Origin of the sequence: Limnochorda sp. (assembly GCF_047459355.1) — a bacterium.
Lineage (GTDB): Bacteria > Bacillota > Limnochordia > Limnochordales > Limnochordaceae > Limnochorda.
The window spans coordinates 1-56,457 of record NZ_VSCV01000012.1; the positions used below are offsets into that span (position 1 = coordinate 1).

Genomic DNA, 56,457 nt, shown 5'->3' on the forward strand with positions numbered 1-56,457 from the left:
GACCAGCATGGATGTGACCCACAGCTTCCAGCTGCTCGACTTCGGCATCGACACCGGCCCCATCTTCCCGGGGACGACGGTGGAAGTTGAACTGCACGCGACCCGCCCGGGGACCTACCCCTACCAGTGCAACGTCCGCTGCAGCCCCCATCACCGGAACATGGTGGGGCAGCTGGTGGTGCGGCCGTGACCGTGGGTGGAGCCCGAGGCGGGTGGGGCGCCGGGCTTGGGCTGGCGTGAGGACGCATCATGACGCGAACGGAGGGGAGAGGCGTGAAGCAGCGCGGTTGGATTGTAGGGCTGATCGCAGCGGGTGCCCTCGTCGTCGTCGGGATTCTGGTGGGCACGGGTCTGCTCGGCGGTTCCGGCGGCGCGCCCGCGGCCAACGGCGTGGCCAAGGCTATGGTCCCGCCCGGCGAGCTGGATGAGTACTACCTCTTCGCGTCGGGCGGCCACTCGGGCCAGGTCTTTGTCTACGGCGTGCCCTCCATGCGCCGGATCCGGACCATCCCCGTCTTCACCCCTGATCCGGCGTTGGGGTATGGGTACGACGAGAAGACCAAAGAGATGCTGGGCGGGCTGACCTGGGGCGACGTCCACCACCCGGCCCTCTCCGAGACCAACGGCGAGTACGACGGGCGGTGGCTCTTTGTCAACGACAACGCCAACAACCGGGTGGCCCGCATCAACCTGAAGACCTTCTTCACCGAGCAGATCCTGGGGCCGGTGCCCAACATCATGGGCCCCCACTCGGCCTGCTTCGTGACGCCCAACACCGAGTACCTCTTCATGGGCTCCCGGTTCGCCACCCCCATCCCCCACGGCACCTACGCGCCCCTGGAGGAGTTCAGTGAGAAGTACAAGGGTGTCCTGGCCGCCATCAAGATCGACCCTGAGACGGGCCACATGTCCCTGGCCTGGCAGCTTCTCTTGCCCCCCTGGTCCTTCGACCTGGGCGATGCGGGCAAGAAGGTGAGCGATGGCTGGCACTTCCTGACCACCTACAACACCGAAGAGGCGTACGAGACCCTTGAGGTGGGCGCCTCCGCCCGGGACCGGGACTACATCGTGATGTTCAACTGGCGGGAGGCGGAGAAGGCGGCCGAAGAGGGCAAGTATACCCTGATCGACGGGGTGAAGGTGATCGACCCCGTCGAGGTGCCGGGGATTGTCTACCTGATGCCCGTCGCCAAGAGCCCCCACGGGGTGGACGTCTCGCCTGACGGCCGTTACATCGTGGCCAGCGGCAAACTCCAGCCCACCGTCACCGTCTACGATTTCGAGAAGATCCAGGAGGCCATCCGCAACGGACGCATCGCCGGCCACGAGCGGGGGCTGCCCATTCTGGACTACCCCGAGGTCCGGGTGGCCGAGGTGGAGGTGGGGCTGGGGCCGCTCCACACCCAGTTCGACGACAAGGGTTACGCCTACACCAGCCTCTTCATCGACAGCGCCGTGGTCAAGTGGAAGCTGGGCGAGTGGACGGTGGTGGACAAGATCGACGTCCACTACAACCCGGGCCACCTCTGCGCGGCAGAAGGCGACACGGTCTCGCCCGATGGGAAGTGGCTGGTCTCCCTCAACAAGATGGCCAAGGACCGCTACCTCTCGGTGGGGCCGAGCCACCCGGAGAGCCTGCAGCTAATCGACATTTCCGGCGACAAGATGCAGCTAGTCTACGAGGCGCCCGTCGATCCGGAGCCCCACTACGCGCAGATGGTGAAAGCGGACAAGATCCGGCCTGAAGTGATGTTCATGAAGGATCCCAACCGGCCGTACTCGGTCTGGGATGTGGCCGACGCCCGCATCGAGCGGAACGGCGATGAAGTCCATGTCTACATGGTGGCCGTCCGGAGCCGCTTCGTTCCCGACCGGATCGAGGTGAACCAGGGCGACACCGTCTACTTCCACATCACCAACACCGACATGGACCAGGACATCAGCCACGGCTTCGGCATTCCGCTCTACGACATGGACGTGCAGGTGGAGCCTGGGGAGACCAAGACGGTCAAGATCGTGGCGGACAAGCCTGGGGTCTTCCCCTTCTACTGCACCAACTTCTGCTCCGCACTCCACCAGGAGATGCAGGGCTGGCTGCTGGTGAAGCCCGCCCAGTAACCTGGCGGAGGCCGATGGGAGACCGAGGAGAGAAGCCCGATGGCGACCAGAGGAGGGCGGCGCCCTTCTCTGGTCGCGCTCCCGCGTCGGGAGCGAACGGCACGAAGGGGGAATGGTGGATGGGTTGCTTCTTCTTCCAGGGAAGGTTCGGTCAAAGGGAGCGGGTCCTGCTCCTTCTGGCCGCGCTCGTGATGGCCCTCAGCTTCGCCGGGCCGCTCTGGTCCTTGCAGCTAAAGGCGCCCCAGTATCCCGAGGGCCTGGCGATGCACGTCTACGCCTGGAAGCTGGACGGGAAGATCGACATCATCAACTCGCTCAACCACTACATCGGCATGAAGGCGGTCAAGGAGGACGACTTCATGGAGTTCCGGATTCTGCCCTGGATCTTCGGCGGGGCGGCCGGAGCCTTCCTGATCGCGGCCATCACCCGTCGGCGCTGGGTGGTCGGCCTCACCCTCCTGCTCCTCGCGCCCATCTTCGTCTTCCTCTTGTATGATCTCTACCACTGGCTCTGGGTCTACGGGAACGACTTGGATCCTCGGGCGCCCATCACCTTGAAGCCCTTCACCCCGCCCATGATCGGGAGCCACCAGGTGGCCAACTTCCGCACCTTCAGCTACTTCAGCTGGGGCACCTTGCTCCTGGCGGGGGCCTTGGTCCTGGCCGCCCTAGCCCTGTGGCGCTCCCGCCCCGACGCGCCCCGGGAGGGATGACCGTGGTTGCACCCCCCATGGGACGCGGGCAGCAACGGACTCCGAGGCTCGGTGGCCGACAAGTAGGCCTCGTCGTGGCCGTCCTGGGCTGGGCCCTGGTTGCCGGGCCGGCGGCCGCGGCCACCCTCACCGTGGGCCCCCACCAGGCCTACACCTCCATCACCGAGGCCGTCCAGGCGGCCGCCCCGGGGGACACGATCCGGATTGAGCCGGGCCGCTACCGGGAGCACCTGGTCATCGACCGGCCCTTGACGCTGGTGGGGGAGCCGGGGGCCGTCATCGACGGCGGCGGGGACGGGGACGTGGTCACCCTGGCGGCCGACGGGATCACCCTCCAAGGCCTCACCGTCCGCGGCAGCGGCCAGCACCTCTGGCGGGATCATGCGGCCATCAAAGTCTTCTCCAGCGACAACCGCATCGAAGGGAACCGGATTGAGGAGAGCCTGTTCGGTATCCTGGTCATCCGGGGCGACCGGAACCGGATCCGGGAAAACACCATCGTCGGGCTGGCCGAGAAGATCGAGCACGACCGGGGCGACGGGATCCGCCTCTACGATTCCGATGAGAACCTGATCGAAGGGAATGTCATCCTCCAGGCTCGGGACGGGATCTACGTCGAGTACTCTTCCCGCAACCGAATCGCCCGCAACCGGGTGGAGGGGACCCGCATCGGGTTGCACTACATGTTCGCCAACGACAACCTCTTCGAGGAGAACCTCTTTGTCCGCAACGGCGTGGCGGCCGCCATCATGTACTCCAAGAGGCTCCAGGTGCGGCGGAACGTCTTCTCGGAGAGCCGGGGCTACGGGGCCTATGGGCTCTTTCTCAAGGACGCGGAGGCCGCGGAGGTGGAGGGGAACCTGATCCTGGCCAACGAGACGGGGATCTCCCTGGACTTCGCGGTCCGGTCCCACTTCCAGGGCAACTACGTGGCGGCCAACGAGGTGGCGGTCCGAGTCCTGGCCAGCTCGGGAGAGAACACCTTCGTGGGCAACGCCTTCGTCTACAACGGTGACGGCGTCTACCTGAGCCCCGGTCGCCACCAGCAGTACTGGGACGACGGGGTCCAGGGGAACTACTGGAGCAGTTACCGGGGTTACGACCTGGACGGCGACGGCATCGGCGACGTCCCCTACGATGCCAGCGACGTCTTCGGCCACCTCACCGAGCGTTTTCCCGAATTGAAGCTCTTCTTCCAAAGCCCGGCGGTCCAGGCCATCGCTTTCTGCGAGGAGGCCTTTCCCGTCTTCCAGCGCCAGAAGGCGGTGGACCGCTATCCCCTCATGCAGGCCATGCCGCCTCCCGAGGACCTGCTGCGTCAGGCGCTGGCGGGAAGCCCCCAGGCGTTCACCGGTCGGGGCGCGGCGGTCCTCCTCTCGGCGGCGATGGGCGGGCTCGCGGTTGTGGGGCTCCACTGGGGGCGGCGGAACGGCCCCCACGGGCGATAGGAGGGTGCGTATGGAGCTTCTCTTGGATGTGCGCGGCGTTGTGAAGGAGTATGAGAGTGTCCAAGCCTTGAAGGGCGTGGACCTCCAGGTGCACACGGGCGAAGTGGTCGCCTTGCTGGGACCCAACGGGTCGGGCAAGAGCACCCTGCTGAAGGTGGCGGCGGGGCTGGTCCACCCCACCGAGGGGGAGGTGCGGGTGGCCGGGGCGCCCGCGGGGAGTGTGGCGGCCAAAAGGGCCATCGGCTACCTGCCCCAACGGGTCGCCTTCTTCGAGGGAATGCGGGTGGCCGAAGCGTTGGAGCTCTTCTGCCGCCTGCGCCAGATCCCTGCGGAAAGGGCGGCGGAGGCCTTGGAGTCCGTTGGCATGCTCCATGCGGCCCACCGGCCCATCCACGAGCTCTCCGGCGGCATGGTGCAGCGGGTGGGGCTGGCGGCAGCCATCCTGGGGGAGCCGGCCCTGCTCCTCCTGGACGAGCCGGGGCTCAACCTGGATCGGGAGGGCCTGCAGCGGCTGGCAGGGTTCGTGGAGCGGTGGCAGGCGGCCGGCCGGGGCGTGCTCTTCTCCTCCCACCAGGTCCAGGAACTGGCCGGGCTGGCCCACCGGATCGTGGAGTTGCGGGAAGGGCGGATCGTGGGCGAGTGGAGGGTCCAAGGACCGGCTGACGGCCCCAGTTCCGTCCTGCCAGCCCCCGCCGGCCCCCGGGAGGGGCCGGCCCCCGAGACGCGGGTGCCTGAGCGGGTCTGCTGTGGGGGTGGGGGCCGGTGAGGCGGCGGTCACGACGGAAGGGTCTGCTGGTGGTGGGTCTGCTGGTGATCGCGGGTGTGGCTGCCGTCCTCCTCAGCCGCCCCACGTCCCAGGGAAAGCCAGAGCCGTTCCAAGTCCTCTACGGGGTGGAGACGTGCGCTGAGTGCGGCATGCTGGTCACCTCCCGGGCGTCCGGCGCCCAGATGACCACCGTCCGAGAGAAGGCTGTCTTCTGTGATGTGGGCTGCCTCCTCCTCTACCTCCAACGGGCCTACCCCGGGGTGGAGCGGGATGGGGTGCGGGCCATGTACGTGCCCGACTGGGAGAGCCTCGAGTGGGTGGAGGCCGAGAGGGCGTGGTGGGTGACGACCAACCTCTCCACCCCCATGGGGTGGGGGGTGGTCACCACCCGCGACCGGAGCCTGGCCGAACGGCTGGCCCGCGAGCACGGCGGCCGGGTGATGACCTTTGAGGAGGCGCAGGGACTCGATCTCTTTTGGGAGGGGATGCACCGTTGAGAGCCCGTGTGATCCGCCATCTGGCCGCGGCTGAGTTTCGGGCGGTGGTCCGGGCCCGGTGGTCCGGTGGCTTCGCCGCGGCTTTCGGCATGCTCACCTTGCTGCTCTCCTACTTTGGCATGGTCCACGCCGGCTTTAGCGGCTTCGTCGGCTTCGCCCGCACCTCCATGAGCCTCCTCAGCCTGGTCACCCTGCTGGTGCCGCTGGTGGCGTTGGCACTGGGGGCCGTTCGCTTCTCCGGCGAGCGGGAGAGCCTGCAGCTCCTGGTGGCGCAGCCCGTGAGCCGGGCGGAGGTTCTGGTCGGCCGCTACCTGGGCATGCTGGGCGCCTTGGAGCTGGCCGTTCTGGTCGGTTTCGGGGCGGCCGGTCTGGTCATCGGGGGCCGGGCGGGCTTGGACGGCTGGCTGCGCTACTTAGTCATGGTGGCCCTTTCCATGGCTTTGATGGCCATCTGCTTGGCCCTCGGCGCTTGGGTGGGCGTGGTGGCCCAGGAGCGGAGCCGGGCCTTGGGCGGCGCCATCGTCCTCTGGGGCGCCCTGGTGGTGGTCTACGACCTTCTGGTGATGGGCATCACCGCGTTCCTCAGCGGGGGGGTGGTCCGTCCCCTGCTCCTCTCCATGGTCTTGGCCAACCCGGTGGATCTGGTCCGGGTCTTGGGGTTGCTAGCGGTGGGGGCCCGGGCCAGCCTGGGGGCTCCGGGGGCCGTCTTGGCCATGACCCTCGCCCAGCTGGGCGGGAGGATTCTGTTGCCCTTGGCTTTTCTGATGTGGCTTGGTCTGCCCCTCTTTGGAGCCTATCAGTCCTTCCGGGAGACCGACCTCTAGGCCGGCTCCCGCTGGCTTTGGAAGAACGATCCAACCCAAGAAAGGAGCGAGCGGACCGGTGAGCGTGTTGATGACGAGCGGCCCGACGACGACCCAATCCACGAGACCGTCGCCGCCCAGGAGCGCCCTTTTGGGGTTGGTGGTCCTCGTCGCGACGGCGGGACTTCTGCTGGGGCAGGGGACCGTCGCCCAGAGCGACGGCGGAGCTCCCGCCATCGCCTACGGTGAGGCCCGCTGCGCCAACTGTCAGATGTTCGTGCGGGAGCCGGACCATGCCGCCGCGTGGGTGACGGACCAGGGGCTGGGTGCCTTCTGTGACATCGGCTGCCTCTTGATCGCGGTCCACAGGGACCACCCGGACGGGGTGGGGGTGCAGGCGACCTTCGTCCGGGATTGGTCCAACGGCCGGTGGTTCGAGGCCAGGAACGCCACCTTTGTCCAGGCGGAGGTGTGGACGCCCATGCGCTTCGGGCTCTTCGCCTTCGAGGACGAGACAGTGGCCCGCCGTTTCGCCGAGGAGAACCACGGGCGCACCCTCACGTGGGCGGAAGCCACCCAGCACGCGGTGGCCGCCATGATGGAGCGCCATGGCCACGGCGGGCACCACCACGGGCCTCACGATGGCCCCCATCAAGGTAAGCATCACGGTGAGCCTCCCGAACACTCTGGGGCGCATCCCAGCGGATACCAGGGTGGAGCGTAGCCGAAAGGCGGCTCGTCTCTGAAGGCCCAGCCACCGGAGGCGGGCCGATCTCAGGGCGATACCCCACAGGAGGGCCTGGGAAGGAGGGAGGCCGGCGAACGCCGAAGATGCCGAAGAACCCAGTATCCTGTCTGAATCGAGGTTTTTCCCATTGGCGCATCCTCCATCGTCCCCAGGCGCGCCGGAACCGCGGCGGCGAGCCTTGGGGTCTTTCGGTGCTTCTTTTCTTGAGGCCGCCTCGGCCTTGCGTCATCGCGACTTCCGCCTCTTCATGATGGGCCAGCTGATCACCCAGACCGGCATGTGGATGCAGTCGGTCGCCCAGGCCTGGCTGGTCCTCCAGCTGAGCGGGTCGTCGCTCAAACTGGGCATCGTCAGCGCGGCCCAGACCTTGCCCGTTCTCATCCTCTCCATCGTCGCCGGGGTGGTGGCCGACCGGCTCCCCCGCCGCTGGGTGGTCATGGCGACCCAGACCACCATGATGCTCTGCGCCCTCGCCCTGGCGTTCTTGACGGGGACAGGCGTGGTCCAGTACTGGCACGTCTTGGTGGTGGCGCTGGTGTTGGGGATGGCCAACACCTTCGACATGCCCGCCCGGCAGGCGTTCATGGTGGAGCTGGTCGCGCCGGAGGACACCGTCAATGCGGTGGCCATCAACTCATCGGTCTTCAACGTCTGCCGCCTGGTGGGGCCCGCCTTGGCCGGCCTCCTCATGGGCCTCTGGGGTCCGGCCGTGGCCTTCCTGCTCACCGGCCTCTCCTACGTGGGCGTCTTAAGCAGCCTGCTCCGCATCCAGACCCGGGAGGCGGGCCAGCCCCGGGTAGGGGTCCAGCGGGGCCTGCTCAGCCACGTGGACGAGGGGGTGGCCTATGTCCGGCGGGTGCCCCGGCTGGGCCGGGCCCTGGTGCTCCTCGGTGGACTCTCCATCTTTTGCATGAACACCAACGTCTTGATCCCCGTCTTCGCTCAGGAGGTCCTGCGTCAGGAGGCGACGGGCTACGGCCTGCTGATGTCGGCCATGGGGGCGGGGGCGCTGGTGGGGGCCCTCACCCTGGTCCTCCGGAGCCACAGCGGGGATCCCACGGGCTCCCGCATCGCGGCTGCCTTCGTCCTCTCGGGCGCGCTCATCCTCTTGAGCTTCACCCGTGGCTTCGCCTTGGCCCTGGTGGTCATGGCCTTGGTGGGGTGGGGCATGGTCACCTTCAACGCGGCCACCAACAGCACCCTCCAGCTGCACACACCCAACTTCTACCGGGGCCGGGTGATGAGCCTCTTCAGCCTCATGCTGGTGGGCGTCGCTCCCATCGGTAGCCTCCTGACCGGCACCGCCCTGGAGTACCTAGGGGCTTCCATGACCTCCCTCCTGGCGGGTGGCATCGGCCTCCTCATCATCGGCCTGGTCCGGCCGTGGCGGGATCTCCGCCCCGACCCGGGGGACGGGGCGGCCTCATCCGACGCTTCCGCCGGCTGACAAGAGAGGAAAAGAGAGGCACTCAAAAAAGAATTCGCATGGAACAAGAAAAGAACTTAAGTGTGGCATGATTGCCACCGATCCCTATCGCAGAAGGGATCGCCGGGGCCTTCAGCCCCGAGGAGGCGATGGCCGTGGAGCGCCTGGCCGGCCAGATGGGCCAGTGGCTCGCGGACCAGTTCAACTGGAGCACCGACGAGCAAGAGATCGCAACCTTCTCATTGCTCCTGATGATTTCGGCGGGCTTTACCCTGATCTTGCTGGTGCTCTTCGGCTGGTTGGCCGGTGTTCTGGCGGAGATCTTGGTGATGGCGGGGACGGCGGCCATCTTGCGAACCTTCGCCGGCGGCGCCCACCTCTCCAGCGGCTGGCGGTGCAGCTGGGTGACGGCCGCCGCGGCCACCGCCGGGGCCCTCGTGGCCCGCTGGGCGGGCCCGCTGGCCGCCCGGTGGCTAGGGGAAGGGGTGCCCTGGGTGCTCCTGGGAGTTGGTCTGGCCGTCGCGGCCCTCATGGCCCGGCGGGCGCCGGTCCCAGCTCCGGAGAAGCCCCTCCGCTCGCCTCGCCATCGCCAGATCCTCCGGGTCCTGGCCGTGGGCACCAGCCTGCTCTGGGCCGTCGTCGCGGCGGTCTGGGCAGGCCGGGGAGAGCTGCCGCCTTCCCTCTGGCTGGCCTCCACCTTCGGCCTCCTGCAGGAAGCCTTCTCGGTGACCCCTTCGGGAGGACGCACCGCTCGCTGGCTGGACCACATGCTTCTCCAATCTTTCACGAAAGGAGGTGAAAGGGTATGAAGCGAATGATTGGTTCAATGATCCTGGCCCTTCTGGGCATCTTTGCTGCAACCAACGTGGCATCCGCCTGCATGTTCTTCCTCTATCAGCCCAAGGCGCCGAAGGCTCTGATGGGTTCGCGGTAACGGTCGCACGTCGTTGGTAGGCTGGCGGCGGTGCGTCTTCTACGAAGGGTCTGCGGGAGTGCAGTCCATGGCCGGCTGGCTCTGGATCTATCTGCTGGGCTACGTTCCTCAGGTCTTGCTGCTCATGTATGCGTCGTTGGGGCTCGCCGGGTTGCGGACGAGCATCGCGCGGCTCGTGGTCCCGGCGTTCACCCTGAGTTTGGTCACGTTTGGCCTCCGAGTCTCTCTGCCTGGTCAATGGTATGCACCAGCCCAACTGGTGGCCCTGATCCTGGGGATGCGCTTCTTCCGGCTCGCCTCCCTGCTCGGCGCCATCGCGGCCTCGGCCCTCGGCTTCATCCTGGTGGCGCTGGCGGACCTGGTGGTGGTCGCCCCGCTCCTCTACTGGCTCGGCTTGAGCCCGGTGGAGGCGAGCCAGAACTGGCTTGTCTACCTTCTCATGGGGATTGTGGAAGGGACCCTGGTCTACGCGGCGGCCCTGGCCGTCTGGCTGAAGAACCTTTCGGTCTTACCCATCACCCGCTGGGAGAAGGTGCTGGCCGAAAGGAGAGAGGGTCAGTGAGCCGTTCGGAGCGCGACGGTCTGCTGGTCTGGATCACCGTCTTCATGCTGGCCCTGGTGGCGGTGCTGGCGGTGGGTCTGGCCGCCTCCCTCTCGGGGCAGCTGGACCGGCGGGGCGGCGCCGTGGACGAGTGGGCCCGAAGCCTCCTGCCCCTCGCGGTGGCCATCCTCATCGCTGGCCTGGCCCTCTGGGCCAGCCGGCTGATGGTCGATTCGGCCCGGCAGGACACCCAACGGGAGCTGGAGCTGGCCCAGCTGCGGGCGGAGCTGGCCCTGGCCCAGCGGGAGCGGGAGCAACGCCACGACGTCCTCAACCACCTGACCGTCATCTCCGCCTTAATCCAGATGGGCTCCCCCCAGCAGGCCCTGGCCTACCTTCAGCGGGTGCTGGTCAACCAGGAGGCGGGGGCGGCGGCGAGCGGCGACGACGAGCAGGACCCCGGCATCCTCCTGGGGTTGCTCGGCCCCAAGCTGGTGGAGGCGGGACGGGCCGGGGTCAGCCTCACCGTCTGCGTGGAAGGCAACGCGGAGCGCCTCTGCATCCCCGACGTGGTCGCCGCCCGGATCCTGGGGAACCTGATCAATAACGCCATCGACGCCGCGGCCCTGGCGCCCGAGCAGGGCGAGGTGCGGGTGAACATGGCCTTGACCAGGCATGGGTGGGCCTTGCGGGTCTGGAACAACGGGCCCATCATCCCGGCGGACCAGCTGAAGCGAATCTTCACCCCAGGCGAAACCTCCAAGGGGGGCGAGCACCAGGGGCTGGGTCTCCACATCGTGCAGCAGCTGGTCCGGGAGTATGGGGGCCGCATCGGCGTCCAGAGCCACGAGCCGACGGGGACCGAGTTCGTGGTCACCTTCGACCGGGTCCGGTCCGAGACCGCGGCGGCCCGCGGGGTGAAGCTCCTGGGTTGAGGTGCTCGATGGGGCGCAGGCCTGCCCGCTTTGCTGTCCACGGCCTTGCCGTTGTCGCCCCCTGTTCCCTTTGTTATGATAAGACTGCCTTGGCCCCTGAGAACGGAGGACAGGCTCTATGAACCGAGCTCCCGAGACCCTCGAGGGCTGGTACGCACTGCACGACATCCGTCAGGTGGACTGGGCCGCCTGGCAGGCCTTGACGCCCCAGCAGCGGGATGCGGCCGTGGACGAGCTGGTCCGCTACCTGGAACGGGCCGTCGGGGTGGAAGACGCTGAGGACGGGAGCAGCGCGGTCTACAGTCTCTTGGGCCACAAGGGCCACCTGATGCTGCTCCACCTGCGACCCACCCTGAAGGCCCTGAACCGTTTGGAGCTGGAGCTGGACCGGACCCGCTGGGCCCAGGTCTCCCGGCGCACCTCTTCGTTCGTCTCCGTCATCGAGCTGAGCACCTACGGGTCCCGGGGCAAGGCGGCCGCCGACCCCCTGGCCGACCCCACCCTGCGGAGGCGGCTCCACTTTCAGATCCCGCCGGCCAGCCACATCTGCTTCTACCCCATGAACCGGCGGCGGGGGGAAGAGGAGAACTGGTACCGTCTCCCCATGGAGGAGCGGAGCCGGCTGATGCGGGAGCACGGCGAGACGGGCCGCCGCTACGGCGACCGGGTCACCCAGATGGTGACGGGCGCCATCGGCTTCGACGACTGGGAGTGGGGCGTCACCCTCTTCAGCGACGATCCCCTGAACTTCAAGAAGTTGATCTACGAGATGCGCTTCGACGAGGTGAGCGCCCGGTACGCGGAGTTCGGGAGCTTCTACGTGGGGATCCGGCTGGAGCCCCGAGAGGTGCCTGGGTACTTGGGCTTGTAACCCTGCCCGAGCCTGGGGGCCATCCACCTTTCCCCACGGAAGCGAGGCGGATCCATGAGGAGCAACCGATTCCTCCGCGCCTGCCGGCGTGAGCCGGTGGACTGCGCGCCGGTGTGGCTCATGCGGCAGGCGGGCCGGTACCTGCCCGAGTACCGGGCCCTGCGCCAGAAGTACGACTTCCTCACCATGGCCCGCACCCCCGAGCTGGCCACCGAGGTGACCCTGATGCCCGTGGACCGGGTGGGGGTGGATGCGGCCATCCTCTTTGCCGACATCCTCCTGCCCCTGGACGCCCTGGGCCTGGGTTTGACCTTTGTCCAGGGCGAGGGCCCGGTCATCGCCCGGCCCATCAGGAGCGAGGGCGATCTGGCTGGCCTGCCTCCCTTCGAGCCCCACCAAGACCTGGGCTACGTGCTGGAGACCATCCGTCTGGTCCGGCGGGAACTGGACGGGAAGGTGCCCCTCATCGGCTTTGCCGGGGCGCCCTTCACCCTGGCCAGCTACGCGGTGGAAGGGGGCCCCTCCCGGCAGTACCGGCACTGCAAGCGGATGATGTGGGAGGCGCCCCAGCTCTGGCACGCCCTGATGGATCGGCTGGCGGAGATCACCCTGGCTTACCTGCGGGCCCAGATCGAGGCGGGGGCGCAGGCCGTCCAGCTCTTCGACTCCTGGGCCGGCGCCCTCAGCCCCCAAGACTACCGCCAGCACGTCCTGCCCTACTCCCGCCGGGTTCTGCGCGGCCTCCAGGACACGGGGGTGCCCGTCATCCACTTTGCCGGCCAGACGTCGGGCTACCTGGAGCTGATCCGGGAGGCGGGTGGGGACGTGATCGGCCTCGACTGGCGGGTGGACATCGGCGAGGCCCGGCGCCGGCTGGGCCCGGATGTGGCGGTTCAGGGGAACCTGGACCCCCTCGTGCTCCTCGCGCCGCCCCCGGTGATCGAGGCGCAGGTGGCCCACCTGCTGGAGCGGGCCGGCACCCTCCAGGGGCTGCCGGGGCACGTGGTCAACCTGGGGCACGGGGTGCTGCCGGACACCCCCGTGGAGCACGTGGCGGCCATGGTGGAGGCGGTCCACCGGTTGAGCCGGCGGGCCGGCGGAGGGACCGAAGGATCGTGAGCGGGAGGCGGATGAGGGATGGATGCCGTACTCTTGATGGCTTTCGGCGGCCCCGAGACCTTGGAGGAGATCCCCGACTTTCTGCGGAAGCTGATGCGGCGGACGCCTCCGCCCCACGTGGAGCAGGACGTCATCGAACGGTACCGGCTCTTGGGCGGGGGGTCGCCGCTGCCTGAGACCACCCGGCGCCAGGCCCAGGCGCTGGAGGCGGTGCTGGCGCGGCGGGGCCGGCCCCTGCGGGTGTACGTGGGCATGCAGTACGCCCGCCCCTTCATCGGCGACACCTTCGACACCATCGTCGCCGACGGCGTCACCCGGCTGGTCGCGCTGAGCCTGGCCCCCTACCGGTCTCGGGTGAGCACCCAGGCGTACGAGGAGCAGGTCCGCCAGGAGGCGGCCCAGCGGGGCTCCACCCTGGAGATCCGCTTCCCCGGGGACTGGTACGACCATCCCACCTACCTGGATGCCCTGGCGGAGCGGATGGAGGAGGCCCTCCAGGGCCTGTCGCCGGAAGAGCGGGCGGAGACGCCGGTCATCTTCAGCGCCCACAGCATCCCCACGCGGTTTGTGGAGCAGGGCGATCCGTACGTGGAGCAGCTTCGGGCGGCGGCCGCGGGGATCCATGACCGGGTGGGGCCTTTCCCCTGGGAGCTGGCCTTCCAGAGCGTGGGGCAGGCGTCGAGGGAGCCCTGGGTGGGCCCCGAGGTGGAGGAGGTCATGGACCGGTTCCACGCCGAGGGGTACCGCCGGGTGGTGGTCAACCCCATCGGCTTCGTCGCCGACCACCTGGAGACCCTCTACGACAACGACGTGCTCCACAAGGAGCACGCGGCCAAGCTGGGGCTGGAGTTCATCCGGGTGCCGTGCCCCAACCTGCAGCCCAAGTTCATCGAGGCGCTGGCCGACCTGGTGGAGGCGAGCCTGGGAGACTAAGAGGGCCAGAGGGCAGGCCCGGGGCCTGAGGCCGAGCCGGTCCCGGGACCGGTTCGGCCGCTGCCTTTGGGGTCCAGAGGGGAGACGGTGTGGTGGCACAGCAGGTGGATCTGGCCGTGGTGGGCGGGGGCGTCGCCGGTCTCGCGGCCGCCCTGGAGGCGGTCCAGGGGCAGGCGGGGAGGCCTTCCCCCTGGCGGGTGGCGCTCTTGGAGGCCTCGCCCCAGGTGGGGGGCAAGGTGCTCACGGTCTGGGAGCAGGGCTACCTGCTTGAAGGCGGGCCCGACAGCTTCGTCACCTCCAAGCCGGGGGTCTTGGAGATGGCCCGCCGCCTGGGTTTGGAGGCGGAACTCTTGCCCCAAGGGAGCAGCGGCTCCTTCATCTGGTCCCGGGGCAGGCTCCATCCCCTCCCGCCGGGGCTCCTCAACCTGGTGCCCACCCGCCTCCTCCCTGTGGTCACCTCGAGGCTCTTCTCCTGGCGGGGCAAGCTGCGCATGGCCTTGGACGCGGTCATCCCGCCCCGCTGGGGCGAGGCCGACGAGAGCCTGGAGGCCTTCGTGGTCCGGCGCCTGGGCCGGGAGGCCCTGGAGCGCCTGGCCGAGCCCCTGGTGGCGGGCATCCATGCCGGAGATCCGGCGACCATGAGCGTCCGGGCCAGCTTCCCCCGGTTCGTCGAGCTGGAGCAGGCGTACGGCGGCCTGGTCCGGGCCGCCTTCGTCCTCAGGCGGCAGAACCGCCGCCGGCGGCGCCCGCGCCCGGAGCGGGAGCCGGGGCCCCGCCGGACCTTCTTCATGAGCTTCCGGGGGGGCCTGGGCCAGCTGGTCCAAGCCATGGCCGACACCCTCCCGCCGGGCACGGTGCGGGTGGGGACCCGGGTGGAGCGGGTGGACCGCGAGGCCGACGGGTACCGGCTCCTCTTGGCGGGGGGCGACAGCCTCACCGCCCGCGGGGTGATCCTGGCCACCCCGGCGGCCGAGGCGGCCCGGCTCCTCCGCCCCCTGGATCCGGCGGCCGCGGACCTGGTGGCCAGCGTCCCCCAGGTCTCCACCGCCACCATCACCCTGGCCTTCCGCCGGGACGCCTTCCCGCGGCCCTTGCAGGGGTCGGGTTTTCTCGTGCCGGCGGTGGAGGGTCGGAAGATCATGGGAGCGACCTACCTCTCCCGCAAGTGGCCCCGGCCCCAGCCTGAGGAGGACGTGGAGCTGATCCGCTGCTTCGTCGGGGGGGTCCAGCAGCCCCGGCTGGTGGAGGCCGACGACGAGGATCTGGTGGCCGCGGCCCGGGAGGAGCTGCGGGCCATGCTGGGCGTCACCGCGCCCCCCCTTTTCGCCCGGGTCTTCCGCTGGCCCCAAGGGATGCACCAGTACACCGTCGGCCACCTGGAGCGGATGGACCGGCTGGAGGCCGCCTTGGGGCGGCTCCCTCGGCTGGCCCTGGCCGGTGCCCCTTACCGGGGCGTGGGGCTCCCCGCCTGCATCGAAAGCGGCCTCCAGGCCGCCCGCCAGGTGCTGGCGGAGCTGGACCGGGAGGCGGGCCGCCCCTTGCCCTCCCCATCGACAGCCGACCGGTGAGCAGGAACCGGCCCGTCACCGCGGCTGCCCGAACTGGATGGCCGAGCCCCGGGTGACGATCCCGTTGAAGAGGGAGGCGGTCTGGCGGATGGAGGCCTGGAGATCGAAGGGGTGCAGGGCCGAGATCCCGTCGACGGGGAGGACCACCTTGAACCACCGGAGGGCGGCGGACGCGGCCGTGTAGTGAACGCAGATGTTGGCCACGGTGCCGCAGACGATGACCGTCTCGATGTTCCGCACCCGCAGCTGGTGCTCCAGAGAGGTGCCGTAGAAGGCGTCGTAGCGGAGCTTGCGGACCACGTACTCGCCGGCCTGGGGCTTCAGCTCATCAATGATCTCCCAGCCCGGTGTGCCCTCCACCGCGTGCTCGCCCCAGATGCTGAACTCGGGATCTTCGGATCCGTGGCTGTCCTGGGTGAAGACCCGGAAAGCGCCGGCCGCCCGAGCCCGTTCCAACAGGTCCCGGATGACGGGGACCGTCCCCTGGGCGTCGGGCACGTACAGCTTCCCGTCCGGCTCCACAAAGTCTCGCTGCATGTCCACCACGATCAGCGCGGTGGTGGAAGGGTCCAGCAGGACCTCGTCGGCCAGGGTGTACTCGGGAACCTCCACCTGCATGGCGGTACCTCCTTCAGAAGAAATCGGGCAGGTAGGTGGCGCGCAAGCCCAGCCGCCGGTCGAAGGCCCGCAAGAGCCGCTCGCGCCGCCGGAGGGGTCCGTCGACGCCCATGGGATCGTCCGACGGGTCGGTGCCCGGTTCCGGGTTGGCCGGATCCGCCGCCTCGGGATCGACCAGGGTGAGGAGGCCCAGGTGCCAGGCCTGCAGCGCGGGCAGGTACCCGCTCAGCACCTGGGACCAGACCTGGATCGACCCCGCCAGCCGGGGCCGGCCCCGGCCAGAGGGCCCTGGCTCGTCCGGCGGGAGGGCTTGGGCGGGGCCAGGCCCCAAGGGGAGGAGCCAGCGCCCCCGGTTCCAGGGTGCCAGCTCGTCCTCCACCTCCAGCTCAACGGCCTCCGGCAGGGGGCTCCCATCGTCACCGAACGGGGCCACCGGGGGCCGGGGCGGCACCACCTGCTGGAGAAAGCGGTCCATGTCGATGATCCGCAACATGGCGCCCGCCTTCTTTTGAACCTCCACCCGGAGGTTGACCAAGAGCGGCAAAAAATCCCAGTCGGAAGGCGCCGGGAGGATTAGCGTGGCGGCCATGGAGTCGTGCTGAACCAAGAAGGAGAGGAGGGCCCGAAAGGCCCCGCCGTCTTCCACGGCCCAGTCGTAGACCCGGAGCAGGCGCTGCTCCGCGGCCGGGACCTGGGGATCGGGCGACTGGAACCCGTAGACCACGTAGGCCCGCAGGCGGTGGTCATCCTCCCACAGGACGGTCCGGCGGGCGCCGATGCCCGGGGCGGGCCGGCCCGGGTGGTTGAGCACCCGCTGCTGCCACCAGCTGCTCTCCCGGAGGAGGGGCCCGTTCCACCGCCGGACGAAGCGCCGGTAGAGGGCGTCGAGGGCGGGGAGATCGTCGGGTTCGGCCGGCCGGAAGTGGCCGCCGGGCGGGCGGCGGAAGGCGTCCAGCTCCCCCATGGGGATCTGGTAGAGGGTCTGGGTGAAGGCCAGGTCCCAGCCGTACCGCCGGTAGAAGGGATAGGAGAAGGGGTAGAGGGCGGAGACCGCCTGCCCTTCGGCCCGCATCAGCTCCAAGCTCTCCCGGATCAACCGGCCCACCAGCCCCTGGCGCCGAACCTCGGGCCAGCTGGCCACCGAGGCGACGCCCCCCGTGGGCACAGGGCGTCCCTGGAAGTAGGCGAGAAAGGGCCAGATCCGGAGAGCGGCCAGGAGCCGGTCGCCGTCGGGGGTAAAGGCCCCCAAGGCCACCGGGGGCAGCAGGCGCAGCGCGCCTCGCTGGGCCTGCTCATCCACCTGGAAGGCGAACGCAGAGAGGGCCGCGTACTGGGGAAGATCCGCGCGCGTCAGACGCCGGACGACAGCCTCCATGCTCATCCCTCCGACCAGCTGAGCCAGCCCGCCCTCAGAGGCTCGGGCTGAAGCCTAGGACTCCTGGGCCACCGACCGGTTGCAGAGGGCGCACGCCCAATCGACCTGCTGCTCGCTCTCCACCTGGATGGTGACGTGGTGGAGCCCGAAGCGCTCCTCCAGCATGGTCCGCACATGGTGGAGCACCCTGTGGGGGCTGGCCCCCGGCTCCATCACCACGTGGCAGGAAAGGGCCGGGAAGCCAGAGGTGATGGTCCAAATGTGGAGATCATGGATACCAGCCACCCCGGGCTGTTCCAAGAGGGCGGCCTCCACCTCCGCGGCGGAGAGATGGTCCGGGGCCCCTTCCATGAGCACGTTGAGGCTGTCCCGCAGGAGTCGCCAGCCCGAAACGATGATCAGGAGGGCGATCAGGCCGCTCATCAGGGGGTCCACCACGGTCCACCCGGTGAGGGCGATGATGGCCGCGGCGAGGATGGCCCCGACCGAGCCTGCCAGGTCGCCCACCACATGGAGGAAAGCGCCCCGCAGGTTCAGATTACCGTGGATGTCGCCGCGGTGGAGCATCCAGGCGCTGGCGGCGTTGGCCACCAGCCCCAGAACGGCGACGACCAGCATCAGGGGCCCGGCCACGTCCGGCGGGGCGAGGAGCCGCTCGTACGCCTCGTGGAGGATCAGGCCGGCCAGGACCAGGAGCCCCGCGGCGTTGGCCAGGGCGGCCAGGACCTCCGTCCGGTGGTAGCCGTAGGTCTTGTCGGCCGGGGCTGGCCGACGGGCAAACCAGAACGCGAAAAGACTCAAGCCCAAGGCGGCGGCATCGCTGGCCATGTGGGCTGCATCCGACAGGAGGGCGAGGCTGTTGGCCAGCCACCCACCCACCACCTCCACACCCATGAAGGTGAGGGTGATCGAGAGGCTCCACCGGAGGGCCCGCCGGTTCTGGTGGTGGGCCGCCCCGTGGAGGGGATGGTGGTGCTGGTGGTGATGGTGCCCGCTGGCTCTTTCGGGTGCCACAGACGCCCTCCTTCGGCTGGACGCGGATCTTTCGGCCCCTGAGGCGGAGCACCGACCCGCCCGTCCATCTCCAGTGTACGCTCTTTTCCCACCGCCGGAAAGGGGCTGACCCTTCCCAACCCTGCGGGGGCCTCTCACAGCCTCCCGAGCCCGTTGATCTCGCCCGGCCCGCCCGAGGGCTCTTGGTTCAGGAAGCCCCGGTAGGCCCGCAGCCCGAGGAGCCGATCGAACTCCGTCCAGGCCTCGTGGGCCTCCCGCCGGCCCCGGCCTTCCAGGAGCTGGCGGAACTGGTTGAGCCGTGCGCTGACCAGGTCGGCGTAGTGGACGATCTGGGCGTTGAGGGTCTGGGGCAGGGCGACGGCCCCGTGCTCCAGGAGCCCGTGGTGGCTCAGGATGCAGTGGATCAGCTCCTGGGCCAGGGCGGGGGGGAAGCCCTCAATCTCGGCGATCGCCTCCTCCACCCGACGGGCCCCCAGGTAGAGGTGGCCGTAGAGCCGCCCCAGGTCCGTCTGGCGGAAGGTCATGGCCTCCAGGGTGTACTCGTCCAGCTTGCCGATGTCGTGCAAGAGGACGGCGGAGACGATCAGGTCCTCGTTCACGTACTCGGGGTGGAGGGCGGCCAGGGTCCGGGCGATCCGGACCATCTCCAGGACGTGCTCGAGGAGGCCGCCCAGGTAGGCGTGGTGGACGCCGGTGGCCGCCGTCTGGCGGAGAAACTGGGCACGGGTGGGCGAGTCGGGGCCGAAGAACCGCTGGAGGAGGGCCTGCAGCCACGGGTCCTGAACGGAGGCGACCACCTCATCCAGCTCTGCCGCCATCGCCTCCAAGGGGTACCGGGAGACGGGCAGGTAGGCCTCCTCTTCCACCTCCTCGGGCCGGGCTGGCCGGAGGTGGAAGACCGTCAGCTGGGTTTGGCCCCGGTAGGTGGTCACCTCCCCCTCCACGTGGACCACCGATCCGTCCTCGAAGCGCTGGTAGATGGCCTCCGCGTCCTCCCAGGCGACCGCGGGCAGGCGGCCCGTCCGATCGGAAAGAGCGAGGCGCAGGTAGACCTTGCCCGACTGGGTGCGGGCCAGCTCCTTCTCCGTGGCGACAAAAAGATCCCCGACCCGCTCACCGGGCTCCAGGTCCGCAACGAAGCGCCGCTTGTACATGATGAACCTCCCCTGGGGGACGGCTCGCTGAAGACGCTCCCGTTCCAAGGCACTCCGACCCGGCTAGCTCTCCGGCGCCGGCTCCAGCAGGCCCAGCTCCCGCAGGAGGTTCTCCTTTCGCTGGAAAGCGTAGGTCACCTGGCCATAGTTGAGCCCGGCTGCGTTGGCCACGGTGGTGAGGTTGACCAGCTTGCCCTGGGCGGCCAGCTGCCGGCCCGCCTCCAAGGCCCTGGCCCGAACCTCCTCCTTGGGCATCCGGCGGCGCCGGGGCGCCTTCCGGGCCTTGGCCGGGCGGCCCTGGCGCGCACCCGCCGCCCCGGGGCCCTCCCCGCCCGCCTCCGGCAACGGGGCGCCGGGCTGGCTGAGTAGGCGGTCCTCCAGCCGCTTCAGCCGTTCTTCGAGAGCATCCAGCCGGGCGCGCAGGGGCTGCACCGGTTCGGGGTCAGCGGCAACCGGGGACTGGTGCACCTGCTGGGCCAACGCGCCCAAGAAGAGGCTGAGCGCCTCAGCCATCTGCCGGCCGATCTGTTCATAGGTCTCCTTCGCTGGGTCACCCACGGGTTCTCACCCTTTCATGACGGAGCCCGACAGCCCCCGTCTTGACCCGATCCCACTCAGCCTGCGCTCAAAACATACTCCGGGCACTTCTCATTCCCTTTTCAAAATAGATCGCGGGACATCCTGCAAAAAGACTGAGCAAACTCGGGCTGCGAGCGTGTCTTGGGCCTCTGGACAGTTGGCCTGTCCAGATCGTATCATGCCTTTATGTGTGCCTCCTTTGCTTCGAGAGCGTCTCACCGGAGCTGGATCGCCGCCAGGTGGTGGCCGGGGTGGCGCCGGTTCCTCTCGTTCTTGGCCGGCCTGGCCATTCTTTCGGCCGGCATCCTGCTGGTGGTCCGGAATCCTTGGGGCGCGGCGGCCTGGGACGTCTTCCATCTGGGCCTGGCGCACCAGTTGGGCCTCTCCCTGGGCACCGTCAGCATCCTGGTCAGCCTGACGGTGGTGGGGGCCACCTGGGCCCTGGGCGGTGGCTGGACCATCCGCATCGGCACCCTCCTCAACGCCATCCTGGTGGGCGTCTTCATCGACCTTTACACCTACCTTGGCCTGATTCCGCCGCCCTCCGGCCTCCTCTGGGGTCTGGGGTACCTCGCAGGCGGGGTGGTGGTCCTCGCGCTCGGCACGGTCCTCTACCTGCGCACGGGGCTGGGCGCGGGTGCCCGGGACGGGCTGATGCTGGTCCTCAGCCAGCGGACGGGCTTCAGCTCCGGCCAGGTCCGGGTGGCCATTGAGGTGACCGTGGCGGTCTTGGGATGGGTCCTGGGCGGGCCCTTGGGTGCCGGGACGGTGGTGGCCGCGCTGGCCACCGGCCCCTTTACCGATCTCTTCTTCCGTCTTCTGGGCCGGGGCGCGCTGGACGAGCGCCGGCCGGCCCGCTCGTCGACCCCGCCCGGTCCGCCCTGGCAGGAAGTATCGATGCCAGAAAGAAAGCAATAGTATAGGGGTCTCAAAGCAGGGAAGCGGGCGGGAGGCCCGCTTTCGCCGCGCCGAACCGCACGGGCCCGGGCCCCGCGGGGGCGGCCCCGGGGCGGTGCGAGAGCTTTCAGTCCCCAAGGAGGCTTGGCGTATGGCCTATGTGCGCGTGCGGGAAGGGGAACCCCTTCCGCCCATCTCGGGGGAGACCCAGCTTGGTCCCATCGATCTGGCCCAATTCCGCGGGCGTCCGCTGGTGCTCTACTTCTACCCCAAGGACTCCACCCCCGGCTGCACCCGGGAAGCGGTCAACTTCCAGGCGCGCCTGGACGACTTCGAGCGGTTCAACGCCCAGGTGGTCGGCTGCAGCGTGGATTCGGTCCGCTCCCACCAGCGCTTTGCCGAGCGCCAGGGGATCCAGTTCCCCTTGATCAGCGATGCCGACAAGAGCATCTGCACCCGCCTGGGGGTGTTGAACGAGCGGGGGACGTCGGCCCGGCGGACCACCCTGGTCGTCGACGGCGACGGGATCGTCCGGAAAATCTTTGAAAACGTCAAGGTTCCGGGCCACGTGGACCAAGTCCTGGAAGCACTCCAAGAGCTGGTCTGAGCCCATAGGCCACCGCCGGAACGGGGTTGGGGACCACCAAGACAGGGGAGAGGTGCCGTGGTACCCAACTTTCAAAACGAGCCCATGATCGACTTCTCCGTGCCCGAGGCGCGCCAGGCCATGGAAGCGGCCATCACCCGGGTCCGGGGAGAGCTGGGCCGGGAGTACCCGCTCATCATCGGTGGCCAACCCATCTGGACCCAGGAACGCCTCCGGTCCATCAACCCGTCGGAGACCTCGGAGGTGGTGGGTCAGGTGGCCAAAGCTTCCCGCCGGGAGGCGGAGCAGGCTTTGGAAGCGGCCTGGGCTGCCTTCCCCGCCTGGAGCGGGCTGCCAGCCCAGGCCCGGGCCAGCGTCCTCTTCAAGGCCGCGGCCATCATGCGCCGGCGGAAGCTGGAGCTGGTCGCCTGGGTGGTGCTGGAGGCGGCCAAGACCTGGGATGAGGCCGTGGGCGACGTCAACGAGGCCATCGACTTCCTGGAGTACTACGGCCGGGAGGCGATCCGGCTGGCCCAGCCCCACCCGCTGGTCCCCTTCCCCGGCGAGGCCAACGAGGCGTTCTCCATCCCCTTGGGCGCCGGGGTGGTCATCCCGCCGTGGAACTTCCCCCTGGCGATCCTGACCGGCATGGCGGCCGGACCCGTGGCCGCCGGCAACACGGTGGTGCTCAAGCCGGCCAGCGCCACCCCCGTCATCGGCGCCAAGTTCATGGAAGTGATGGCTGAAGCCGGCCTGCCGCCGGGGGTGATCAACTTCGTCCCAGGGAGCGGCAGCGAGATCGGCGACTTCCTGGTCGCCCATCCCCGCACCCGGTTCATCAGCTTTACCGGCTCCATGGAGGTGGGCCTGAGGATCAACGAGCTGGCGGCCAAGCCCCAGGAAGGCCAGATCTGGATCAAGCGGGTGGTGGCCGAGATGGGCGGCAAGGACGCCATCATCGTGGACGAGACGGCCGACCTGGATGCGGCCGCGGACGGCATCGTCGCCTCGGCTTTTGGCTACCAGGGTCAGAAATGTTCGGCGTGTTCCCGGGCCATCTTGGTGGAGGCCGTCTATGACGAGATGTTGGAGCGGATCGTCCAGCGGACCCAGGCCCTCCGGGTGGGCCCGGCCGAGGCCTACGAGAGCCAAATGGCTGCTGTCATTGACCAAGCCGCCTACGAGAAGATCCTGAACTTCATCGAGATCGGCAAGGGGGAGGGCCGGTTGCTCACCGGCGGCCGGCCGGGCGATCCGCGGGGCTACTACATCGAGCCGACCATCTTCGCCGATGTGCCGTCTCGGGCCCGCATCGCGCAGGAGGAGATCTTCGGCCCGGTCCTGGCTTGCATCCGGGCCAAAGACTTCGACGAGGCGCTGAGGATCGCCAACGACACCGTCTACGGCCTGACGGGCTCCGTCTACTCCCGGGATCGGGCCCGGTTGGAGCGGGCCCGCCGGGAGTTCCACGTGGGCAACCTCTACTTCAACCGGAAGTGCACGGGCTCGCTGGTGGGGGTCCACCCCTTCGGCGGCTTCAACCTGTCGGGGACCGACGCCAAGACGGGCAGCCCTGAGTACCTGCTGAACTTCCTCCAGACCAAGGTGGTTTCCGAACGTCTCTAGGCAATCTTCTTCAGCCCGAAGGACATGGCTATAATGTCACGGACGCGCTCCCCGGAGCCGGCGGGCTCCGGGGAGCCGCGGATCGACCGTCGAAGGAGGAGTGCCCCATGGCGGAGGTTGGTACCCAGGCCCCCGGGTTCACCCTGAAGGCGACGGGGCCCGAGCAGGTGAGCCTCAGCGATTACCGGGGGAAGAACGTGGTCCTCCTCTTCTTTCCCTTTGCCTTCAGCCCCGTCTGCACCGAGGAGCTCTGCGGGGTGCGGGATGGGCTGAGCCAGTTCCAGGAACTGGACGCCCAGGTGCTGGCCATCAGCGTGGACAGCCCCTACACCCTGAAGGCCTTTGCGGAGGCGGAGCAGCTCACCTTCCCCCTCTTGTCCGACTTCAACAAGGAGGTCGCCCCCGCCTACGGGGCCTACTACGAGGAGCTGGCCGGGCTGAAGGGGGTAGCCAAGCGGGCCGCTTTCGTCATCGACCGGGAGGGGGTCATCCGCTACAAGTGGGTCTCTGACGTGCCCACCAACCTCCCCGACCTGGAGGCGATCCAGGCCACCCTCCGGGTGTTGGCCTGAGCCGTCCGCTGGTGCCGTCCCCTTCCCTTGATGGCGGAGATTGAGTAGAATAACGAGGGTCCCCGGTCCTTCTGGGGACCCTTTCGAGGCGGCGTAGCCAAGCGGTTAAGGCAGCGGCCCTGCAAGGCCGTGATCCCGTGGTTCGACTCCCGGCGCCGCCTCTTTTCTTTTTGGGTCCCTCCTTCTTTATTGGATCTCCCTCCTTTTCCGGATTGGGTCCGATGGCTGGCTTCTGAAACCTTCTGCTTTGGCGAGGTCCGTTGACACCGGCCTTTCGCAGGTCTACCATGACATTGAAAATCAGTCGCTAGGCCCGGCGGGAGAAGGTGTCAGAAGATGCGTAATCGTAACGACTCCCGGTTGCGTGAGGAGGCGGGCCGCCCCAGGCCCTGGGCTCGGCTCCGGTGGGCTCGGTGGGGACGCCGGGAGGGTGGGGGCGCCTGCGGGGGGACGTCCTGCGGCTGCCCCGGGGCGGTGGGGGCCCGGCAGGCCCCGGCCGGCGCGCGCCGGGTCGCCCTGGTGGGAAGCCCCAACGTGGGAAAGAGCGCCCTCTTCAACCACCTGACCGGGGCGTACGCGACCGTCTCCAACTACCCCGGCACCACCGTGGAGGTGACCCGGGGGGAGGGAGTCGTGGAGGGCGAGACGGTGGAGGTCATCGACACGCCCGGCTTCTACTCCTTCTTGCCCGTCACCGAAGAGGAGCGGGTGACCCGCCGGCTCCTGGTGGAGGAGCGGCCCGACCTGATCCTCCACGTGGTGGAGGCCGCCGCCCTGGACCGGATGCTGCCCCTCACCTTCCAGCTGCTGGAGGCGGGCTTCCCGGTCATCTTGGTGCTCAACATGATGGACGAGTGCGAGCGTCTGGGCCTTTCTGTGGATGTGGACGCCCTGTCAGCCCGTTTGGGGATCCCGGTGGTCGCCACCGTGGCCGCCACCGGCCAGGGCGTCGACCAATTGAAGCAGGAGGTGGCCCACGGTGGGCGCTCGCTCCTTGAGTCTGCCATTTGAACTCCGCTACACCCAGCCTCTGGAAGAGGCTGTCGAGGAGGTGGCCCAGGCCCTCGACGGCGGGTACGGCCTCGCGCCCCGGAGCATCGCGCTCTTGCTCCTGCAGGGGGATGAGGCGACGGTCCAGCGGGTCGGGGCCCGCCAGCCGGAGGTGGTCCGACGGTCCCGGGAACTCGCCCAGGCTCTGGAGGCGGAGCTGGGCCAGCCGGTGGCCCTGGCGGTGGCGGCGGAACGCTACCGCTGGTCCCAGCGCGTGGCCGCGGCGGTGGTCCAGGAGCGGGCGGCCCGGGACGACACCTTGGGCGAGCGGCTGGGCCGCTGGGCCATGCACCCTTGGGTGGGGCTCCTCATGGTGGCGGGGGTGCTCTATGCCCTCTACCAGTTCGTCGGCCTCTTCGCCGCCGGCACGGTGGTGGACTGGCTGGAGGAGACCCTCTTTGAGAACTGGCTGACGCCTCGGGTCAACGCCGCGGTGGCCGAGCTCATCCCCTGGCCCTGGCTGCAGGAGCTCTTCGCCTTCGACTACGGCCTCATCACCCTGGGGCTGCGGTACGCCGTCGCCATCGTCCTGCCCATCGTGGGGGCCTTCTTCCTGTTCTTCTCCATTCTGGAGGATTCGGGCTACCTCCCCCGCCTTGCCCTCCTCCTGGACCGGCTCTGCAAGCGGCTGGGCCTGTCGGGGCGGGCGGTCATCCCCATGGTGCTTGGAGTGGGATGCGGCACCATGGCCACGGTGGTCACCCGCACCCTCGAGACCCGGCGGGAGCGGGTGATCGCCACCTTCCTCCTGGCCCTGGGGATCCCCTGCTCAGCCCAGCTGGGGGTGACCATGGCCCTCCTGGCTCAGCTCCCCTGGGGGCTCGTCCTCTGGGGTGGGGTGGTGGCCCTGGTCTTCCTCACCGCCGGGTTCCTCGCGGCCCGGCTCATGCCGGGGGAGCCGCCCCTCTTCTTCAGCCACATTCCCCCCATGCGCTGGCCCCGTGGGAAGAACGTGCTGGTGAAGACCGCCGCCCGGATGCAGTGGTACTTCCTGGAGGTCCTGCCCATCTTCCTCCTGGCCAGCGTCCTCATCTGGCTGGGGCGCCTGACGGGCCTCTTCGAGCTGCTGACGGGCGCGTTGGAGCCGGTGCTGGCTGCCATGGGGCTCCCGGCTGAGGCGGCCGTCATCTTCCTCTACGGCTTCTTCCGGCGGGATTACGGCGCCGCCGGCCTCTACGACCTGGCCGACGCCGGGCTTTTGGCCCCGGCCCAGCTGGTGGTGGCCGCGGTCACCCTGACCCTCTTCCTCCCCTGCATCGCCCAATTCGGGGTGATGTGGAAAGAGCGGGGGCCGCGGGTGGCTCTCACCATCACGGGGGTGGTCCTCCTCGTCGCCTTCGGCACCGGCTGGAGTCTCCACCACGCCATCACCTGGGTAGGGGGCGTGTTCTGATCCAACCGACGACGCAGGAGCCGATCCGCTGCGCCCTCTGTGGGGCCGCTTTCCATCCGGACGACGGGTCGCCCGTCTGCCGGGCCTGTCCCCTGGGCGGGTTGATCCCCCGGTGCGGCCTGGTGCGGTGCCCCAATTGCGGGTTCGAGCAGCCCGCGCCCCCACAGCCTCAGCGGGAGCGGGCTGGGTGGACGGGAAAAGGCGGTGACAGGGTGGTGGACGGTCGGCAAAAGACCCGGATCACTCTGAGCCGGCTGGCGGAAGGGGAGCGGGCTCAGGTGGTCCAGGTGACGGCGCGGGAAGGCGCGCTGGCCAAGCTGCTGGCTATGGGCATCCTGCCGGGGGTGGAGCTCTCCCTGGTGCAGGCCCAGCCCTTGCCCGTGGTCCGGATGGGGTCCACCACGGTGGCCCTCGATCGGGAGCTGGCCCAGCTGGTGGAGGTGGCCCCGCTCGGCCCCGGTTCCCGCCCGGGCCGGGGCGGCCGCCGGCGGTGCCGGTGGTGGAGGCGGGGCTAGGCTCCGTCAGGTGAGCTCCAAGCGGTAGCGGAAGGTGGCCAGCGGTTCCCCGGGTGCGAGGGAGACCGTCGCCTGCCCCAGTTTCCGGAAACCGTGCTTCTCGTAGAAGGCTTGGGCGGGGCCGTTGGCCGCCTCCACCGTCAGCTCGACGGCCCTCACCCGATGGCGGGCCCGCAGAAGCTCCAGGCCCTGGTGGAAGAGGCGGTCGCCCAGGCCCGCCCGCTGGTAGGTGGGCAGGATGTAGATCCGGGAGAGCTCGGCCATCGCCGGGCCCACCAGCCTCATCTGGAGGAAGCCGCACGGCGCGCCCGCCTCCTCGGCCACCAAAAAGACCTGGTCCCCCTGGCCCAGCGCGGCCTCGATGGCCTCGGGGCTGTACCAGCGCTCCAGAATGGTCGCCTGGGTCTTGGGCGCCATGAGGCCCCGGTAGGTTTCGGTCCAGGTGGCCCAGGCGATGGCCCGGATCGCCTCCACATCGGTGAAGGTGGCGGGACGGATCTGGCAGCGGGCCGCCTCCGCGGGGGTGATGGGCGCCAGGCGTCGGCCCAAGATCCGGTAGGTGGGGCCGGGCATGAAGCGGAAGCGGGGGGCCAGCACCTGCCAGCCCCGCCGGCGGTAGAGGTGCATGGCCCGGCTTTCCGCCTCCAAGGTGGAGAGGACGGCCCGGCGGTGGCGCCGGCTGGCCAGGGCGAGGAGCTGGTCGTGGAGCTGGGCGCCCAGACCCCGCCCCTGGGCGTGCGGGGCAACGGCCAGCTCCGCCAACTCGAAGGGACGGTCCAGCCAGGTCTGGGCCGTCTCCCCGGGCAGGCCGGCCCGCACCCGATCGTACCACCACCCGCCCGGTTCCCCCGTGTACCCGTAGGCGAATCCGACCACCTGGCCGCCCTCCTCGGCCACCAGGCCGAGGAAGGTGGGGCCGTCCGCGTGGCGGAGGAGGATGTCGGCAAAGGCCGCGGGGTCCACCCCCCGGTAGGGCGGCTGGGAGAAAGCCTCAGTGTACACCTGGAGCAGGAAGGGGAGGAGGCCTTCCATCAGTTCCTGCCGGGCAAAGGTTCGAAGGGGCACCCGCGCCACCTCCAGGGCGACCTCCAGAGCGCAAGAGTAGGGCCATTCTTTCGACGGAACCCTCCCCGTCCCTTCCGGAAAGGAGCGGCAGGAGGGCTTACTGCGGGCAGGGAAGGAGAGGCGGGACAAGCTGAGGGGAGGCGGAGACGGGTGAGGCTCTTTCTCGTGGGGCTGGCCGGGGGCATGGGCCTGATGCTCCTGGTCCACCTGGTCCAGCGGGCGGGCGGCTGGGTGGTGGTGGGGCCCGGCGAACGGGCGGGCGGGCGCGTGGGGTGGACCAACCTGGCGATCCTGGTGGCGGTCAGCGCCTTGGAGGAATGGCTCTTCCGGGGCTGGCTCTTCGACCTCCTCCTGCCCCGGGTGGGCGCGACGGGCACCCTGGTGGTCACCTCGGCGGTCTTCGGGCTGCTGCACCTGGGCAACCGGGTCCGCCCCCTCACAATCTTCAACGCCGCCTTGGCCGGGGCCGCCTTCGGGGCCGCCCGACTCCTGACGGGGGGCCTCGGGCTGGCCGTCGGCCTCCATGTGGGTTGGAATGTGATGCAGTGGCCCGTGCTAGGCTATCCCCTCTACGGGCTGGAGCGGCGGAGCCTCTTCCACTTTCCCACCCTGATCACCTGCCAGCCCCGAGGGCCCCGGCTCCTCTCCGGGGGCGCCGATGGGCCCGAAGGCAGCCTGCTGGACACGGCGGCCTTCGGCCTGCTCCTGCTTTTCCTGGCGCGGCTCGCGGGGTAGCTCCGGGCCGGGCGCGCCCCCGGGCCCGCCCTAGCCCCCAACCCCGCTCAGAACCCGCTCGTAGGCGTCCAGGTACCCTTCCACCATCCGGTCCACGGTGAAGTGCCGCTCCACCCGGCGGCGGCACGCGGCCCGCTCCAGGCTCGCCACCTGGTCGACGGCGGCGCAGGCTTCGTCCAGGGTGGAGACCACGAAGCCCGTCTCTCCGTGGGCGACCACCTCCCGCACGGACCCCCGGTCCAGGCCGATGACCGGCGTGCCGCACGCCTGGGCCTCGGCCAGGGTGAGGCCGAAGGGTTCCGGCTCCCGCACCAGGTGGAGGAGGGCCAGCGCGCCCCCCATGAGCCGGTCCCGGGCCGCTGGATCGGCCTCGCCGACGAAGCGGATCTGCTCGCCGTCGATCTTGGGCCGGATCTCCCGCTCAAAGTATGCCTGCTGATCGGGCGGGATGTGGGCCGCCATCACCAGCGGCCGGCCCGTCCGGCGGGCCACCTCGATGGCCAGGTCCGGCCCCTTGGCCGGGTGCATCCGGGCCAGAAAGAGGAGGTACGCCCCCGGCCGGTCCTGGAAGGTGAACTGGTCCAGCTGGATGCCGTTGGGGACGGTGGCCACGTAGTTGAGCTCCGGCACCGCCTCCCGTTCGGCCTGGCTGATGGCCACATAGGGCCTTTGGGCGAAGCGCAAGAAGGCCCGCCGGGCGGCCGGCTCCAGCATGGCCGCCCCGTGGAGGGTGGTCACCACCGGTGTCTCCACCAGCTCCGCGAAGAGGAGCGGCGGCCAGTTGAGGTGGTTGTGGATCAGGTCGAACCGGCCCGCGTGCCGGAAGGCATGGACGATGTGGAGGGCCTGTTCCAGATCGGGATCCTCCACGGGCGCCTCGCCTAGAGGGCGGGGCACCACCCACTCGAGCCGGGCCTGGGTCACCGAGTCACCGGTGGCGAAGAGGGTCACGTCGTGGCCCCGGGCCACCAGGCCCTCGGCCAAATGGGAGGCCACCTGCTCCCAGGGTCCGTACCGGCGGGGCGGCGTCCGCCAGGTCACTGGCGCGAGGAGCGCGATGCGCATCAACCATCACCTCAAAGGTACCATACCACGGGTGCAGGGACGGCGCCTGTCCAAGACCGCCCTACGAGAGGGCCGTGGCAACCTCCCAGGGGAGGAAGGCGACGGGCTCCTCCTGGGGGTGGAGGCGGCCGAAGCCCAGGAGCTGGAGGAACCGGAGGCGGCCCACGGGGCCTTCGGGGGCCATCCGGTCCCAGAACCAGGAGTCCTGCCGGAAGGTGGGGTGCCGCTGGGCCAGCTCGTCCAAGGGAAGGCGGCCGCCTGTCCGGGCCACCTCCTGCAAGACCGCCTGTTCCGCCTCGCCTAGGCTGGCCAGAGTCTCAGGGAGCCGCTGGACCACCGTCTCGGCCAGCAGGCGGACCACCTCCGCCCGGCGCTCGGGCGGGCGGTCGGTGCGGTAGGCCTTCCAGACGGCCCGGAGGTTGTCGGCGGTCAGGACCCGGAGGCACTCCCGCACTGGGGGCGCGGGGAGGTCGTGGGCCCGGACGATGGCCCGCTCCAGCCGCTCCCGGCGGCGGTCCTGGTAGAATCGGAGGAACTGGAGGAGCTCAAACTCTTCCCGCCGCCGGTCCAGCTCCCGCCGGGTTCGCTGGACCTCGGCCGCATCGGGGGCCAGGCGGGCCGCCTCCTCCCAAGCCGCCAGGGCGCCGGTGTGGTCGCCCGCCCGGCTGCGGGCTTCGGCCCGGACCAGGTGGAAGAGGACGTGGAGACGGGGCGGGAGGGCCTGGGGATCCAGCCGGTCCAAGAGCCCCTCGGCCTCCGCCAGCTCCCCCCGTTCCACCAGCACCCCCGCCAGGTTGAGCTGCACCGCAGGGTGGTCATCGAGACGGGCCGCCTCTTCCAAGAGCCTCTGGGCGTCGGCCAGGCGGCCCACGGAGCGGTAGAGGTTGGAGAGGTTGATCCGGGCGGCCACCGCCTGGGGGACGAGGGCCAGAATCCGCTGGTACCGCGCTTCCGCCTCGGGTAGCCGGCCGCCGTGGGCCAGGCGGTCCGCCTCGTCCAGGAGCTCAGCGGCCAGGAGCCGGCGCTGGAGGTGGACGAGCCCCTCCACCCGCCCTTGGGCGAGGAGGGCCAGGTCGGTGGCGAAGGGCTCGTACGCTGCCGCCGGGTGACGCTGCAGGGCCCTTTCGAAGGGGCTCGCCGCCCCGCCCGCCCGGCGGCTGGCCAGGGTGAAGGCGAGGAGGGTCTCGGGACCCAGCTCCCCAGCCAGGGGCTCCAGGACGGCGGCCAGCTGGCGGAGCCCCCGGTCATCGTCCAGGAGGGCCAGCGCGCTCGCCAGTTGCTCGGCCGCCTCGGGGGCGGGAGGCTCCTGGAGGGCCAGGCTCAGGGCGCGGGTGGCTTCGGCCTGGGCCTCCTCCTCCCGCCCAGCGCGGGCCAGAAGGGTGGCCAGCAGGGCCCGGGGGAAGAGGTAGGTGGGATCGGCCTGGAGGACGGCGCGCAGCTCGGCTTCCGCCTCGTCCAGGCGGTTTTGCAGGCCCAGGCAGGCAGCCAGATTCACCCGGACGGGATGGGCCTCGGGATCGAGGGTGAGGGCCTCCCGGAGCAGGCGCTCCGCCTCCTCCGGCTCCCCCCGATCCATGGCTTCCCGGGCGGCCAGGTCCAGCTCCTCGACGCTCACGGGTCTCCCTCCCGTCACCCTTTTCCATAAGAGGCAGCATTCCCCTCTCGGGAGGGTCCCGCCCGCCGGGGCACGAACTCCTCCTCAACGACCGGGGGAGGCGGTGCCATTCGGGGCCCGGCGGGGCCCGATCAGAGGAGGGCCAAGGGTGCTCCAACCGATGGCAGGGCCGGCCCGCCTGCGGGAGCTGCTGGCGGCGGGCCGGCTCCTGGTCGCTCCCGGCGTCTATGACGGCCTCTCGGCCCGGATCGCCGAGCAGGCCGGCTTTGAGGTGCTCTACGTCTCAGGCGGGGCGGTGGCCCGCAGCATGGGCCTTCCCGACGTGGGGCTGGTCTCCCTGACCGAGACGGCCAAACGGGTCGAGGAGATCCGGGCGGTCACCTCTGGGCCGCTGGTGGTCGATGCCGATACAGGGTACGGGAACGAGCTGAACGTCATCCGGACCGTCCGGACCCTGGAGCGGGCCGGGGCCGCCGCCATCCACCTGGAGGACCAGGTGACGCCCAAGAAGTGCGGCCACTACCAGGGCCACCAGCTGATCGAGGCGGAGGCTATGGTCCGGAAGATCCGGGCGGCCCTCGACGCCCGGCAAGACCCCAACCTCCTGATCATCGCCCGGACCGACGCCCGCTCGGCCGTGGGGTTGGAGGAGGCCATCCGGCGGGGCCGGCTCTACTTCGAGGCGGGGGCCGAGATAATCTTCATCGAGGCGCCCCGCTCCGAGGCGGAGCTGGAGCGGATCGGGCAGGAACTGGCGGGGATCCCGCTCTTGGTCAACATGTTCCACGGGGGCAAGACCCCCCTGGTTCCCAAAGCCCGGCTGGAGGCGTTGGGGTACCGGTTGATGATCGTCCCCTCGGACCTGCAGCGGGCGGCCATCTGGGGGATGCAGCGGGCGGCCCGCCTCTTGCGGGAACGGGGGGAGACGACCCCCCTCGTGGGGGAGATGGCCGGCTTCACCGAGCGGGACCAGATCGTGGGGTTGCCTGAGGTGGAGGCCCTCGAGCGGCGGTACCTGGAGGGGACGGATCGTCGGTAGGGGTGACGCAGATGAACCGAAGGGACGGGCTGAGGGGACGGGGCGGCCCATGGGTGGTGGCGGGGCTGGCCGTCTGGCTGCTGGCGGCCGGCGTGGCCGGGGGGGTCGCCTCGGGGCAAGCCGCGCCCGTTCCTCCCGATGCCGGGCCCCCGCCCGCCGAAGCTCTGGGCGCCGGCGCCTCGCCCGAACTGGAGCGGGTGGGCTGGGGGGAACGCCTCTGGCCCGGGGTGCGGCTGGAGCGGACCCTGACCGTCCATGACCCCCGGCTGGACGACGACACCCCCTTCCACGCCTACTGGTTCGAGGCGGACCAAGGCCAGGTGATCATCCTGGAGATGCGCTCGGACCAGGTGGACCCGTACCTTTGGCTTTTCGGTCCCGACGCCCAATTTTTGGCCCGGGACGATGACTCGGGCCCCGGCCCCTACGACGCCCGCATCCGCCTCACCGCGCCGGCCAGCGGCCGCTACCAGGTGCTGGCCAACACCGCTTTGAGCTGGCAGCGGGGCACCTACCAGCTGGCCTTCACCCTGGAAGAGGCCTGGAGCGGGAGCGAGCCGGGCTGGCGTGGGGAGGAGGGGCGCCAGCCGACCCCCAGCCTGCCCCGCCCACCCGCCCGGGGCCCTGGCGAGGGGCCCAGCGCCCGGGGCCTGGTGGCCGCCCCCAGCGCCAATCCGAGGGGCGCGGCGACGCCGCCCACCCAAGGGGCGCTCCAGCCGGGGCTCCGCCGGTCGGGCCGGGTGGGGGCGACGGAGCTGATCCACTTCTGGCTGGTGGAGCTGCCTGAAGGGCAGGACCGCTTCGAGGTGGGCCTCTTCAACGCCACGGGGCCCCTGGACTTGGTGGCCACCCCCGAGGACCCCGTGGAGCCGGGGGTGGGGGACTTCCCCTTCAAGGCCATGACCGGCCGGGAGAACGAGCGGCTGGAGGTGGTCCTGGAGGCCGGTGGCCCCCGGCGGTGGCTGGTGGGGGTGGTCAACTGGGAGCCCGTCTCCATCGGGTACGAGATCGAGGTGGCCTTCGACCGGCCCCTCCCGCCCTACCCCGAGTACAAGCCGCCTCTGCCCCAAGTGATCGCCGCCTTGAACCCCCTGGAGCGGGCCATCCGGGCGACGGTCCAGATCTCCACCCCCGAAGGGAGCGCCTCAGGCACCCTCCTCACCCCCGACGGCTTCATCCTGACCAACTACCACGTGGTGGGGGAGTGCCGCTACACCGGCGAGCTCTTCGGCTGCGAGGGGGACCTGCTCCGGGACGAGCGGGGGGAGCCGGTGGAGCTGGTGGTGGGGCTGGCCCACGAGGCCCGGGGGGCGGCCACCCAGTACTTCGTGGCCGAGGTGGTCCGCACCCTGCCCGAGTACGATCTGGCGCTCCTCCAGATCACCCATGACCTGAACGGCCTGCCTGTGCGGGGGCCCATCTTCCCCTGGATCCCCGTCGATCTCTCGCCCGACGGGGTCCGCCTGGGGGATGAGGTGATGGTGCTGGGCTATCCCGCCATCGCCCAGACCGCCGGCCGGATCCCCTTGAGCCTCACCCGGGGGATCCTCTCGGGGTTCACCCTAGAGGGCGGCCGGCGGGTCCTCCTTCAGACGGACGCGGCCATCGAGGCGGGCCACTCGGGCGGCGCCCTCATCCGCCTGCCCGAGGCCCGCTTGGTGGGCGTCCCGTCCGACACCCGCATCGACTGGGAGACTTTCGAGAAGCAGAACTACGCCCGTCCCGTCTCCCTCATCCCTGAGGAGTGGCGGCAGCTCCTGAGGGCCCACGGCGCCACCTTCTTTGGATGGAACCCGGAAGGCTCCGAGGCTTCCGACCCGCCGGCCGATGCTCCCGCCGGGTCACCGGCTCGTCCCTAGGCCGTCCGGGGGCATGGCCCGCCCCCGCCCCGCATAAGATCGGGGCGCGGAAGGGGGCGGGTCCGTGGTCAACTGGCTCTGGGCGGCGATGATCCTCTCGGGGTTTGCCATGGGCCTGGTCCGGGGGGCTGGGACCTCCCTCACCCAGAGCTTCTTCTCCCAAGCCGCGGCGGGCTTCCAGACAGGCCTGCAGGTGCTCATCTACATCATGCTCTGGTTCGGCCTCAGCCGCATCGCCGAGCGGGCGGGGGTGCTGGAGCTTCTGGCCCGCTGCATCCAGCCTTTGGTGCGGCCCCTTTTCCCAACGGTGCCCAAGGGCCACCCGGCCTTCAGCGCCATGGCCCTCAACCTGGCGGCCAACTTCCTCGGCCTGGCCAACGCGGCCACCCCCTTCGGGCTGAAGACCATGCAGGAGCTGAGCCGCCTCAATCCCCGTCCCGGCGAGGCGAGCCAGGCCATGATCACCTTCCTCGCCCTTAACAGCGCGGCCATCGGTCTGGTGCCGTCAACGGCCATCGCCCTGCGGGCCGCGGCGGGCGCCGCCAACCCCGGTGATATTGTGGTCCCCTCCATTGTGGCCACCGCCATCCCCCTGGGCGTGGTCCTGGCGGTCGACTGGGTGATCCGCCAGGTGGACCCCCGCCGGCCGAGCCTGCCGCCCCCGAGGGGAGGCCGCCTATGGCGGGCTGGGTGATCCCTGTTCTGGTGAGCACCATTCTGCTGGTGGGTCTGGCCCGGCGGGTGGACCTACTGGACGCCTTCGTTGACGGGGCCCTGGAAGGGGCCCAGATGGGCCTGCGCATCCTGCCCTTCATCATGGCCATCTACGTGGGGGTGGGGCTCTTTCAGGCGGGCGGCGTGATGGATCTGGTGGCCGAGACCCTGGCGCCCCTGGCCCAGCTCCTGCGCCTGCCCGTCGAGCTCTTCCCCCTGATGCTCATCCGGCCCTTCTCCGGCGGGGCGGCCATGGGGCTGGTGGCCGATATCTTGCGGGAGCACGGCCCCGACTCCCTGGTGGGCCGGACCGCCTCCATCATGGAGGGGAGCTCCGAGACCACCTTTTACGTCCTCACCGTCTACCTGGGGGCGGCGGGGGTGAAGCGCTCCCGGTACGCCCTGCCCTTATGCCTGCTCGGGGATCTGGTGGGCTTTGTCGCCGCCGGTTGGGCGGGCCGGACCTTCTTCTGACGGAGCCCGCCGGCCCGAACCGGCCAGGAGCCCCGCCGCTCCCACCACCAGCAGGACCCCCAGGATCCGATCGGCCTGAAGAGGTTCGCCCAAGAAGAGCACGCCCAGGGTGGAGGCCGCCACTGGCTCGATGGTGGCCAGCAGGCTGGCGGTGGGGGCGGGCAGGGCGGAGAGTCCCCAGGTGTAGAGGAGGTAGGCGCCCAGGGTGGGGACGAGCCCCAGCAGGACCAGGAGCCCCCAGACCTCCCGGTGGTGGGCCAGAGCTTGCCAGGGGGGTGCCGCCACCGCCAGGGCCAGAGCCCCGAAGGCGAAGGCGTAGAAGACTGCGGTCTCCGGCGGGTAGCGCCGCAGGGCTCGCTTGCCGAAGATGCTGTACAGCCCGTAGGTGAGGCCTGAACCCAAGCCGAGGGCCACCGCCCGGGCCGAGAGGCTCTCCCCGCCAAGGAGGGCCTGCCCCGCGCCGGTCACCAAGAAGACGCCCACGAGGGCGAGGCCCAAGGCCGTCAGCTCCCCCACGCCCGGACGGGCGCCCCCCAAGAGCCAGGTGAGGAGCACCACCCAGGCGGGCGCGGTGTAGAGGAGGGCGGCGGCCACCGAGACGGGGGCGGCCTCGATGGCGGCAAAGTACAAGACGTAGAAGAGGCCGATGCTGATCAGCCCGTAGGCGGCGAAGAAGGGTAGGTCCCGCCAGCGGATCCGCAGGCGGCCCGCCCGGGGGAGCATCCAGAGGGCCAGGCCCAGGAAAGCGACGGCCGCCCGGACGCTCACCACCTCCACCGGCGAGAGGCCCGCCTGGTAGAGGCGCTTGCCGAAGAGGCCAAGGGTGCCCCAGAGGGTGGCGGCGGCCAAGACGGGCAGCGCGCCCCGGAAGAAGGCCGATGACGGAAGACGGTACCCGGTCATGGCGTCCCTCTCCGACCGTACGGTGGAGCCATTCTAGCACGGCCCGGCCCGGGCGTCCAGGTTCCTCCACCCCTCCTCAGCCTCGCCTGTCCCCCAGGCGCCCGGCAGGGTCCCGCGCGGCGGCGGAGAACTCTTCTTTGCACGAGGAGATGGATAATTCGGCCATTTCGGAGGTGGGTGGGCTGTGCCGGATCTTTCCCAGTGCCTGGCCCAGTACACGGCCGGGCTCACCTTCGACCAGATCCCCCAGGAGGTGATTGCCCAGGCCAAGCTGCGGGTCCTGGACAGCCTGGGGTGTGCGGTGGCCGCCTTCGACGCCGACACCAGCCAGGTGGCTCGGCGGGTGGCCCGGGAGTTGGGCGGCAACCCCCAGGCCGAGGTGGTGGGGGAGGGCTTCCGTACCGCCGCGGACCTGGCCGCCTTCGCCAACGGGGCGATGATTCGGTACCTGGACGCCAACGACACCTACCTCTCCAAGGAGGCGTGCCACCCCAGCGACAACCTGGCCGCGGTCCTGGCCGCCGCCCAGGCCGAAGGGAAGGGGGGCCGGGAGCTTCTGGAGGGTCTGGTGGTGAGTTACGAGATCCTGGCCCGGCTGGCCGACGCCGCCTGCATCCGGGATCGGGGCTGGGACCACGTCACGTACGGCGCCATCTCTGCGGCGGCGGGGGCGGCCCGGGTGCTGGGCCTGGACGCCGCCACCACCCGGGAAGCCCTGGCCCTGGCGGCCACGCCCAACATCGCGCTCCGCCAGACCCGGGTGGGTCAGCTCTCCATGTGGAAGGGAGCCGCCTTTGCCAACGCGGCCCGGAACGGCCTCTTCGCCGCGTACCTGGCCCGGGCGGGGATGACGGGGCCGGAGGAGGTCTTCGACGGTTTCCGGGGGTTCATCCGGCAGGTCTCAGGGCCCCTGGAGCTACCCCCCTTCGGCGGGGAGGGCGGCCGCTTCAAGCTCCTCGATACGGACATCAAGCACTTCCCGGCCGAGTACCACTCCCAGGCGGCCATCGAGGCGGCCCTGACCGTCCGGGAGCAGATGGCCGCCGATGGGCTTGAAGCGGGGGCCGTGGAGCGGGTCGTCATCCGCACCTTCAAGGTGGCGGTGGAGATCATCGGGGGCGAGCCCGAGAAGTGGCACCCCACCACCCGGGAGACGGCGGACCACTCCATGCCCTACCTGGTCGCCGCGGCGCTGGTCGATGGCGACATCACCCCGGCCACCTTCACTCCCGAACGGGTGCGGGATCCCGAGCTGCACGCCCTCATCCAACGGATCGAGGTGGTGGAGGCCCCCGAGTTCACCGCCCGCTACCCGGACTGGATTCCCACGGAGGTGGCGGTGACCGCCGCCGGCCGGACCTACACCGAGCGGGTCGAGGCGCCTCTGGGCCACCACCACAACCCCATGGACCAGGACGCCGTGGAGGCCAAGTTCCTGAGCCTCACGGGGCCTTCCCTCCCGGAGGAGCGGGCCAGGGCCTTCTTCCGGGCGGTGGAGCGCCTGGAGGCTCTGAACAATCTCGAGGAGCTGCTGGCGCCGTTGCGGCTTGGGGTGTGAGGAGGCGACTGGCGGTTCCCGGGCTTAGATCCCCAAGTATGCCGCCCGTACCCGCTCGTCGCCCAAGAGCTCCGGGCCCGAGCCCTCCAGGGTGATGCGCCCGTTCTCCAAGACGTAGGCCCGGTCCGCCACGGCCAGGGCCTGGGTGACGTTCTGCTCCACCAAGAGGACCGTCACCCCTTGGGCGCGGATCTCCTCCACGATCCGGAAGACCTCCTTCACCAGCAAGGGCGCGAGGCCCAAGGAGGGCTCATCCAGCATGAGGAGCCGGGGCTGGCTCATGAGGGCCCGCCCGATGGCCAGCATCTGCTGCTCGCCCCCCGAGAGGGACCCGGCCAGCTGGTGGCGGCGTTCTTTCAAGCGGGGAAAGGCCTGATAGACCCGGGCCAGGCTCTCCGCTCGGGAGCGGCGGGCCCGGGGCAGGTAGGAGCCTGTGAGGAGGTTCTCCTCCACGGTCATGTCGGGAAAGAGCTGGCGGCCCTCGGGGATGAGGGCCAGGCCCAGGTCCGTCACCCGGTGGGCGGGCAGGTGGTGGATGGGCTTCCCTTCGAAAAGAACCTGGCCCCGCCGGGGGTGGAGGAGCCCGCTCAAGACCCGGAGGGTGGTGGTCTTGCCGGCGCCGTTGGCCCCCACTAAGGTGACCAGCTCGCCCGCCTCCACCCGGAAGGAGACCTCCCAGAGGACCTGGACGGGGCCATAGAAGGCGTCGATCTCGCGAACCTCCAGCATGGCTGCTGCCTCCTTGGTGGTGCGCCGGTGGGCTTGGAGCGCCGCTTGGGAGCCGCCGGGCCCGGCCTCCTGGCCTCGGGCCTCACGTGCCCAGGTACGCTTCGATCACCGCCGGATCCCGGGCGACCTCCGCCGGCGCTCCTTCCGCGATCTTCACCCCGTGGTGGAGGACCACGATCCGGTCGGAGATCCCCATGATGACCTGCATGATGTGCTCCACCATGAGGATGGTGATGCCCTGGTCCCGGATGCGTCGGATCAGCTCGACCGTCTGGGCCGCTTCCGCCGGGTTGAGGCCGGCCACCACCTCGTCCAGGAGCAGCAGGCGGGGCTGGGTGGCCAGGGCCCGGGCGATCTCCAGGCGTTTCCGACCGGCCAGGGTCAGGTCGGAGGCGAGGGAATCCCGCCGGTCGGCCAGCTCCACCTGTTCCAGCACCTCCAGGGCCCAGCGGAGGGCCCCGGCCCGGTCGGGGTGGCGGAGGTAGGCCCCCACCAGGACGTTCTCCAGCACGGTGAGCTGGGGGAAGGGCTTGACAATCTGGAAGGTCCGCCCCACCCCCCGGCGAGCCAGCTCATAGGGCGGGAGCCCCGTCACCTCCTCCCCCAGGAAGGTGAGGCTGCCGGCGGAGGGCCGGACGAAGCCGCTCAGGGCGTTGAAGAAGGTGGTCTTGCCCGCGCCGTTGGGGCCGATGAGGCCTACGATCTCCCCTGCCTCCATGGTCAGGTCCACATCCTTGAGCGCGGTGAGCCCCCCGAAGCGGACCGTTACCTTAGCGGCGTGCAGGAGCGCCAACGCCCAGCCACCTCCTCTGCCGGCGCAGGAGGGTGCGGGCCGTCCCCATAACGCCGGTGGGGGCGAAGCGGATGATGAGGATCATCAGAAGGCCGTAGACCAAGAGGTTGGCCTCGCCCAGGGTGATCCGCAGCCAGTCGCCCGCCCCCTCCAGGAGGACCGCTCCGAGGAGGGGCCCGTAGAGGGTGCCCGTCCCGCCGATGATGGCCATGAGGGCCAGCTCAATGGAGAGCTCCATCTCCAACACCCCGTACGGCTCGAAGAAGGAGAGAAAGATGGCGTAGAGCACGCCGCCCGCCGCCGTCAGCCCGCCGCTGATGGCGAAGGCGGCCAGCTTGTATCGGGTGGGGTTGATCCCCATGGCCATGGCCGCGTCCTCATCCTCCCGGATGGCCTGCAGGGCGTAGCCGAAGCGGCTCCAGCTGAGCCACCAGACGATGAGGAGGGCGATGGCCAGAAGCCCCAGGGCCAGGTAGAACTCCACCCAACGGTCGAAGAGGTCCAGTCCCAGGAAGGGGGGCATGTCGTAAATGAACAGGCCCTGCGCGCCCCCCGTCACCTGGCGCCAGTTGACGGCGACCAGCCGGAGGATCTCCGCCACCGCGATGGTGGAGAGGGTGAAGTAGGGGCCCCGCAGGCGAAAGGTGATCCAGCCCCAGATCAAGGCTATCCCCACCGCGGTGGCCAAGGCCACCAGGAAGCCCCCCCAGGGGGCGAGCCCCGTGTTGAGAAGCAGGAGGGTCATCACGTACGCCCCCAACCCGATGAAGGCTGCGTGGCCCAACGAGAGCTGGCCCGCCCACCCACCCACGATGTCCCAGGCCAGGGCCAGGGCGCCGAAGAGGACGATGCTGATCCCCAGGTTCAGGTGCCGGGGGAAGGCAGCCGGGTAGAGCCCGATGAGAAGCAGGATGACGCCGATGCTGAGCAGGCTGCGAAGGCGCGACTCCATGCCGTCCCTCCTTCACTGGGCATGACGCGGCATTATGCCTGGGAGCGCCCGAAGAGGCCGGCCGGGCGGAGGAGGAGCACGAGCAGGAAGGCGATGAGGCCGAAGGCGTCCCGGTACCCGCTGGAGAGGTAGGTGGCGCCCAGCGACTCGGCGACGCCCAGGAGGAGCCCCCCGCCGATGGCCCCGAGCACGTTGCCCATCCCGCCGAGAACCGTCACCACGAAAGCCTTCCGGGTGAAGACGGAGCCCACCGTGGGGATCACGTAAAGGACGGGCAGGAGCAGGACCCCCGCCAGGGACGCGAGGGCCACGCCGATGGCGAAGACCGCATTCCGCACCCGCTGGGTGTCGATCCCCTGCAGTTCGGCGGCCGCTGGATTCTGGGCGGTGGCCCGGATGGCCCGTCCCAGCTCGGTCCGGTTGAGCATCCCGTAGAGCGCCGCGATGACCACCACCGTGATGGCAAAGGAGAGGGTGAGGGGCAGGCTGAAGCTGACGCCCGCCAGCTGGAACGTGGCGGTGGAGTAGCTCGTGTAGATGCTCTGGGGATGGGCGCCGAATCCCAGGAGCAGGCCGTTGCTGATCACCAGGCCGATGCCCACCGTCATGAGGATGTAGCCCTTCTCCGGCCCGCTGGCCATGGGCCCTACCAGCACGCGGTTGGTCACCCAGCCCAAGGCGCCCCCGGCCAGCACCACGATGGGGATGGCCAAGAACGGGTCGAGCCCCGTCGCCCGGAAGAGCCAGAGGGTGAGGTACATGCCGAGGGCCAGGAACTCCCCGTGGGCGAAGTTGATCACCCGCATGACACCAAAGACCAGGCTGAGGCCGATGCCCACCATGGCGTAGATGCCGCCGGTCAGCAGGCCGTTGACCAGGGATTGGACCAGACTAATGACGCCCTCCACCACCAACCCAACCTCTCTCCGCATTTCCAGGACCGGTGGCGGGCCGCCCCCCACCGGCAACGTCAAGGCGGCGGGCGGCGCCTGCGGCGCCGCCCGCGCCCGGCGCTCCGACCCCCAGGGGCCGGACTGGCTACCGCTGGTCCCACGCCGGTGTGGGGAAGCGCGCGGCACCGGCTGCGATCTCAAAGGGGTAGACGGTGACGAAGCGGCCGTCCTGCACCTGCTCCACCACCATCTCGAGGGGGTTTTGGTTCATGAACCCGTCGTAGTCTGCGAAGGTGACGGGCCCCGCGGCCGTCATGAGGTTGGTCGCCTTCAGGGCTTCCCGGACGGCGTCGGGGGCCAGGGACGCGGCCCGGTTGAGCGCGTCGGCGGCGACGATGAGAGCCATGTAGGCTTCAGCCGCGTGGTAGGAGGGCTCCTCGCCGCCCAGGGCCTCCACCAGTTTCCGGTAGAGCTCCTGAGCGCCCGGGTAGGCGACCGAGGGCGTCCAGGAGGTGGCGCTGAAGACGAACTCGGCGGCATCGCCCGCGCCCTGGATGAAGGTGTCGAGGGCGAAGCCCGCCGCGCCCCCGGCGAACATCTTGGGCGTCAGGTTGACCTCCTTCGCCTGCCGCATGATGGCCACCGAGTCTTCCTCGTAGGAGACCATGAAGACGATGTCGGGCTGCAGGGCCCGGAACCGGTTGAGGATGGGCCGGAAGTCCGTCAGGCCCCGATCGTAGACATCCCGCCCCACCACCCGGTAGCCCCGCTCCCGGGCGATCCGCTCGGCAGCGTCGGCCACCGAGGTCTCGAAGGCGCCGCTGCCGTGGAGGATGGCGATGGTCTCCATGCCGCCCAGATGGTCAGCCAGGTTGAGCAGGGAGACAGCATAGGAGGTAGCGTTGGTCTTGGCCCGGAAGACCCAAGGCGACCCGGGCCGGTTGATCTCGTCCGCGGCCGAGCCGGAGACGATGAGGGGGATGCGCTGCCGGGTCGCGTAGGCGGCCAAGGGCTTGCTGATGCTGCTGGAGTAGGTACCCAGGATCATGGGCACGCCGGCGTTGATCAGCCGTTCGGCCGCGGCCAAGGCCGCATTCTGGTTGGAGGTATCATCCTCGATGATCAAGCGGAGGGGCTGGCCTTTGACACCGCCGGCGGCGTTGATCTCGTCCAAGGCCACCTGGTAGCCAGCCATCTGCATCCTCCCGAAGGTGGCGAACCGCCCCGTCTGGGACGTGATGATACCCACCCCGATCCCCTCTTGGGCCGAGCTGGCGGGCGCCAGCAGGCCCAAGCCGAGGACCAGCAGGGTTGCCAACAGGCGGACCAAGCCGATCAACCTCCTGCACGGAGCCCCCAGGGCTCTGAGGATGAGAAGCCCAAGCTGGGGACGATCTTCGCTCAAATTCTAAAAAACTCCTGCTTCCAGAATTGTGAGTGGAGCGCGGCGGAAAGGCAAAGCCCAGTTGATGGCCGTTTTCCTGTCTGGTGCAGCCAGCCCGGCAGGAACGGAGCCGGACGCGGGGAATCGGTGTTCGGGGTCCCCCTCGGGGGACCTCATCCACGGGGGGTGACGAGATGGCCCGCGCCGCGGCGACCTTGCCCCTGCACGGCGGCCGGTGCCCCCGCTGGCTCTTCGAGCGGATGAAGCGGTTGGGGGCGGCCATCGTGGAGGTGATGGTCCACGAGTTCGGCGCCGAGGAGGTCCTCCGGCGCCTGGCCGATCCCTACTGGTTTCAGGCCTTGGGGTGCGTTCTCGGCTTCGACTGGCACTCCTCAGGGGTGACCACCACCGTCTGCGGGGCCCTGAAGGAGGGCCTCCGGCCGCTCCAGCGGGAGCTGGGGCTGTATGTGGCCGGCGGCAAAGGAGGCGCCTCCCGCAAGACGCCTCAGGAGATCGAAAGCTACGTGGAGCAGGACGGGCTGACGGTGGACGGGCCCCAGCTGGTGCGGGCCAGCCGCCTGGCGGCCAAGGTGGACAACACCGCCCTCCAGGACGGCTTCCAGCTCTACCACCACGTCTTCTTCTTCACCGCCAGCGGCGCCTGGGCGGTGGTCCAGCAGGGGATGGAACCCGCGGGCCGGTGGGCCCGCCGCTACCACTGGCTCTCCGAAGAGGTGGAGCGCTTCACTGAAGAGCCCCATGCGGCCGTCTGCTGCGACCGGACGGTCCGGCCCGTCAACCTGGTGGCAGCCGAAAGCGCCGCCTGCCGGGAGACCACCACCGCCCTGGTTCAGGAGCCGCCGGAGCGGGTGGTGCGGGAGCTGCGCCGCATCGTGGAGACGGGCCGCCACCTTCAGCTGCCCATGGCCCACCAGGTGCCCCGGGCCGCCTACCTGGAGCGGGCCCTGTTGGAGCTGTACCAGGCCCCGCCCGAAAGCTTCGAAGAGCTCTTGGGCCGGCCGGGGGTGGGGCCCAAGACCCTCCGGGCCCTGGCCTTGGTGGCCGAGGTCACCTACGGGGCCGCCCCCAGCTACCGGGATCCGGTGCGGTACACCTTCGCCCACGGCGGCAAAGACGGGACGCCCCGGCCGGTGGACCGGGAGCTGTACGACGAGACCATCACGGTGATGGAGCAGGTTCTGGCAGAGGCTCGGGTGGACCGGAGCGAGCGGCTCCACGCCCTGCGCCGGCTGGCCCGGTACTCGGCCCAGCTCAAGCCCCGGTGAGGGCCGCCCCGGTGGGTTCAAAAGGCGCGCTAGAAGATGAGGGTGAGCAAGAAGCCGATGGCGCCGATGCAGGCCACGATGAGCCCATAGGAGAGGAACTGCCGCTTCTGCCGGCGGCTGACGCTGGGGCCGGCTCGCAGGCCGAAGTAGGTCATCCCCACTCCCAGCAGCGTGAGCAGAAGGAACCAGCCCACGGTCTCAGCCCCTTTCGGGATGCTTGGCTGCGCGCCGCGTGACGCCCCGGGGCGCCTGGCGCATGAAGGTCTTCCCTCAAAAGTATTCTACCATGCGCCCAGCGCGAAAGAAGGCGGGAGGGCGGCAATGGGCTGTCCAAGCGGCTTGCCGCGCCTGTGAGCCCTTCGGGGTTGGATCTCCGGAGTCGGATCGGATCCGTCGGGTTCCGTCAGGTCCGGAAGAGGGGCGAGCGCTGGACGATGGCCGCCGCCGGCCGGTACATCAGGTTGAGGTACTCGGCCAGCATCCGGTCGCTGGTGAACCGCCCATCGGCCAAGCGGATGCTCTCCCGCATCATCTGCCGCCAGCGGGTCGGGTTCTCGTAGAAGGTGGGGATCACCTCGTCGACCAGAACCTCGATCAGGCTCACCAGGTCCTGCTCATCTTGCCCCGGGCCCTCGTACCCGCTGCCGATCTGCCACCCATTCACCCCGTGCCGGACCCCTTCCGGCCACCACCCGTCCAAGACGCTCACGTTGAGGACGCCGTTCAAGGCCGCCTTCATCCCCGACGTGCCCGAGGCCTCCAGGGGGCGCTGGGGCGTGTTCAGCCAGACGTCGCACCCCCGGGTGAGGAGGGCGCCCAGGTCCATGTCGTAATCGGGCAGGAAGGCGACCGCCTGGGGGAAGCGCCGGCTCATCCGCCACAGGTGCTGGACCAGCTGCTTGCCCGCGTGATCCTCAGGGTGAGCCTTGCCCGCGAAGACCAGCTGGATGGTCTGGTCTTCCAGGAGGGGTTCGATCACATCGGGCCGCTGGAAGATGAGGGTGGGCCGCTTGTAGGGGACGGCCCGGCGAGAGAAGCCGATGAGGAGCCGCTCGGGGTTGAAGGTCTGGCCCGTCCGGCGGCGGATCTCGTCGATCAGCTCCCGCTTGGCCTGCATGTGGGGGGCCCACAGATCCTGCCCAGCCTCGTAGGCCCGCCGGATCCGGGGATCCTGCCAGGTCCGGACGTGGACGCCGTTGGTGATGGAGAGGATGGGGGCCGTCCCCTCCACGTCCTCCCACATCTTCCGGGCCGTCGCCCCGTGCATCTTGGAGACACCGTTGGCGAAGCTGGAGAGCCGCAGGCCGGCCACCGTCATGTTGAAGGGGTCCCCGCCCAGGGCCACCATCTCGTGCCAGGCCAGGCTGTTGAAGGCGCCCATCTCCTGGAGGAGGTGGAGGGGGTGGGACTCGTTCCCCGCCATGACAGGGGTGTGGGTGGTGAAGATCACCTCGTCCCGGGTCGCCTCCCAGGCGGCCTGGAAAGAGAGCCCCCGCTGCCGCTTCTCCCGGATGAGCTCCGTCCCCGCCAGGACCGCATGCCCCTCGTTGAAGTGGTAGAGCTGAACCTCCTCGCCCAGGGCCCGCAGGGCCCGCACGCCCCCGATGCCGAGGACGATCTCCTGGGCGATCCGGGCCGGACCGTGGCCGTTGTAGAGCCGGCCGGTGATCCAGCCGTGGGGCTCGTCGGGCGCACCCGCATCCAGGAGGTAGAGGGGGGCGTTCTCGAAGGCCTCGGTCTTCCACACCTTCAGGGGGACCGTCTCCCCCCGGATCGCCACCTCCACCCGCACCCCGGTGTCGGTGCAGAAGTCGGGGGTGTAGTGGGGGAAGTCATCGTGGGGCCAGCCGTGCTCATCCAGCCGTTGGCGGGTGTACCCTTGGCGCCAGAGGATCCCGATGCCCACCAGAGGCAGGTCCAGATCCCGGGCGGTCTTGAGGATATCCCCCGCCAGGACCCCCAGGCCCCCCGAGTAGATGGGGAAACGGGAGCTCAAACCGTACTCCATGCAGAAAAAGGCGACGCGCGGTTGGTCTCGGCGGCCCACGACCACCTCTCCCTTCCGCCCCGTAGGGTGACTCCCACCTGGCGGGGCCTCCCGCGGGAATGGCTGGAATCGAGGCGTCCATAGGCCGGGATCAGGGCCGGGAAGGCGTCATGGGAGGCGCATCCAGACCAGGCCGTTGGGCTCCCGCTGGAAGCCCGCCTGCTGGAGGACGGCGGCCACCGGCTGGTCCAGGATGGGGGCGTCGCCCCACCACCCGACCCGCACCCGCTGCAGCCCCACCCGGGGGAGCTGGGCGACCAGGGCGCCCAAGGCGTCCCGCTGCCCGGCCTCGCCCAGCCCCTCCCAGGCCTCCAGAGGGGTGAGCCGCTGGGGGCCCACCTCCAGGACCAGGACGGGACGAGGGCCCTGGAAGAGCACCCAGACTCCCGGCCGGCGGGGAATGGCCGGCGGGTGGGAGGGGTGAGGATCCCCACTGGAACGGCGCAGGGTGGGCCAGAGGTTGGCCGGGTCGAGGGCGGCCAGGAGCCGGAACGTGCCGGCTGTCTCCGGGTCGGGCCGATCCCGCAAGAGCTCCACCCCTTCGGGCAGCCCGAACTGGAGCCCGCTCAGCCCCCGGACGAAGAGGCCCCGGCGGACCTCGCCTACCGCCTCCAGGTAGAGGAGCGCCTCCACCACCTCGTCCCAGCGGCCCAGGGGGGCCAGGTCGAAGAGCTCCCGGGTGACCAGCCCGTACCGCTCCAGGAGGAGCCGGGCCACGGTCAGGGCTTGGGGGCGCGGGCTTTCGTCCTCGGCCCCTCCCGACGGGGAGGGTGGGACAGCGAAGGGGGTCCCCAGGGTCCCGCCTGGGGGCATCCTTTCCGGGCCCGCCACTGGCGCCCCCGGCAGCAGGCTCCAGCGGCCCGCGGCCAGGGCCCGCCGGCGGCGCTGGTCCCGGCCCAGCCGTTGCCGGATGCGGCGGCGGGCCGCCAGCCGGGCGGAACGCCGGCCCGGGAGGCCGGGCCAGGGGGAGGGCAGCCCCGAGGCGGGCGCCGGTGGCGCTGCGGGGGCCGGCCCCTCCTGGCCCGGCGGCGCCTCCTCCCAGAGCCGGAGGGCCTCCAGGCTGTCGTGGGTCACCCAGCCCTGGCGGGCCAGGGTCCAAAGGGCCGCCTCCAGCCGCTCGGGACTGGTCCCCGGCAGGCGTTCCAGGAACTCATCCCAAAAGAGGGCCCCCCGGGCCTCGAGGAGAGCCAGTACCTGGCCTTCCAGGCCGCCGGCAGGCGGGGCCGGCCAGGCCCAGACCCCCGCCACCTCCCGCCAGCGATCCCGCTCGAAGAGGGCGCAGGCGGGCAGGCCGCCCACCTCACCGCCCACCCAGAGCCAGTGCCCCGAGCGGAGGAGGTACTCCAGCCCGGCCCGGAGGAGGCCCGGGGGAAAGGCCGGCAGGCGGGCCCCGAGGACCGCCTCCCAGAGGGATGGGGAGAGAAGCCACCCTCGGAGGGGGACCAGGGCGGCCTCGAGATCCTCCTCCAGGGCCGCGGGCGAGGCCTCAGCAAGGGAGGCTGTCCTTCGAGACCCTTCCTCGCCGGGCCCCACCCCTTGCCACCGGAGGGCCAGGACCTGAACCTGCTCGAGGGGCACGGGTTCCACGGCCCGGCGGGCCGCGGCTAGGCTCTCCCAGTGGATCCGCCGGAGGAGCTGGGCCGCGCACCACTCCTCGCCCTCGATCCCTTCCCGGAAAGCGCCCCGCACCAGCGTGCCCTCCCCCTCCAGGTCCGCCAGAAGCTCGGCCAGCCAGGCCCCCTGGCCCAGGTGCGCGGCGGCCTCCTCCAAGGTGAAGGGGCCCTGGTGGGCGGCGTACCGTTCCGCCAGCACCCGCCGCAGGGCCGGGCCCGGGTTGGTGGCGGGCAGCCTCTCCAACAAGGCCGCCGGCACCCAGGCCTGGGCCCGCCCGGGAACCCAGGGGGCCAGCTCCGGCGGTAGGGGCCGGGCGAGCCCCGCCTCTTCCAGTTGAGCCAGGAAGCGGCCGGCATCGCTTTCGCAGCGGGCCTGGGCCTCGGCGAGGGTGAGGGCGCCCAGCCGTTCCAGCAGGTCCAGAAGCTGGGAGGGGGTGGTGGCCCGGCGGCCCGGCGCCGTCCCCTGGAGCTCGGCCCGGATCTGCTCGATCACCTCCCGGTCCAAGAGCTCCCGCAGCACCTGGGAGCCCAGGGCCTCCCGGAGGGCCTGCTGGGAGAGCTGGAGAAGCTGGGCCCGCCGTTCCGCCCGGGGGCTGTCGGTGTGGTAGACGTAGTCTCCCAGGAAACGGAAGACCAGGCCGGCGGCGAAGGGCGAGGGCGCGGGGCGCTGGACCACCTCCAGACGCCGCCGGCCCGCCTTCACATCCTCCAGGACGCTCCTGAGGCCGGGCACGTCCAGCGCCTCGTGCCAGAGCTCCCGCAAAGCCTCCACCACCAGGGGGAAGTCGGGCTCGGCGCGGAAGGCCTCCAGGAGGTCGCTCGCCCGGAGCCGCTGCTGCCACAGGGGCCGGCGGCGGAGGGCGGTGGAGCGGGGAATGAGGAGGGCCCGGGCGGCGGCGTGGCGGAAGAGGACGGCAAAGAGCGGGCTGCCCGTCGCCTCCTCGCTGATGAGGGCCTCCAGGTCGGGGAGGAGGTCGAGGTCCGCCAGGGCCAGGGGCGCCTCACCCCAGCCGGGGAACCGGAGGAGGAGGCCCTCGTCGGCCACCACCCCCTCCACCTGCAGGCCCAGAACCTCCCGGGCCCGGGCCTGGAAGGCGAGGAGCCAGGCCCGGTTGAGCCGGGCGCCGAAAGGCGCGTGGAGGACCGCCCGCCAGTCGCCCACCTCGTCGGGGAAAAACTCCAGGAGAAGGCGCTGGTGGGTGGGGAGGAAGCCTGTGGCCGCCCGCTGCCGCCGGGCCAAGGCCACCAGGAGGCGGGCCGCCTGCTCGTCGGCGGGGTAGTGCTCCTGGAGCCAGGCGACGGCTGCCCGTTCCGCCTCCGGCCCCGGCAGGTGAGCCGTCCCTTCCAGCCGCCGGGCGAGGGCCTCCAGGAGCTGGCCCACCTGCTCGCCCGTCTCCCGGCTCCGGCCCACCGGATCCCCCCGCCAGAAGGGGAGCCGGGGGACCCGGCCCGGGGCGGGGGAGACCACCACCCGGTCGGGGCCGATCTGGTCCACCTGCCAGGTGGTGTTCCCCAGGACGAAGACATCCCCCACCCGGCTTTCGAAGACGAACTCCTCATCCAGCTCGCCCACCAGGCGCCGGTCGTGGGTGACCGCCTGGTAGAGCCCCCGGTCGGGGATGGTGCCCCCCTGGGTGGCCACCGCCATACGGGTGCCGGGGAGCCCCTCGATCCGCCCTTCGATCCGATTCCACTCGATCCGGGGCTTGAGCCGGCCCAGCACGGGGTGGCTGTAGCCGCCGGCGAGAAGCTTCAACACCGAGCGGAAGGCGGCCCGGCTCAGGTGCCGGTAGGGGTAGGCCCGGCGGATGAGGCGGAAGAGGCGCTCTTCCTCCCAGCCCTCCTCGGGGCCGGCGGCAGCCATGGCGGCCACCTGCTGGGCCAGGACGTCGAGGCAGTTCTCTGGGACCCGGGTCTCCTCCACCGCCCCCTCCCGGGCCGCCTGGGCGACGGCCACCGCCTCCACCAAATCCAGGGGGGTCTTGGCCAGGATTCGTCCCTTGGAGGTCTGGGTGAGGAGGTGGCCCGCCCGGCCCACCCGCTGGAGGGTGGCGGCGACGCTCTTGGGCGACTCCACCTGGATGACCAGATCCACCGCCCCCACGTCGATCCCCAGCTCGAGGGTGCTGGTGGCCACCAGGCCCCGGAGGCGGCCCGCCTTGAGATCGGCCTCCACCTGCTCCCGGACCTCCCGGGAGAGGCTCCCGTGGTGGCTCCGGACCAGGGGCTCGCCCGCCAGCTCGTTCAGCTCCCGGGTGAGCCGCTCCGCCTGGCCCCGGTTCTGGACGAAGACGATGGTGGAGCGGTGGCTCCGGATCAGCTCCACGATGCGCGCCGCCAGCACCGGCCAGGTGGGGGGCCGGCCCAGGGCCTCCTGGGACCGGCGGAAGGGATCCGCCGGCGCCTCCACCAGGAGGTCCAGCCCCTTTCCTGAGCCCGCCCCGGCCGGCGGCCCAGCATCCACGATGGTGACGGGCCGGTCCCCACCCAAGAAGGCGGCGATCCGCTCCAGGGGCCGCTGGGTGGCCGAAAGGCCGACCCGTTGGATGGAGTGACCGGCCCAAGCTTCCAGCCACTCCAGGGTGAGGGCCAGCTGGACCCCCCGCTTGCTCCCCGCCAGCTGGTGGATCTCGTCGACGATGACGGCCCGGACGGTCTTGAGCATCTCCCGGGCCCGGGGCGCGAGCAGGAGGAGCAGGAGGGATTCGGGGGTGGTGATGAGGATCTGGGGCGGGCGGCGGACCATGGCCCGGCGGGCCGACGGCGGGGTGTCGCCGGTGCGGACGGCCCGGGTGGGGGCCTGGGCAGGCAGTCCCTGGGCCCGGGCCAGGGCGGCGATCCCCTCCAAGGGCTCCTCCAGGTTCCGGTGGATGTCGTTGTCCAGAGCTTTCAGGGGCGAGACGTAGAGCAGGTGGACCCCGGTCTCGACGGGGCTCCCCTCGGAGGCTCCCGGGCCCGGCGGCTCCCACATCCGGCGGAAGAGCCGATCGAGGAAGACGAAGAAGGCGGCCAGGGTCTTGCCCGACCCGGTGGGGGCCAGAAGGAGGGTGTGCTCACCCCGGGCGATGACGGGCCACGCGGCCCGCTGGGGCGGGGAGGGCCGGCCGTAGCGGCGGCGGAACCAGTCCTGCACGATGGGGTGGAAAAGCTCCAGGCCCTCCGCGGGAGCCGCTGATCCGCCCGTTGCCGGCGGATTGGGACTGGATCGGTCGACGGACATGGCTCATGCCACCCTCCTCGGGCCTGGCCTCGGCTTGTGCTTCCTCCCGAGAACCACCTTCCGCGCCACGGGAGGAGGCGTCTCCCAAGTGGTGAAAAGACTCACTTAAGTTCACCATCTGCTCATCCACCAAGGGCTTTCGCCCACAAGGGAAAGGAGACTCCCTCGCGATGCGTCGATGCCGGCGCTGGCTGGCCCTCGCGCTCGTGGTGAGCGGGCTCTGGCCAGCCGCGGTCGCCGCCCTGGACGGGACCGGGCCGGTGGTGGAGGTGGCCAGCGACCGCCTCCCCAACGGTCTCGAGCTCTACGTCTATGAAGACCATACCGCCCCCGTGGTCTCTGTCAACCTCTGGTACCGGGTGGGCTCCCGGGACGAGCCCATCGGGCGCCGGGGCATGGCCCACCTCTTGGAGCACATGATGTTCAAAGGCTCCCAGCGGGTGGGGCCGGAAGAGCACGCCCGGATCATCGACCAGGTGGGGGGCGAGATGAACGCCTTCACCTCCGCGGACGCGACCGTCTACTGGAACAAGGTTCCCGCGCCCTACCTGGAGCTGGTCTTCGAGCTGGAAGCCGAGCGGATGGCCAACCTGGTCCTCACCGAGGCGCACCTCCAGACGGAGCGGGAGGTCGTCAAGGAAGAGTTCCGCCTGGGCCTGGAGAACAACCCCCTGAGCCTGGCCTTCGAGCGGTTCCAGGCGGTGGCCCTCGCGGGGACGCCCTACGCCTGGACCCCCCACGGCTTCCTGGAGGAGCTGGACGCCATCACCGTCCAAGACCTGGAGGCGTTCTACCGGACGTACTACGTGCCCAACAATGCTGTCTTGGTGGTGGCCGGCGACACCGACCTGGCCACCGTCCGCCGCCTGGCGGAGAAGCACTTCGGGCCCATCCCGCCGGGCCCGGTGCCGGAGCGGGCCCCGGTGACGCCCCAGCCGGCGGGGGAGACCCGGCGGGAGACCATCACCTTCCCCGTGCAGCTGCCCGTGGTCCTGGGCGGCTACGTGATCCCCGGCGTGCGCTCCGCCGACATGGAAGCCCTCCAGGCCACGGGGCTGATCCTTTCGGGCGGCGAGAGCGCCCGGATGTACCGGTCCCTGGTGCGGGAGCAGCAGGTGGTGTTGGCCGCCCTGGGCCTCGCCCAGCAGTATGAGGAGGCGGGGCTCTTCCTGCTCGCGGGGCTCTACCTGCCGCCGGTCCAGTCGGAGGCGGTGGCGGCCGCGCTGGTGGCGGAGGTGGAGCGCCTGGCCGAGGGCGTCAGCGACGAGGAGCTCCAGCGGGTGAAGAACCAGCTGGTGGCCACCTACGTCTTCGCGCTGGACACGTTGGATGGGGTGGCCAACGCCATCGGCTCGGCAGTGGTCCTGGAAGGCGGCCTGGAGAAGTTCACCCGGGGTTTGGACCCCTACCTTGCCCTCACCTCCGACGACATCGTCCGGGTGACCCAGACCTACCTGACGCCGGACCGGCTCACCCTGGTGGATGTGGTGCCCGCGCCGCCCGCCGCTCTTGAGGAAGGAGGGGCCAGCTGATGACCCGCCAGCGCCCGATCGCCCTCCGGTGCCTGCCCGCCGCCCTGGCTGGAATCCTGGCGCTGCTCCTGGCCGCCCCCAGCGTCTGGGCTGCCGGGGCGATCCAGGTTCCGCTCATCACCGAACCCCAGCCCATCGCCGTCCCACCCGTCACCCACGAGACCTTGGCCAACGGGCTCCAGGTCTGGGTGGTGGAGCGGCACGAGCAGCCCATCGCCCTCTTCACCCTGGTCCTGCCCCGGGGGAAGCTGGCCGACCCACCGGGCAAGGAGGGGCTGGCCGCCTTCACCGCCGCCCTCCTCAAGCAGGGGACGACGAGCCGGACGGCGGAGGAGATTGCGGAGGCCATTGAGTTCGTGGGGGGGAGCCTCACCAGCTCGGCCGGGACGGAGAACACGGTGATCTCGGCTCAGGTGGTGGCCAAGGACGCGGCCCTCGCCCTGGAGCTGATGGCCGACGTGGTCCTCAACCCCACCTTTCCCGAGGCGGAGGTGGCCCTTCTCCGCCAACAGTTCATCGGCGCCGTCCGCCAGCAGAAGGATGATCCCTTGGCCCTGGCCAGCGTCCATGCGGCCGCCTTCTTCTACGGGGCAGGCCACCGGCTGGGCCGGCCGGAGACGGAAGAGTCCTACACCGCCATGACCCGGGACGACATCGTCGCCTTCCACCGGGATCACTATGGTCCCCGGGAGGCCATCTTCCTGGCCGTGGGCGATCTGGATCCCCAGTGGGTGGTGCAGGAGGTGGAGCGGCTCTTCGGGAGCTGGCAGGGACCGGCCGCGCCCCCGCCGGAGATCCAGCCCGTGCCCCGGCTGGAGGCCAGCCGGGTCCGCTGGGTGGCCCGGCCGGGCCAGACCCAGGTGCAGGTCCGCCTCCGGCAGAACGGGCCCGCCCGGACCGCGGAGGAGTGGGTCGCCCTCCAGGTGGCCAACCAGATCCTGGGCAGCGGCGGCTTCGCCTCCCGGCTGATGCAGGCCATCCGGAGCGACCTGGGCCAAACCTACGGGATCTGGAGCCAGTACACCACCTACCGCTTCCCCGGGGCCTGGGAGCTGGCCACCTTCACCCGGAACGAGAGCCTCTGGGCCACCCTGGAGGCGATCCACACGGAACTGCGCCGCTTTGCCGAGGAGGGCGTCACCGAGGAGGAGCTGGCCAAGGCCAAGAGCCAGCTCTTGGGCCGGTTCCCCCTCCAGCTGGAGACCCTGGCGGGGACCGCCGCCTTGGTCACCGACGCCATCCTGGATCACGGCAGCCTGGACCCCATCACCGACGTGCCGGAGCAGGTGGCCGCCCTGACCCTGGCTGACGTGAACGGGGCCATCCGGGCTCATCTGGACCCCGAGCGCTTCGCGGTGGTCCTGCTGGGCGATCCGGCCGTGCTGGAGACGGCCCCCGGGCCCATCTTCGGCGTGCCCCGGGAGCAGGTGGAGATCGTGGATTGGACCGCGCCCGTCCGGGGGTATCGCCCGGGCGACCGGTGACGCCGGGCGGGTGGGCCCGGGGTGGCGGGAGGACCTGCCGCCCAGCCCGTGCCCAACCGACCTTCCAAGACGGATGGAGGCCCGGCCTGACTGCCGGGCCTCACCCTTTTGGTCCGGGACGGCACCGACTGGTCACCTGGTCGGCCCCGGCGCCGGAAACCCTTTCCGGCAGGGGGCGGTCGTTCCCAGGTGAAACCACTGGCACGAGTGGAGCCAGGTGTCAGGGCGAGGCCTCGGAAGGGGAGAAGCCTTCTGGCACCGGGAGGGGGCGATCCCATGGTACAGCGACCTGAGGCCAAGGGGGGCCCGGGGCTTCGGCAGGCCGCATGGGCTGGCCGCTGGCGGCAAGCGGTGCTGGGGGTGCTGTTGGGGCTCTTGGTGGCACTGCCGGCCGCGGCGCAGGTGGACGGGCTCCTCTCCGAGGGGAGCAGGACCGTCGAAGGCCCGGTGGTCGCCCTCTTCCCGCTGCAGGTGCTCAATCAGACCCCGGCCGACTCGGAGGACCTTCGGCTCTTAGCCGAGGCTTTGCCCGACGCGCTGGCCGCCCGGTTGGTCCAGTCGGGGCAGTTCCGCCCCCTGACCGGTGTCCGGCTCCAACGCCATCTGGGGGCCGCGGGGATCCCAGCCGCCGACGGCGACGCCACCGCGGAAGGAATGCGGGCCTGGCTTCAGGAGGCGGCGGAAGGTCTCTTGGAGCAGGGCCAGGTCCAGGAGGCGGTGCTGGGGCGGCTGATGGCGGTGCAAGGCGGCTTGGTGGCGGTGGTGGAACGGTACCAGCTGAGCCGCAGGCCGGCGCCCACCGCTCAGCTGGTCGGCTCGGCCGTGGCGGTGGCCGACAAGGCCCCGGCCATGCTGGAGAAGGCAGCCGACCTGCTCCGCCAGCTCTACCCGCCCGAGACGGAGGTGGTGCCCCGCGCCGTGGAGCGGCTGGTGGTCCTGCCTTCGGCCCTCCGGCTACCCATCGGCCAGAGCCACAAGCTGAACGTCCTCGCCTTTGACCAGGACGGGACCCTCCTGCCCAACGTCACCCTGGTCTTCCAGTCGGGGGATGAAGGTCGGGTCGCCGTCTCCTCCGACGGCGTGGTGACCGCCTTGGCGCCTGGCGAGGCGACGGTCCAGGTCCAGGCCTTAGGCCGGCCCACCACGGCCGGGGCCGCCTCGGTCACCGTGCAGGTGCTGGCGCCCACCCTGGGTTTTCGGGGCGGGGCGACGGTGGCGGGCACGGCCGGGCAGGCGGAGAACCCGTTGGTCTTCGGTCTGCGGCTTACCCCCAGCGCCGCCTTCCAGACCACCGCCCAACGGGTCGACCTCAGCCGGGGGCTGGAGAACCCCCTCACCTTCCTGACCGGCTTCTTCAGCTCCCTCTTGGGCGGCGGCCGCGTCACCCTCGATCTGGACGCCCGGCCCAGCCAGGACCTGACGGTGATGTTGGAGGCCATGCAGCGGAGCAGCAGCGGTTACTTCGGCACGGGGGTGGGCTTGGTGGCGCCCCTGCGGCAGGGCATCGAATCGGGGCTGGCGGTCCGGCTCACCCTGGGGACGCAGATGAGCTGGTTCCGGGGCCACCGCTTCACCATCCCCGTGGAGCTCAACGCGGACCTGATCTTCCGCCGGGGCGAGGAGGCCGCCACCGAGGCCCGGCTGGCCCTGGTGACGGGGATCGATCTCTTTCAGTGAGGAGGCTGGCGGTGTGGCGCAACCCCTTCGAATCGCCGTCGGGTCCACCAACCCCACCAAGGTGGAGGCGGCCCGGGCCGTGGTCCGGGCCTACTTCCCCGGGGCGGAGGTCCTGCCGGTGGAAGTGGCCAGCGGGGTCCGCAACCAGCCCCTGAGCCAGGGGGAGACGGTGGCAGGGGCCCGGAATCGGGCCCGCCGGGCGCTGGAGGCGACGGACGCCGCCATCGGTCTTGGGATGGAGGCGGGCGTGGCTCTGGAAGGGGCGAGGGCCTTTCTCGTGGGGTGGTGTGTCGCCCTGGATGGGGCCGGACGGGAGGGGGCTGGCTGCGGGCTGGTGATCCCCCTCCCCCCGGACGTGACGGCCTGGCTCCGGGAAGGCCGGGAGCTGGGCCAGGTGATGGCCGAACGGAGCGGCAACCCCCAGATCGGCCGAGAAGGGGGGACGGTCGCCCTCCTCACCCGGGGCTACGTCACCCGCCGGCAGACCTGGGAGCTGGCCTGTGCCTACGCGCTCTCCCCCTTCCTGGAGGGTGACCGCGCCTGAGGCGGAGCGCGCCGGCGTGGGAGGGCTCAGAGCTGGAGCAGGGCCCGGGCGGTGAAGAAGTAGAGGAGCAGGCTGATCACGTCGCCGACGGAGGTGATGAAGGGCGCGGAGGCGACGGCCGGGTCGATCCGGAGGAGCCGGAGGACGAAGGGCAGCGCCGCGCCCACCAGCCCCGAGGCGACCACCGTCGCCGCCAGGGCCATGGCCACCGCCAGCCCCAGGAAGCTCTCGCCCGTCCGCAGGTAGGCCATCACCCAGGCCACCAGGCCCAAGGCCACGCCCAAGATGAGCCCCGTGACCAGCTCGCCTCGCAGGGCCCGCCAGACCTCCCGACCCGACAGCTCGCCCGTGGCCAGGGCCCGCACCGTCACCGTGGCCGTCTGGGCGCCGGTGTTCCCGCCGGTGGCCATGATCACGGGAATGAAGAAGGTGAGGGCGATGGCCGCCTGCAGGGTGCTCTCAAAGCTGGCGATGATC

Annotated in this window: 52 protein-coding genes, 1 tRNA gene and 1 pseudogene (1 of these 54 only partly in view); 36 read left to right on the forward strand and 18 right to left on the reverse strand. The window is 70.5% G+C overall.

The window, feature by feature from the left end; genetic code table 11:
- The 17 genes and pseudogenes from FWJ67_RS05905 to hemG form a co-directional block, all read left to right on the forward strand.
- Positions 1-190 (forward strand): annotated as a pseudogene (locus FWJ67_RS05905) (cytochrome c oxidase subunit II); the annotation flags it as partial.
- Positions 191-249: 59 nt separating this feature from the next.
- On the forward strand, positions 250-2,118 hold the full coding sequence (gene nosZ / locus FWJ67_RS05910; protein ID WP_414482629.1) for a Sec-dependent nitrous-oxide reductase: 1,869 nt from the start codon (positions 250-252) through the stop codon (positions 2,116-2,118).
- 119 nt (positions 2,119-2,237) lie between these two features.
- Positions 2,238-2,831, forward strand: coding sequence for a hypothetical protein (locus FWJ67_RS05915; RefSeq protein ID WP_414482630.1), 594 nt, complete (start codon positions 2,238-2,240; stop codon positions 2,829-2,831).
- A 74-nt stretch (positions 2,832-2,905) separates the two neighbouring features.
- A complete protein-coding gene (locus tag FWJ67_RS05920; protein ID WP_414482631.1) occupies positions 2,906-4,279 on the forward strand; it encodes a nitrous oxide reductase family maturation protein NosD in 1,374 nt (457 codons plus the stop codon).
- A 10-nt stretch (positions 4,280-4,289) separates the two neighbouring features.
- Complete coding sequence (locus FWJ67_RS05925) at positions 4,290-5,045, forward strand: ABC transporter ATP-binding protein (protein WP_414482632.1); 756 nt, start codon at positions 4,290-4,292, stop codon at positions 5,043-5,045.
- A gap of 29 nt (positions 5,046-5,074) precedes the next feature.
- Positions 5,075-5,542: a nitrous oxide reductase accessory protein NosL gene (locus FWJ67_RS05930; RefSeq protein ID WP_414482633.1), complete on the forward strand. Its 468-nt coding sequence runs from the start codon at positions 5,075-5,077 to the stop codon at positions 5,540-5,542.
- Positions 5,539-6,366: an ABC transporter permease gene (locus FWJ67_RS05935; protein WP_414482634.1), complete on the forward strand. Its 828-nt coding sequence runs from the start codon at positions 5,539-5,541 to the stop codon at positions 6,364-6,366. The genes FWJ67_RS05930 and FWJ67_RS05935 overlap by 4 nt, the downstream gene beginning before the upstream one ends.
- Positions 6,367-6,505: 139 nt before the next feature.
- A complete protein-coding gene (locus FWJ67_RS05940) occupies positions 6,506-7,069 on the forward strand; it encodes a nitrous oxide reductase accessory protein NosL (protein WP_414482640.1) in 564 nt (187 codons plus the stop codon).
- A gap of 244 nt (positions 7,070-7,313) precedes the next feature.
- Entirely contained in the window at positions 7,314-8,540 is a 1,227-nt protein-coding gene (locus FWJ67_RS05945) for an MFS transporter (RefSeq protein WP_304171922.1), read from the forward strand.
- Positions 8,541-8,674: 134 nt separating this feature from the next.
- Positions 8,675-9,328, forward strand: coding sequence for an accessory gene regulator ArgB-like protein (locus tag FWJ67_RS05950; protein ID WP_414482635.1), 654 nt, complete (start codon positions 8,675-8,677; stop codon positions 9,326-9,328).
- Complete coding sequence (locus FWJ67_RS05955) at positions 9,325-9,453, forward strand: cyclic lactone autoinducer peptide (RefSeq protein WP_304171918.1); 129 nt, start codon at positions 9,325-9,327, stop codon at positions 9,451-9,453. Before FWJ67_RS05950 ends, FWJ67_RS05955 begins: the two co-directional genes overlap by 4 nt.
- A 67-nt stretch (positions 9,454-9,520) precedes the next feature.
- Entirely contained in the window at positions 9,521-10,015 is a 495-nt protein-coding gene (locus FWJ67_RS05960) for a hypothetical protein (protein WP_414482221.1), read from the forward strand.
- Positions 10,012-10,929: a sensor histidine kinase gene (locus FWJ67_RS05965; protein ID WP_304171915.1), complete on the forward strand. Its 918-nt coding sequence runs from the start codon at positions 10,012-10,014 to the stop codon at positions 10,927-10,929. Before FWJ67_RS05960 ends, FWJ67_RS05965 begins: the two co-directional genes overlap by 4 nt.
- Positions 10,930-11,047: 118 nt before the next feature.
- Entirely contained in the window at positions 11,048-11,800 is a 753-nt protein-coding gene (gene hemQ / locus FWJ67_RS05970; RefSeq protein WP_304171913.1) for a hydrogen peroxide-dependent heme synthase, read from the forward strand.
- A 54-nt stretch (positions 11,801-11,854) separates the two neighbouring features.
- Positions 11,855-12,919 (forward strand): uroporphyrinogen decarboxylase, encoded by a 1,065-nt coding sequence (hemE, locus tag FWJ67_RS05975; RefSeq protein ID WP_304171911.1) that lies wholly within the window; start codon positions 11,855-11,857, stop codon positions 12,917-12,919.
- Positions 12,920-12,937: 18 nt separating this feature from the next.
- Positions 12,938-13,852 carry a ferrochelatase gene (hemH, locus tag FWJ67_RS05980; protein WP_414482219.1) on the forward strand — a complete coding sequence of 305 codons (915 nt, stop codon included), beginning with the start codon at positions 12,938-12,940 and terminating at the stop codon, positions 13,850-13,852.
- 92 nt (positions 13,853-13,944) lie between these two features.
- Positions 13,945-15,420, forward strand: a complete 1,476-nt coding sequence (hemG, locus tag FWJ67_RS05985) for a protoporphyrinogen oxidase (RefSeq protein WP_304171906.1) — start codon at positions 13,945-13,947, stop codon at positions 15,418-15,420.
- A gap of 15 nt (positions 15,421-15,435) precedes the next feature.
- Here the strand turns inward: hemG and FWJ67_RS05990 are convergent, their stop codons facing one another.
- From FWJ67_RS05990 to FWJ67_RS06010, 5 genes are all read right to left on the reverse strand, one after another.
- Positions 15,436-16,038: a cysteine hydrolase family protein gene (locus FWJ67_RS05990; RefSeq protein WP_304171904.1), complete on the reverse strand. Its 603-nt coding sequence runs from the start codon at positions 16,036-16,038 to the stop codon at positions 15,436-15,438.
- A 13-nt stretch (positions 16,039-16,051) separates the two neighbouring features.
- Positions 16,052-17,413 carry an enhanced intracellular survival protein Eis gene (eis, locus tag FWJ67_RS05995; protein WP_414482218.1) on the reverse strand — a complete coding sequence of 454 codons (1,362 nt, stop codon included), beginning with the start codon at positions 17,411-17,413 and terminating at the stop codon, positions 16,052-16,054.
- A 54-nt stretch (positions 17,414-17,467) separates the two neighbouring features.
- Positions 17,468-18,427, reverse strand: a complete 960-nt coding sequence (locus FWJ67_RS06000; RefSeq protein WP_304171900.1) for a cation diffusion facilitator family transporter — start codon at positions 18,425-18,427, stop codon at positions 17,468-17,470.
- Positions 18,428-18,561: 134 nt separating this feature from the next.
- Complete coding sequence (locus tag FWJ67_RS06005; RefSeq protein WP_304171898.1) at positions 18,562-19,581, reverse strand: 3'-5' exoribonuclease YhaM family protein; 1,020 nt, start codon at positions 19,579-19,581, stop codon at positions 18,562-18,564.
- A gap of 63 nt (positions 19,582-19,644) precedes the next feature.
- On the reverse strand, positions 19,645-20,139 hold the full coding sequence (locus FWJ67_RS06010; RefSeq protein ID WP_304171896.1) for a hypothetical protein: 495 nt from the start codon (positions 20,137-20,139) through the stop codon (positions 19,645-19,647).
- 294 nt (positions 20,140-20,433) lie between these two features.
- On the opposite strand from FWJ67_RS06010, the gene FWJ67_RS06015 reads away from it, so the two are divergent.
- The 8 genes from FWJ67_RS06015 to FWJ67_RS06050 all read left to right on the forward strand — a co-directional run bounded on the left by FWJ67_RS06015 (position 20,434) and on the right by FWJ67_RS06050 (position 26,799).
- Entirely contained in the window at positions 20,434-21,078 is a 645-nt protein-coding gene (locus FWJ67_RS06015) for a YczE/YyaS/YitT family protein (protein ID WP_304171894.1), read from the forward strand.
- A gap of 130 nt (positions 21,079-21,208) precedes the next feature.
- Positions 21,209-21,664, forward strand: a complete 456-nt coding sequence (locus tag FWJ67_RS06020; protein WP_304171892.1) for a peroxiredoxin — start codon at positions 21,209-21,211, stop codon at positions 21,662-21,664.
- Between the two features lie 57 nt (positions 21,665-21,721).
- Entirely contained in the window at positions 21,722-23,269 is a 1,548-nt protein-coding gene (gene pruA, locus FWJ67_RS06025; RefSeq protein WP_304171890.1) for an L-glutamate gamma-semialdehyde dehydrogenase, read from the forward strand.
- A gap of 107 nt (positions 23,270-23,376) precedes the next feature.
- Positions 23,377-23,841, forward strand: coding sequence for a peroxiredoxin (locus FWJ67_RS06030; protein ID WP_304171888.1), 465 nt, complete (start codon positions 23,377-23,379; stop codon positions 23,839-23,841).
- 87 nt (positions 23,842-23,928) lie between these two features.
- A tRNA-Cys gene (locus FWJ67_RS06035) sits at positions 23,929-24,002 on the forward strand.
- Between the two features lie 175 nt (positions 24,003-24,177).
- Complete coding sequence (locus FWJ67_RS06040; RefSeq protein WP_304171886.1) at positions 24,178-24,852, forward strand: FeoB small GTPase domain-containing protein; 675 nt, start codon at positions 24,178-24,180, stop codon at positions 24,850-24,852.
- Positions 24,821-26,284 carry a ferrous iron transporter B gene (locus tag FWJ67_RS06045; protein WP_304171884.1) on the forward strand — a complete coding sequence of 488 codons (1,464 nt, stop codon included), beginning with the start codon at positions 24,821-24,823 and terminating at the stop codon, positions 26,282-26,284. Before FWJ67_RS06040 ends, FWJ67_RS06045 begins: the two co-directional genes overlap by 32 nt.
- Positions 26,285-26,499: 215 nt before the next feature.
- Positions 26,500-26,799 carry a FeoA family protein gene (locus FWJ67_RS06050; RefSeq protein ID WP_304171882.1) on the forward strand — a complete coding sequence of 100 codons (300 nt, stop codon included), beginning with the start codon at positions 26,500-26,502 and terminating at the stop codon, positions 26,797-26,799.
- 6 nt (positions 26,800-26,805) lie between these two features.
- On the opposite strand, the gene FWJ67_RS06055 is transcribed toward FWJ67_RS06050, so the two are convergent.
- Positions 26,806-27,864: a GNAT family N-acetyltransferase gene (locus FWJ67_RS06055; protein ID WP_414482217.1), complete on the reverse strand. Its 1,059-nt coding sequence runs from the start codon at positions 27,862-27,864 to the stop codon at positions 26,806-26,808.
- A gap of 150 nt (positions 27,865-28,014) precedes the next feature.
- Between FWJ67_RS06055 and FWJ67_RS06060 the strand changes: the two genes are divergently transcribed.
- Positions 28,015-28,599 (forward strand): CPBP family intramembrane glutamic endopeptidase, encoded by a 585-nt coding sequence (locus FWJ67_RS06060; RefSeq protein ID WP_304171878.1) that lies wholly within the window; start codon positions 28,015-28,017, stop codon positions 28,597-28,599.
- A 30-nt stretch (positions 28,600-28,629) separates the two neighbouring features.
- Here the strand turns inward: FWJ67_RS06060 and FWJ67_RS06065 are convergent, their stop codons facing one another.
- Positions 28,630-29,664, reverse strand: a complete 1,035-nt coding sequence (locus FWJ67_RS06065; RefSeq protein ID WP_304171876.1) for a glycosyltransferase family 4 protein — start codon at positions 29,662-29,664, stop codon at positions 28,630-28,632.
- 61 nt (positions 29,665-29,725) lie between these two features.
- Positions 29,726-31,279 carry a tetratricopeptide repeat protein gene (locus FWJ67_RS06070; RefSeq protein ID WP_304171874.1) on the reverse strand — a complete coding sequence of 518 codons (1,554 nt, stop codon included), beginning with the start codon at positions 31,277-31,279 and terminating at the stop codon, positions 29,726-29,728.
- A 148-nt stretch (positions 31,280-31,427) separates the two neighbouring features.
- Between FWJ67_RS06070 and FWJ67_RS06075 the strand changes: the two genes are divergently transcribed.
- The 4 genes from FWJ67_RS06075 (at position 31,428) to FWJ67_RS06090 (ending at position 35,365) form a co-directional block, all read left to right on the forward strand.
- Positions 31,428-32,318 carry an isocitrate lyase/PEP mutase family protein gene (locus FWJ67_RS06075; protein WP_304171872.1) on the forward strand — a complete coding sequence of 297 codons (891 nt, stop codon included), beginning with the start codon at positions 31,428-31,430 and terminating at the stop codon, positions 32,316-32,318.
- 11 nt (positions 32,319-32,329) lie between these two features.
- A complete protein-coding gene (locus tag FWJ67_RS06080) occupies positions 32,330-34,177 on the forward strand; it encodes a trypsin-like peptidase domain-containing protein (RefSeq protein ID WP_304171870.1) in 1,848 nt (615 codons plus the stop codon).
- A 64-nt stretch (positions 34,178-34,241) separates the two neighbouring features.
- On the forward strand, positions 34,242-34,871 hold the full coding sequence (locus tag FWJ67_RS06085; protein WP_304171868.1) for a nucleoside recognition domain-containing protein: 630 nt from the start codon (positions 34,242-34,244) through the stop codon (positions 34,869-34,871).
- A complete protein-coding gene (locus FWJ67_RS06090) occupies positions 34,856-35,365 on the forward strand; it encodes a spore maturation protein (protein WP_304171866.1) in 510 nt (169 codons plus the stop codon). The genes FWJ67_RS06085 and FWJ67_RS06090 overlap by 16 nt, the downstream gene beginning before the upstream one ends.
- Here FWJ67_RS06090 and FWJ67_RS06095 read toward each other — a convergent pair.
- A complete protein-coding gene (locus FWJ67_RS06095; protein ID WP_304171864.1) occupies positions 35,300-36,268 on the reverse strand; it encodes a DMT family transporter in 969 nt (322 codons plus the stop codon). The two genes, FWJ67_RS06090 and FWJ67_RS06095, sit on opposite strands and share 66 nt — an antisense overlap.
- Positions 36,269-36,452: 184 nt before the next feature.
- Between FWJ67_RS06095 and FWJ67_RS06100 the strand changes: the two genes are divergently transcribed.
- A complete protein-coding gene (locus tag FWJ67_RS06100; RefSeq protein WP_304171862.1) occupies positions 36,453-37,826 on the forward strand; it encodes an MmgE/PrpD family protein in 1,374 nt (457 codons plus the stop codon).
- A gap of 24 nt (positions 37,827-37,850) precedes the next feature.
- On the opposite strand, the gene FWJ67_RS06105 is transcribed toward FWJ67_RS06100, so the two are convergent.
- The 5 genes from FWJ67_RS06105 to FWJ67_RS06125 form a co-directional block, all read right to left on the reverse strand.
- Entirely contained in the window at positions 37,851-38,555 is a 705-nt protein-coding gene (locus FWJ67_RS06105; protein ID WP_304171860.1) for an ABC transporter ATP-binding protein, read from the reverse strand.
- A gap of 82 nt (positions 38,556-38,637) precedes the next feature.
- Positions 38,638-39,348, reverse strand: coding sequence for an ABC transporter ATP-binding protein (locus FWJ67_RS06110; protein ID WP_414482636.1), 711 nt, complete (start codon positions 39,346-39,348; stop codon positions 38,638-38,640).
- On the reverse strand, positions 39,326-40,300 hold the full coding sequence (locus FWJ67_RS06115; protein ID WP_304171856.1) for a branched-chain amino acid ABC transporter permease: 975 nt from the start codon (positions 40,298-40,300) through the stop codon (positions 39,326-39,328). Before FWJ67_RS06115 ends, FWJ67_RS06110 begins: the two co-directional genes overlap by 23 nt.
- 32 nt (positions 40,301-40,332) lie before the next feature.
- Positions 40,333-41,211 carry a branched-chain amino acid ABC transporter permease gene (locus FWJ67_RS06120; RefSeq protein ID WP_304171854.1) on the reverse strand — a complete coding sequence of 293 codons (879 nt, stop codon included), beginning with the start codon at positions 41,209-41,211 and terminating at the stop codon, positions 40,333-40,335.
- Between the two features lie 127 nt (positions 41,212-41,338).
- A complete protein-coding gene (locus FWJ67_RS06125) occupies positions 41,339-42,523 on the reverse strand; it encodes an ABC transporter substrate-binding protein (protein WP_304171852.1) in 1,185 nt (394 codons plus the stop codon).
- A gap of 248 nt (positions 42,524-42,771) precedes the next feature.
- Between FWJ67_RS06125 and FWJ67_RS06130 the strand changes: the two genes are divergently transcribed.
- A complete protein-coding gene (locus tag FWJ67_RS06130; RefSeq protein ID WP_304171850.1) occupies positions 42,772-43,863 on the forward strand; it encodes a DUF763 domain-containing protein in 1,092 nt (363 codons plus the stop codon).
- Between the two features lie 29 nt (positions 43,864-43,892).
- On the opposite strand, the gene FWJ67_RS06135 is transcribed toward FWJ67_RS06130, so the two are convergent.
- The 3 genes from FWJ67_RS06135 to FWJ67_RS06145 all read right to left on the reverse strand — a co-directional run bounded on the left by FWJ67_RS06135 (position 43,893) and on the right by FWJ67_RS06145 (position 50,743).
- A complete protein-coding gene (locus FWJ67_RS06135) occupies positions 43,893-44,057 on the reverse strand; it encodes a hypothetical protein (protein WP_304171848.1) in 165 nt (54 codons plus the stop codon).
- A 209-nt stretch (positions 44,058-44,266) separates the two neighbouring features.
- Positions 44,267-45,910 (reverse strand): alpha-glucan family phosphorylase, encoded by a 1,644-nt coding sequence (glgP, locus tag FWJ67_RS06140; RefSeq protein ID WP_304171846.1) that lies wholly within the window; start codon positions 45,908-45,910, stop codon positions 44,267-44,269.
- Positions 45,911-46,018: 108 nt separating this feature from the next.
- A complete protein-coding gene (locus FWJ67_RS06145) occupies positions 46,019-50,743 on the reverse strand; it encodes a DEAD/DEAH box helicase (protein WP_414482637.1) in 4,725 nt (1,574 codons plus the stop codon).
- A 170-nt stretch (positions 50,744-50,913) separates the two neighbouring features.
- Here FWJ67_RS06145 and FWJ67_RS06150 point away from each other — a divergent pair, with 170 nt between their 5' ends.
- From FWJ67_RS06150 to yjjX, 4 genes are all read left to right on the forward strand, one after another.
- Positions 50,914-52,275 (forward strand): M16 family metallopeptidase, encoded by a 1,362-nt coding sequence (locus FWJ67_RS06150; RefSeq protein WP_304171842.1) that lies wholly within the window; start codon positions 50,914-50,916, stop codon positions 52,273-52,275.
- Positions 52,275-53,759, forward strand: a complete 1,485-nt coding sequence (locus FWJ67_RS06155; protein WP_414482271.1) for a M16 family metallopeptidase — start codon at positions 52,275-52,277, stop codon at positions 53,757-53,759. The genes FWJ67_RS06150 and FWJ67_RS06155 overlap by 1 nt, the downstream gene beginning before the upstream one ends.
- 276 nt (positions 53,760-54,035) lie before the next feature.
- Positions 54,036-55,436 carry an Ig-like domain-containing protein gene (locus tag FWJ67_RS06160; RefSeq protein WP_304171840.1) on the forward strand — a complete coding sequence of 467 codons (1,401 nt, stop codon included), beginning with the start codon at positions 54,036-54,038 and terminating at the stop codon, positions 55,434-55,436.
- 13 nt (positions 55,437-55,449) lie between these two features.
- Positions 55,450-55,980, forward strand: a complete 531-nt coding sequence (gene yjjX, locus FWJ67_RS06165) for an inosine/xanthosine triphosphatase (protein WP_414482638.1) — start codon at positions 55,450-55,452, stop codon at positions 55,978-55,980.
- Positions 55,981-56,006: 26 nt separating this feature from the next.
- On the opposite strand, the gene mgtE is transcribed toward yjjX, so the two are convergent.
- A protein-coding gene (gene mgtE / locus FWJ67_RS06170) for a magnesium transporter (protein ID WP_414482639.1) crosses the window boundary here: on the reverse strand, positions 56,007-56,457 show its end. It continues 902 nt past the right edge of the window; the window shows 451 of its 1,353 coding nt (coding positions 903-1,353); the start codon falls outside the window, past its right edge; it ends in the stop codon at positions 56,007-56,009.

What these genes read in the sequence shown, in the direction of transcription:
- FWJ67_RS06150 (WP_304171842.1), top strand. Translation starts at nt 50,914, where the DNA reads ATGCGTCGATGCCGGCGCTGGCTGGCCCTCGCGCTCGTGGTGAGCGGG.
- FWJ67_RS06145 (WP_414482637.1), bottom strand. Translation starts at nt 50,743, where the DNA reads ATGTCCGTCGACCGATCCAGTCCCAATCCGCCGGCAACGGGCGGATCA.
- FWJ67_RS05955 (WP_304171918.1), top strand. Translation starts at nt 9,325, where the DNA reads ATGAAGCGAATGATTGGTTCAATGATCCTGGCCCTTCTGGGCATCTTT.
- FWJ67_RS06130 (WP_304171850.1), top strand. Translation starts at nt 42,772, where the DNA reads ATGGCCCGCGCCGCGGCGACCTTGCCCCTGCACGGCGGCCGGTGCCCC.
- FWJ67_RS06090 (WP_304171866.1), top strand. Translation starts at nt 34,856, where the DNA reads ATGGCGGGCTGGGTGATCCCTGTTCTGGTGAGCACCATTCTGCTGGTG.
- hemH (WP_414482219.1), top strand. Translation starts at nt 12,938, where the DNA reads ATGGATGCCGTACTCTTGATGGCTTTCGGCGGCCCCGAGACCTTGGAG.
- FWJ67_RS06030 (WP_304171888.1), top strand. Translation starts at nt 23,377, where the DNA reads ATGGCGGAGGTTGGTACCCAGGCCCCCGGGTTCACCCTGAAGGCGACG.
- FWJ67_RS06020 (WP_304171892.1), top strand. Translation starts at nt 21,209, where the DNA reads ATGGCCTATGTGCGCGTGCGGGAAGGGGAACCCCTTCCGCCCATCTCG.
- FWJ67_RS05925 (WP_414482632.1), top strand. Translation starts at nt 4,290, where the DNA reads ATGGAGCTTCTCTTGGATGTGCGCGGCGTTGTGAAGGAGTATGAGAGT.
- FWJ67_RS05990 (WP_304171904.1), bottom strand. Translation starts at nt 16,038, where the DNA reads ATGCAGGTGGAGGTTCCCGAGTACACCCTGGCCGACGAGGTCCTGCTG.
- FWJ67_RS06040 (WP_304171886.1), top strand. Translation starts at nt 24,178, where the DNA reads ATGCGTAATCGTAACGACTCCCGGTTGCGTGAGGAGGCGGGCCGCCCC.
- FWJ67_RS06080 (WP_304171870.1), top strand. Translation starts at nt 32,330, where the DNA reads ATGAACCGAAGGGACGGGCTGAGGGGACGGGGCGGCCCATGGGTGGTG.
- hemE (WP_304171911.1), top strand. Translation starts at nt 11,855, where the DNA reads ATGAGGAGCAACCGATTCCTCCGCGCCTGCCGGCGTGAGCCGGTGGAC.
- FWJ67_RS06155 (WP_414482271.1), top strand. Translation starts at nt 52,275, where the DNA reads ATGACCCGCCAGCGCCCGATCGCCCTCCGGTGCCTGCCCGCCGCCCTG.
- hemQ (WP_304171913.1), top strand. Translation starts at nt 11,048, where the DNA reads ATGAACCGAGCTCCCGAGACCCTCGAGGGCTGGTACGCACTGCACGAC.
- FWJ67_RS05915 (WP_414482630.1), top strand. Translation starts at nt 2,238, where the DNA reads ATGGGTTGCTTCTTCTTCCAGGGAAGGTTCGGTCAAAGGGAGCGGGTC.
- eis (WP_414482218.1), bottom strand. Translation starts at nt 17,413, where the DNA reads ATGGAGGCTGTCGTCCGGCGTCTGACGCGCGCGGATCTTCCCCAGTAC.
- FWJ67_RS06160 (WP_304171840.1), top strand. Translation starts at nt 54,036, where the DNA reads ATGGTACAGCGACCTGAGGCCAAGGGGGGCCCGGGGCTTCGGCAGGCC.
- FWJ67_RS06115 (WP_304171856.1), bottom strand. Translation starts at nt 40,300, where the DNA reads ATGGAGTCGCGCCTTCGCAGCCTGCTCAGCATCGGCGTCATCCTGCTT.
- FWJ67_RS06095 (WP_304171864.1), bottom strand. Translation starts at nt 36,268, where the DNA reads ATGACCGGGTACCGTCTTCCGTCATCGGCCTTCTTCCGGGGCGCGCTG.
- FWJ67_RS06005 (WP_304171898.1), bottom strand. Translation starts at nt 19,581, where the DNA reads ATGTACAAGCGGCGCTTCGTTGCGGACCTGGAGCCCGGTGAGCGGGTC.
- FWJ67_RS06065 (WP_304171876.1), bottom strand. Translation starts at nt 29,664, where the DNA reads ATGCGCATCGCGCTCCTCGCGCCAGTGACCTGGCGGACGCCGCCCCGC.
- nosZ (WP_414482629.1), top strand. Translation starts at nt 250, where the DNA reads ATGACGCGAACGGAGGGGAGAGGCGTGAAGCAGCGCGGTTGGATTGTA.
- FWJ67_RS06105 (WP_304171860.1), bottom strand. Translation starts at nt 38,555, where the DNA reads ATGCTGGAGGTTCGCGAGATCGACGCCTTCTATGGCCCCGTCCAGGTC.
- FWJ67_RS05960 (WP_414482221.1), top strand. Translation starts at nt 9,521, where the DNA reads ATGGCCGGCTGGCTCTGGATCTATCTGCTGGGCTACGTTCCTCAGGTC.